Below are 57,671 nucleotides of genomic sequence, written 5' to 3'. Positions count from 1 at the left end.
TGATGCTGGTGAAAGCATTGGAAACGTTGCTGCTGCTGGTAATAATGGCGCACAAGGGGACGCTGGCAGTGTTAAGGCGATTGCTGGTGGAATGAAAGGGATTGTTGATGCTGCGAAAAAAGCAGGTGTGGAATTGAAAGTTGATGCTGGTGCTGGTGGTGCTGGGAATGAGAATGTGGATGTGGGGAAGTTATTTAATGTGGGTGGTAATGGGAATGCTGATGATGCAGCGATTGGGAAAGCAGCTGATGCTGTTAGTAAGGTGAGTGGAAAGCAGATACTGCATGCTATCGTGACTAGTGGTGATGGTAATGGTGCTGGGGCTAGTAAGGCTACAAATCCAATTGATGCTGCCATTGGTGCTGCTGAAAATGACGCCGCCGGAGCGTTTACTGGTAATATGCAGAAGAATGATGCGATTGCTACTGCTCTTGTTCTAAGAGGGATGGCTAAGGATGGAAAATTTGCTTTGGCTGCCGGTGCGAATGGTACATCATTGAAGAATGCAGTTGAGAGTGCTGTTACAGGAACTAGCGGATGGTTAAAAGAGATGATAGATGCTGCGAAAAAAGCAGGCGAGAAGAGTGGTGGTGGTGGTGAAAGCATTGGAAACGTTGCTACTGCTGGTAATAATGGCGCCAAAGGGGACGCTGGCAGTGTTAAGGCGATTGCTGGTGGAATGAAAAGGATTGTTGATGCTGCGAAAAAAGCAGGTGTGGAATTGAAAGTTGATGCTGGTGATGGTGGTGATGGTAATGCGGATGCGGGGAAGTTATTTAATGTGGGTGGTCATGATAATGCTGATGATGCAGCGATTGGGAAAGCAGCTGATGCTGTTAGTAAGGTGAGTGGAAAGCAGATACTGCATGCTATCGTGACTAGTGGTGATGGTAATGGTGCTAAGGCTAGTACGGCTACAAATCCAATTGATGCTGCCATTGGTGGTGCTGATGGTAATGACGACGCCGCGTTTGGTGATAATATGCGGAAGAATGATGCGATTGCTGCTGCTCTTGTTCTAAGAGGGATGGCTAAGGGTGGAAAGTTTGCTTTGGCTAACGCTGCTAATGGTCAGAAATCATTGAAGAATGCAGTTGAGAGTGCTGTTACAGGAACTAGCGGATGGTTAAAAGAGATGATAGATGCTGCAAAAAAAGCAGGTGAGAAGAGTGGTGGTGGTGGTGAAAGCATTGGAAACGTTGCTGATGCTGATAGTAATGGCGCACAAGGGAACGCTGACAGTGTTAAGGCGATTGCTGGTGGAATGAAAGGGATTGTTGATGCTGCGAAAAAAGCCAGGTGTGGAATTGAAAGTTGATGCTGGTGCTGGTGCTGCTGGGAATGTGGATGCGGGAAAATTATTTAATGCGGGTGGTAATAATGATGCTAATGATGAAGCGATTGGGAAAGCAGCTGATGCTGTTAGTAAGGTGAGTGGAAAGCAGATACTGCATGCTATCGTGACTAGTGGTGATGGTGGTGGTGCTAAGGCTAGTGCGGCTAAAAATCCAATTGATGCTGCCATTGGTGCTGATGGTAATGACAACAATGCGTTTGGTGTTAATATGCAGAAGAATGATGCGATTGCTGCTGCTCTTGTTCTAAGAGGGATGGCTAAGGGTGGAAAGTTTGCTTTGGATGGCGGTGCGAATGGTCAGAAATCATTGAAGAATGCAGTTGAGAGTGCTGTTACAGGAACTAGCGAATGGTTAAAAGAGATGATAGATGCTGCAAAAAAAGCAGGTGAGAAGAATGGTGGTGCTGGTGAAAGCATTGGAAACGTTGCTACTGCTGATAGTAATGGCGCACAAGGGAACGCTGACAGTGTTAAGGCGATTGCTGGTGGAATGAAAGGGATTGTTGATGCTGCGAAAAAAGCAGGTGTGGAATTGAAAGTTGGTGGTGATGCTGGTGGTGGTGGTGCTGGGAATGAGAATGTGGATGCGGGGAAATTATTTAATGTGGGTGGTCGTGCTGGTGCTAATGATGAAGCGATTGGGAAAGCAGCTGATGCTGTTAGTAAGGTGAGTGGAAAGCAGATACTGCATGCTATCGTGACTAGTGATGGTAATGGTGCTGGGGCTAGTACGGCTACAAATCCAATTGATTCTGCCATTGGTGCTGCTGATGATGACAACGCCGCGTTTGGTGCTGGTAATATGCAGAAGAATGATGCGATTGCTGCTGCTCTTGTTCTAAGAGGGATGGCTAAGGATGGAAAGTTTGCTTTGGCTAACGCTGCTAAAGGTACATCATTGAAGAATGCAGTTGAGAGTGCTGTTACAGGAACTAGCGAATGGTTAAAAGAGATGATAGATGCTGCAAAAAAAGCAGGTGAGAAGAGTGGTGGTGGTGTTGATAGCATTGGAAACGTTGCTGCTGCTAATAGTAATGGCGCCAAAGGGGACGCTGGCAGTGTTAAGGCGATTGCTGGTGGAATGAAAGGGATTGTTGATGCTGCGAAAAAAGCAGGTGTGGAATTGAAAGTTGATGGTGGTGGTGGTGCTGCTGAGAATGCGGATGTGGGGAAGTTATTTAATGTGGGTGGTCGTGCTAGTGCTAATGATGCAGCGATTGGGAAAGCAGCTGATGCTGTTAGTAAGGTGAGTGGAAAGCAGATACTGCATGCTATCGTGACTAGTGGTGGTGATGGTAATGGTGCTGGGGCTAGTACGGCTACAAATCCAATTGATGCTGCCATTGGTGCTGCTGGAGATGACGCCAATGCGTTTGGTGATAATATGCAGAAGAATGATGCGATTGCTGCTGCTCTTGTTCTAAGAGGGATGGCTAAGGGTGGAAAGTTTGCTTTGGATGGCGCTGCTGCGAATGGTCAGAAATCATTGAAGAATGCAGTTGAGAGTGCTGTTACAGGAACTAGCGGATGGTTAAAAGAGATGATAGATGCTGCAAAAAAAGCAGGTGAGAAGAATGGTGGTGGTGGTGTTGAAAGCACTGGAAACGTTGCTGCTGCTGGTAATAATGGCGCACAAGGGGACGCTGACGGTGTTAAGGCGATTGCTGGTGGAATGAAAGGGATTGTTGATGCTGCGAAAAAAGCAGGTGTGGAATTGAAAGTTGATGCTGGTGGTGGGAATGAGAATGAAGATGTGGGAAAATTATTTAATGCGGGTGGTCGTGATAATGCTGATGATGCAGCGATTGGGAAAGCAGCTGATGCTGTTAGTAAGGTGAGTGGAAAGCAGATACTGCATGCTATCGTGACTAGTGGTGATGGTAATGGTGCTAGGGCTAGTGATGCTACAAATCCAATTGATGCTGCCATTGGTGCTGCTGAAAATGACGCCGCCGGAGCGTTTACTGGTAATATGCAGAAGAATGATGCGATTGCTACTGCTCTTGTTCTAAGAGGGATGGCTAAGGATGGAAAATTTGCTTTGGCTGCCGGTGCGAATGGTCAGAAATCATTGAAGAATGCAGTTGAGAGTGCTGTTACAGGAACTAGCGGATGGTTAAAAGAGATGATAGATGCTGCGAAAAAAGCAGGCGAGAAGAGTGGTGGTGGTGGTGTTGAAAGCATTGGAAACGTTGCTACTGCTGGTAATAATGGCGCCAAAGGGGACGCTGGCAGTGTTAAGGCGATTGCTGGTGGAATGAAAAGGATTGTTGATGCTGCGAAAAAAGCAGGTGTGGAATTGAAAGTTGATGCTGGTGATGGTGGTGATGGTGGGAATGCGAATGCGGGGAAGTTATTTAATGTGGGTGGTCATGATAATGCTGATGATGCAGCGATTGGGAAAGCAGCTGATGCTGTTAGTAAGGTGAGTGGAAAGCAGATACTGCATGCTATCGTGACTAGTGGTGATGGTAATGGTGCTAAGGCTAGTACGGCTACAAATCCAATTGATGCTGCCATTGGTGGTGATGGTAATGACAACAATGCGTTTGGTGATAATATGCGGAAGAATGATGCGATTGCTGCTGCTCTTGTTCTAAGAGGGATGGCTAAGGGTGGAAAGTTTGCTTTGGCTAACGCTGCGAATGGTCAGAAATCATTGAAGAATGCAGTTGAGAGTGCTGTTACAGGAACTAGCGGATGGTTAAAAGAGATGATAGATGCTGCAAAAAAAGCAGGTGAGAAGAGTGGTGGTGGTGGTGGTGAAAGCATTGGAAACGTTGCTGATGCTGATAGTAATGGCGCACAAGGGAACGCTGACAGTGTTAAGGCGATTGCTGGTGGAATGAAAGGGATTGTTGATGCTGCGAAAAAAGCCAGGTGTGGAATTGAAAGTTGATGCTGGTGCTGGTGCTGCTGGGAATGTGGATGCGGGGAAGTTATTTAATGTGGGTGGTCGTAATGGTGCTGGTGCTAATGATGAAGCGATTGGGAAAGCAGCTGATGCTGTTAGTAAGGTGAGTGGAAAGCAGATACTGCATGCTATCGTGACTAGTGGTGATGGTGGTGGTGCTAAGGCTAGTGCGGCTACAAATCCAATTGATGCTGCCATTGGTGCTGATGAAGATGACGCCAATGCGTTTGGTGTTAATATGCAGAAGAATGATGCGATTGCTGCTGCTCTTGTTCTAAGAGGGATGGCTAAGGATGGAAAGTTTGCTTTGGCTGGCGGTGCGAATGGTACATCATTGAAGAATGCAGTTGAGAGTGCTGTTACAGGAACTAGCGAATGGTTAAAAGAGATGATAGATGCTGCAAAAAAAGCAGGTGAGAAGAATGGTGGTGCTGGTGAAAGCATTGGAAACGTTGCTACTGCTGGTAGTAATGGCGCACAAGGGGACGCTGGCAGTGTTAAGGCGATTGCTGGTGGAATGAAAGGGATTGTTGATGCTGCGAAAAAAGCAGGTGTGGAATTGAAAGTTGGTGGTGATGCTGGTGGTGGTGGTGCTGGGAATGAGAATGTGGATGCGGGGAAATTATTTAATGTGGGTGGTCGTGCTGGTGCTAATGATGAAGCTATTGGGAAAGCAGCTGATGCTGTTAGTAAGGTGAGTGGAAAGCAGATACTGCATGCTATCGTGACTAGTGATGGTAATGGTGCTGGGGCTAGTACGGCTACAAATCCAATTGATTCTGCCATTGGTGCTGCTGATGATGACAACGCCGCGTTTGGTGTTGGTAATATGCAGAAGAATGATGCGATTGCTGCTGCTCTTGTTCTAAGAGGGATGGCTAAGGGTGGAAAGTTTGCTTTGGCTGGCGGTGCTAAAGGTACATCATTGAAGAATGCAGTTGAGAGTGCTGTTACAGGAACTAGCGAATGGTTAAAAGAGATGATAGATGCTGCAAAAAAAGCAGGTGAGAAGAATGGTGGTGGTGGTGGTGAAAGCATTGGAAACGTTGCTGCTGCTAATAATGGCGCACAAGGGAACGCTGGCAGTGTTAAGGCGATTGCTGGTGGAATGAAAGGGATTGTTGATGCTGCGAAAAAAGCAGGTGTGGAATTGAAAGTTGATGGTGGTGGTGGTGCTGCTGAGAATGCGGATGTGGGGAAGTTATTTAATGTGGGTGGTCGTGCTAGTGCTAATGATGCAGCGATTGGGAAAGCAGCTGATGCTGTTAGTAAGGTGAGTGGAAAGCAGATACTGCATGCTATCGTGACTAGTGGTGGTGATGGTAATGGTGCTGGGGCTAGTGAGGCTACAAATCCAATTGATGCTGCCATTGGTGCTGCTGGAGATGACGCCAATGCGTTTGGTGATAATATGCAGAAGAATGATGCGATTGCTGCTGCTCTTGTTCTAAGAGGGATGGCTAAGGGTGGAAAGTTTGCTTTGGATGGCGCTGCTGCGAATGGTCAGAAATCATTGAAGAATGCAGTTGAGAGTGCTGTTACAGGAACTAGCGGATGGTTAAAAGAGATGATAGATGCTGCAAAAAAAGCAGGTGAGAAGAATGGTGGTGGTGGTGTTGAAAGCACTGGAAACGTTGCTGCTGCTGGTAATAATGGCGCACAAGGGGACGCTGACGGTGTTAAGGCGATTGCTGGTGGAATGAAAGGGATTGTTGATGCTGCGAAAAAAGCAGGTGTGGAATTGAAAGTTGATGCTGGTGGTGGGAATGAGAATGAAGATGTGGGAAAATTATTTAATGCGGGTGGTCGTGATAATGCTGATGATGCAGCGATTGGGAAAGCAGCTGATGCTGTTAGTAAGGTGAGTGGAAAGCAGATACTGCATGCTATCGTGACTAGTGGTGATGGTAATGGTGCTAGGGCTAGTGATGCTACAAATCCAATTGATGCTGCCATTGGTGCTGCTGATGATGATGATGACGCCGGAGCGTTTACTGGTAATATGCAGAAGAATGATGCGATTGCTGCTGCTCTTGTTCTAAGAGGGATGGCTAAGGGTGGAAAGTTTGCTTTGGATGGCGGTGCGAATGGTCAGAAATCATTGAAGAATGCAGTTAAGAGTGCTGTTACTAAGACTGTGGGTGCTTTAACAGAGATTATAGGGGAGGCCGTAAGAAGTGGGTTAAAAGGAATTGGAGATGCTGTTAAAAAGCAGGTGAGAAGAATGGTGGTACTGGTGATAGCATTGGAAACGTTGCTAATGCTGGTAATAATGGCGCCAAAGGGGACGCTGACAGTGTTAAGGCGATTGCTGGTGGAATGAAAGGGATTGTTGATGCTGCGAAAAAAGCAGGTGTGGAATTGAAAGTTGATGCTGGTGCTGGTGCTGCTGGGAATGTGGATGCGGGAAAATTATTTAATGCGGGTGGTAATAATGATGCTAATGATGAAGCGATTGGGAAAGCAGCTGATGCTGTTAGTAAGGTGAGTGGAAAGCAGATACTGCATGCTATCGTGACTAGTGGTGATGGTGGTGGTGCTAAGGCTAGTGCGGCTAAAAATCCAATTGATGCTGCCATTGGTGCTGCTGGAGATGACGCCGCCGGAGCGTTTACTGGTAATATGCAGAAGAATGATGCGATTGCTGCTGCTCTTGTTCTAAGAGGGATGGCTAAGGATGGAAAGTTTGCTTTGGCTGGCGGTGCGAATGGTACATCATTGAAGAATGCAGTTGAGAGTGCTGTTACAGGAACTAGCGAATGGTTAAAAGAGATGATAGATGCTGCAAAAAAAGCAGGTGAGAAGAATGGTGGTGCTGGTGAAAGCATTGGAAACGTTGCTACTGCTGGTAGTAATGGCGCACAAGGGGACGCTGGCAGTGTTAAGGCGATTGCTGGTGGAATGAAAGGGATTGTTGATGCTGCGAAAAAAGCAGGTGTGGAATTGAAAGTTGGTGGTGATGCTGGTGGTGGTGGTGCTGGGAATGAGAATGTGGATGCGGGGAAATTATTTAATGTGGGTGGTCGTGCTGGTGCTAATGATGAAGCGATTGGGAAAGCAGCTGATGCTGTTAGTAAGGTGAGTGGAAAGCAGATACTGCATGCTATCGTGACTAGTGATGGTAATGGTGCTGGGGCTAGTACGGCTACAAATCCAATTGATTCTGCCATTGGTGCTGCTGATGATGACAACGCCGCGTTTGGTGTTGGTAATATGCAGAAGAATGATGCGATTGCTGCTGCTCTTGTTCTAAGAGGGATGGCTAAGGGTGGAAAGTTTGCTTTGGCTGGCGGTGCTAAAGGTACATCATTGAAGAATGCAGTTGAGAGTGCTGTTAAAGGAACTAGCGAATGGTTAAAAGAGATGATAGATGCTGCAAAAAAAGCAGGTGAGAAGAATGGTGGTGGTGGTGGTGAAAGCATTGGAAACGTTGCTGCTGCTAATAATGGCGCACAAGGGAACGCTGGCAGTGTTAAGGCGATTGCTGGTGGAATGAAAGGGATTGTTGATGCTGCGAAAAAAGCAGGTGTGGAATTGAAAGTTGATGGTGGTGGTGGTGCTGCTGAGAATGCGGATGTGGGGAAGTTATTTAATGTGGGTGGTCGTGCTAGTGCTAATGATGCAGCGATTGGGAAAGCAGCTGATGCTGTTAGTAAGGTGAGTGGAAAGCAGATACTGCATGCTATCGTGACTAGTGGTGGTGATGGTAATGGTGCTGGGGCTAGTACGGCTACAAATCCAATTGATGCTGCCATTGGTGCTGCTGGAGATGACGCCAATGCGTTTGGTGATAATATGCAGAAGAATGATGCGATTGCTGCTGCTCTTGTTCTAAGAGGGATGGCTAAGGGTGGAAAGTTTGCTTTGGATGGCGCTGCTGCGAATGGTCAGAAATCATTGAAGAATGCAGTTGAGAGTGCTGTTACAGGAACTAGCGGATGGTTAAAAGAGATGATAGATGCTGCGAAAAAAGCAGGTGAGAAGAATGGTGGTGGTGGTGTTGAAAGCATTGGAAACGTTGCTGCTGCTGGTAATAATGGCGCACAAGGGGACGCTGACGGTGTTAAGGCGATTGCTGGTGGAATGAAAGGGATTGTTGATGCTGCGAAAAAAGCAGGTGTGGAATTGAAAGTTGATGCTGGTGGTGGGAATGAGAATGAAGATGTGGGAAAATTATTTAATGCGGGTGGTCGTGATAATGCTGATGATGCAGCGATTGGGAAAGCAGCTGATGCTGTTAGTAAGGTGAGTGGAAAGCAGATACTGCATGCTATCGTGACTAGTGGTGATGGTAATGGTGCTAGGGCTAGTGATGCTACAAATCCAATTGATGCTGCCATTGGTGCTGCTGATGATGATGATGACGCCGGAGCGTTTACTGGTAATATGCAGAAGAATGATGCGATTGCTGCTGCTCTTGTTCTAAGAGGGATGGCTAAGGGTGGAAAGTTTGCTTTGGATGGCGGTGCGAATGGTCAGAAATCATTGAAGAATGCAGTTAAGAGTGCTGTTACTAAGACTGTGGGTGCTTTAACAGAGATTATAGGGGAGGCCGTAAGAAGTGGGTTAAAAGGAATTGGAGATGCTGTTAAAAAGCAGGTGAGAAGAATGGTGGTACTGGTGATAGCATTGGAAACGTTGCTAATGCTGGTAATAATGGCACCAAAGGGGACGCTGACAGTGTTAAGGCGATTGCTGGTGGAATGAAAGGGATTGTTGATGCTGCGAAAAAAGCAGGTGTGGAATTGAAAGTTGATGGTGGTGGTGGTGGTTACAAAATTATCAAGTTATAAATATTTTCCTCCAAACATTCCTTTTATACACATTAAATTGCTAAATTTTTTATTACTTTTTAAATTTTTGAGAAAGATTTATGTATAAGTAGAATATTTTCCAAATGTTCTGTTTAGTTATCAAAAACTTCATCGATTTTATAAATAAAATGCAAATCTTTAAAACCCCATACAATAAGAAATCAAATAAACCAAAATATAAAGAATAACTTAAAATGTAAAATGAATTAAAAGGACTTGGAGATGACTTGAAAAAATAGTATAGAAACTGAGAATGACAAGAGATTAAAAATCAATTTTAGTTAAAAATTCTAAGCAGACAAAAGGATTAAGAATTAATTAGTGCAATAAAAAATCATATTGGACATGATGTAATACATAGTAAGATAATCTTCAACTATTTTTTTGACGTACTAAACGAATCACCACGAATAAAATTAGCAGAAGCTAAACTGCTATTAAACTCAATAAAACATATATAAGAAGTAAAAATTACCGATATTTGTTGGACATGGTAGAAATTAAAGATAATTTTTTAAGCAAAATTGCTGAACTAGAAGGTTTAAATAAAAAATCTAGTAATTCTAATTTTAATAATATAGTAGTATATTAGACAGTTTTTAATAAATTTTTAGAAAAATGATTTTAGCATAAAATTTTTTTTATTTGTTTTATAAAAATTAAGTAATTAAGAAAAATTAAAAATTTATTATTATCGATTAAAAGAAAATTTTATAAACCCATTTAAAAAAAAGAAATTGTCTATAAAACACAATGTATTAAATTTTGCAAGAAATTAAAGATAATATAACAGGAAAACAATAAGGAGATCTAGATAAATCTAATAAAACCGCTGCAAGTTTAATTTTATAAGAGATGGTGTAATGATATATATAGGGCAAATTTCTAATTGACTAGCTTAATTTTGGAAGAGCTTTTTATAAATAAAAAAATTACTATTTATATATTTTTAAATTATGAACTATCAGTACCTTTAAAAAGACCCTTAGTTTTTGCTAAGGGTCTTTTTTCTTATAATCTACTTCTATAATCAGTATTCAAAGTTAAAAATGTAAATTACAAAAAGGTTTTTCTTGCAAGAACTTATACTTTATATCTGTAAATAGACCTCACTAACTATAATAGTGTATAATAGGCCATATAGAGGCAATATTATGAAAACTGCGCTAACAAATACTGCAAGTATAACTGAAGAACAAATGATGCGGATTTATATAAATTTTGCAAAGAAAATAGTAAAAGAAAAAGTTTTATACTGGAAAAATAAGGAAATAAGTCCTGAAACTTAAAATCGTTAAATACCGAGTGATATTTTTAAATTAATTATTTTCTAATTATATTGCTAATATATATATTGCATATGTTAAATGAAGAAAAAAATATAAATTTTATAGAAAAAATAAAAGATGTAAGTAAAAAATACAAACTCATAAGGATGGTCTTAAAATAGAGGCTGAAAAAAAGACAGTTTTTTATTGATCCATTTTTAGATGCAATGGGTTATTGTCATACTAATCCTTCATGTGTTTAAGTTGAGGTTTAAATTATTGTTACTAGAAAAAATGAAATAAAAGCAGTCTATATTCTTTATTCTAAGGATAAAAATCCTACTATTTTATTAGAAGTTAAGCATCATAAAGAAAATCTTTAAAATCATTTTAGTCAATTATCAGATTATTTTTATAATCTTTTTTCTAAATATGAAATTAAATTTGGCATATTACCCAAATGGCATAGAATATAGATTCTATGCCATTTGGGTAAAGATAATTCACTAGATAATGAGCCTTTTATGATTATTAATTTAGAGAAATTAACATCTGAAGATTTTGAATATCTTGAAAAATTTTCTAGAAATTCTTTAAATATTGAAGAAGCTAGATCTTTTACATTAAAGAAAAAATATACAGACAAATTTTTAGTTTATTTAAAAAAGAGATTGAGAATACAAGCGATGATTTTCTTAAATTTTTTAAAACTAAAATTAACTTTGATACGAAAAATTCAGATGAAATATTTAAGAATATTATTAAAAACTCTTTTGGTATGTTTAATGAAAAAATCGTATTATTAGACAGACAATGAAAAAAATAATATAGAATTTACTATAAATAGCAGTAATAGCAATAATATTAAAACTGAAAATTTAAAAAAATTTGAAAAATTAAATTCTGACATTAAAGCAATATATCGAAACTTAGAAAGTTTTATTTTTGTTATATGCTAAGAACAAAAATAGTTTTTTCAAATATATGTTTAGTTGATATTAAAATATATATCTTTTATATTTATAAAAATGAATAATAATGAGTCTCTATTCAAACAGGCAAAAGAATATATAACTAATCTAAGAAGTACAAAATTAGAAGAAAAAACAGAGTATTCTAACAGAACTCATTTAGAAAATTTACTTAATGATTTTAATAAAATTAATCAAAACTCAAGTATTGCTATTCAGCATGAGCCAAGACGAAGTAAAGAAGGATTTGGATCACCCGACTATATTGTTAGACATAATATAACCCAGGGTACTATAGGGTGTATTGAAGTTAAAAAAGTTGGGCAAAACTTAGACGAAATACTAAAAAGTTCCCAAATTGAAAAATACAAAAATATAACACGCAGTATACTTCTTACAAATTATATTGAGTTTATATGGATTAAAGACAAAGAGATTAAACTAAGAGGGTCTTTACTAACTAAAGAAGAGCTATATAGTGAAGATACTAAACTCGATAAAAATAAATTAACCAAAATTATAAATATTTTATTTGGGTTCTTTAACTCTCATTTTGAAAAAATAAAAAGTATTGAAGCTTTAGCTAGCCTACTTGCAAGTAAAACTAAATCTTTAAAAGAAGAGATTGAAGTAAACTTAAAGGAAAATGAAGAAAAACTAAATTTAGATATTGATGAATCAGGACTAGGTGAGCTAAATGTTTTAGTTTCAACTTGCAGAATACTTAAAAAAAGTATTTATAGTGATGATTTTAGTATTTCAGAATTTTCAGATTCAATCGCTCAAACTATTACATATGGACTTTTTATTGCTCGTCTTAATAGTAAAGAAAATATAGAAATTAATTTTAAAAATATTGAAAACTTTATCCCTACTAATTTTTCACTTATACAAAACATTATAAAACTGATTAAAGATATCCATAAAGATAGTGAATTTAATTACTTAAGATGGATTTTAGAAAGCATTATAAGCATAGTAAATAATATTGATACAAAACTTATTTTTAATGAATTTTCATTTACTAATTCTAGCTTAAATTCAAAGGATCCCTATCTTTATTTTTATGAAGATTTTCTTGCTAAATACGATGCATCTTTAAGGAAGGCAAAAGGAGTTTACTACACTCCTAGCCCTATTGTTAGTTTTATTGTTAATAGTTTAAATGAAATGCTTAAAAAAGAATTTAAGTTAAATCATGGTATTGCAAATAAAGAAAAAGTTACAGTACTGGACTTTGCAACAGGAACAGGTACATTTTTACTTGAAGTTATTCGTACTATAATACTAAAGGAAATTCCAGAAAAATCTGGCAGACAAAAAGACTATATTAATCTACATATACTTAAAAACTTATATGGTTTTGAATATTTAATGGCACCTTATGCTGTAGCACACCTTAAATTAAGTCAGTATTTAAAAGAAGTTTGCAAAGTTGACTTTAATAAGGATTCAAAGCTCAAAGTGTACTTAACTAACACTCTTGACCTAAAAGAAATTACAGATCAGAAATTCTTTTCTTTTTCTTTTTTTAAAGATATTGCAAAAGAGACTAAAGAAGCAAATGAAATTAAACGTAATCCAATACTAGTAATACTTGGAAATCCTCCTTATAGTGCAGAGTCAAAAAATAATAATCAATATATATTGAATTTAGTCAATGATTATAAAAAAATAAAAAATAGTCCTATAAATGAAAGAAATACTAAAACACTTAATGATGATTATGTTAAGTTTATTAGATTTGCAGAGAATAAATTAGAGAACAATAAAAAAGAAGGATTATTAACTATTAAAGGCAGTGAAGAAGGACTTCTTGGAATTATAACAAACAATGGATACCTTGATAACATCACATTTAGAGGCATGAGACATCATTTGCTAAGCACTTTTGATGAAATCTACATCCTTAATCTACATGGTAGTTCACGTAAAAAAGAAAAAACTGACGATGGTAGTATAGATGAAAATGTATTTGACATTCAAACTGGGGTTGCAATTGCTATTTTTGCTAAATATAAAGAAAAAGAAAAAAAGAATGAACTGGCTAATGTATACTACAGCAGTATAAAAGGGAAAAGAGATCATAAATATGATTTTTTAAATAAAAATCATATTTATGATCTTAATTTTGAAAAACTTGACTATAAAGAGCCTAATTATTTTTTTATTAAAAAAGATTTATCAAATGAAGATATTTATAATAAAGGAAAATCTTTAATAGATATTTTTAATGAATTTAATGTTGGAATAGTAACTAGAAAAGACAAAATAGCGATTGATTATACAAAAGATACCCTTATGGATAAACTTAGGGATTTTGCATATTTGCCAGAAAAAAATGCAAGGAACAAATATAATATAGAAAAAGATTCTATGTTTTGGAAGTTATCAGAAATTCAAAAATTTTTAAAAAATACCAATTTTAATAAAAGTTATGTTAAAGAAATATCATATAGACCATTTGATAATAGATTTACTTATTATTCTAAAAATAAAGGGGTTGTAGTAGAGCCAAGATATAAAACAATGGAACATATTTTAGAAATTGAAGACAATATAGGACTTGTTACAACAAGGCTTTTATCAACAAATAGTTTTAAACATGCTTTAGTTACTTCTGAAATTTCGGATAAATGTTTTGTTTCAAATAAGGGTAGTGAATCATGCTATCTTTTTCCACTTTATATAAAAGAAAATCAAGGTGTATTTAAAAATATAAAAAAAGAAAATTTTAAGAAGGATAAAAAGGATAATAAAGATATTTTTAGAGAATTTATTAATACTAAATACAATAAAATATTTACTCCAGAAGAAATATTTGGCTATATCTATGCAGTGCTATACTCAAATACTTATAGAGAAAAATTCGTAGAATTTTTAAAAATAGACTATCCTAAGATTATTTTTGTAAATAATGTAGATGCATTTTTAGAGCTTAGTAACCTTGGAACTAAGCTCATTAATTCTCATTTATTAAAAGATAATTTAAAGCTCAACAATAGTATTGGTAATCACGCTGGAGACTATAATCGCATTGTAGAGAAAATTACTTATAAAGAAGACACAAAAGAACTTTACTATAATTCAACATGTTGTTTTACTAATGTAGCTAAAGAAGTATATGAATACGAAATTGGGAGTTATCAAGTGCTTAAAAGCTACTTAAAGTACAGAAAAGGCAAAGAACTTATTATTAATGAAAATGAAGACGAAATTGAACATCTTGAAAAAGTTATAAAAGTGCTTAGCTATACAATTAATGTACAAAAAGAAATTGACGAAATAATACAAAATCTTAAAGAATTTAATGAATAAATATAAATAGAATTATAATATCACTACACGCCAAGTGATATTATAATTCTATTTTCTTTTTTTGTACTTTCTTTCTTTTCTATAAGATTCATACTTTGTACAAGTTCTAGAAAATATATTCTATTGTCTTTATAGAGAATTTCATTCGTTCTATTTTAAGCGCGTCTAATACTTTATTGGTAAAGAAAAGCATATATTTATCACTTGATTTATTTATCATATCATCAATTTTGTCCAGTCTAGTTTCAACTCTATCTAATCTGGTTTTAACTCTATTAACTGAAGTAACTAAATTTTTAGTCTCAACTTAAAGTGTTAGTACTCTTTTACCGAAAGTACCTACTTTAGTGCCTAGGTTATCTACTTTAATATCTAATTTTTTATTATCTTCTTTTAAATTTCCTAATTCTAAATCAATTTCAGAAAGTTTACCTCCAAGTTTATAACTTATTGCTATAATAACTAACTAAAGTTATCAAATACCAATTAGACTACCAAAATCCTTAATTAAAGTATAAAAATCTATATAAAACCTACTTATATAGATTTTTATACTTTGTGTATTTTTACTAAAATACCAAGTAACATTTTTTAATTTACTTCCTTTTTTTGTTTTAAATACTTTAATTTTAAATTAAGAAGCTAATAAAACAATATTAATTAATAGGTATAGAAATTATTTTTACAACATTATTTTCTATCTATAAATTTAGTAAATTTAGGTACAAAATCCATGATTAAAGCACTAGTGGCCACGTTTCTATGTTTAGCAACCTTTATTTACTTCAGTTGTATCGTCACTTAAAGTATTATTATTCTCTTTATATTCCTTATTCTCTTTATGTAAAAAAATACAATGTCAGCATCCTGATCTAATGCTCCTGACTCCCTTAAAGTTGCTAAACTAGGCTCTTACCCACTGTGCTTCTGGCAACTTGTGACAAAGCTATTATTGTAATTTCAAGCTCAAGAGCAAGTACACGTATAGTACGGCTCAAAAATGCAACTTGCTCAAAACGAGGAATATCATTATGTGATATAGTAATTAAACTAATATAATCAATAAAAATAATCTCAACATTGCTATTCTTTTCATTTATCTGGACTGAGCTTTCAGTTCATATATTTGAATACCTTGTGTACTTTCAATAAAGAGATAAATTATTAAGTTCAGAAAGTGATTTATTATAAGCAATGAGTTCATTTTTATTCATTCAGCTACTATAAATCTTATGATATTCAATTCAGCATTAAGTGATATAAGCCTCCTTACAATAGACTTACTTGGCATTTCAAGTGTAAAAAATCCAACACTTCGATTTTGTTTTTTAAAACATATATTATTTACTATAATAAGTGCAAAGGCAGTGTTTTGCTAACACTAGGACGTGCCTCGATTATTACAAAATCTGATTTATTAAATCCTTGTATAATTTTATCAAGACTTTTAAATCCACTTTCTATAAGATTATTTTTTATAATTTTCAATGAACTTTCAAAAGATAAAAATTCTATTCAAGTTTTCAGGGGCTTTGGATATAAATGAATATATTAAGACTATATCTAAGTACAGTACAGTAGGAGTTATAATAGAAATTCATGCTAACATTATAAAAGAGTATAGCATAAGACGTGAAGCTCTTAGTGTTGCTAATGTTATAATTAAAGATGCTACAAATAAATCAATAGATTTATTTGTGCTTTTTGATAATGTACAAAATAAAGCAAGTTCTACTGAATTAACTTATAGAAATGAAAATTTAACACATATAAGCGATGTTTTAAAAGAGATTGATCATGATGTTCAAAATGAGAAAACTATAATAGGTTCAATAGGAATCCTTTTTGTATATAAATTAACCATACAAGCAAAAATTCTCTTATTTACATCGAAATTAAAATCATTAGGTTTTAGATAAAGTAAAACTTTTTCAATTTTAACCGTAACTATTGAAGGAAGAGATTTGAAATTAAGACTGCAAGAAATTGAAGGGGTCATTAAGGATTTATTATCCTTGAAAATTTTTAATCCTTCTAGTGATGTTAAAAAAGCTAAAAGTGATTTAGTCAATATAGAACAAACTCTTCAAGACTTAACCAATGATGTTTTGCGTACGACACTTAGCAACATTTCTACTATCATTACTAAGGTTAAGAACTTTAATTTTAGTAATTTCTTAAAAAAGATAACCGACAGCATAAAAATGGTATAAGTGGGGCTTTTTCTGGAATAAAAAATGTTGGCAATACGGTAGTTAATTATATCAGTACAGATGTTGGTAACCTTTGGAACTTGGGTGACATATAATGTTTATATGTTTTTATGCAACTTTTTTTTTAAAAAAAAGGTAAATTTGCTAAACAAAAAAATTTTTACAAAATAAATCCGAATGAATTTATTCTAATTAGTGAACATCTTATCAATTCTTCTAGCACTAATCACCATTTACTTGGAATTATTATGGCCTCTGGAATTCCTTTAAATTACCTAAAAAATCAAAATATAAAAACTCCTTACAATTTCAAATCTGATACAATTTCTTATATATTGGACAACGGTTTACAAATTCAAAAACATTCCCTAATTTGCTCTAATAAAATTTCCAGATGTATTGAAAATCTAGATAAAAATAGACTAGTATCTATAAAAACAGATAGAATTAATTATGTTGTAAAAAAGATATTTGGGGTTGGTATTACCACTAAACAACTGAGAATTGTTTACTCTTTGATTGCAAAGTCTAAAGAAACACTAAATGAAATCAAGCACAACTCTAATTCACAAAGCATCTTTTTAGTTAACACGCCGTGCATATTAAATCTATCACAAAAACTTAACTATATTAAATCATTCGTACTTTTAAAACTCAATCACAACAATCTAAATTATTATATTATAAAAATAGCTCCAACAAGCTTAAATCTACTATTCATATAGCACACTATCAACCTCCTTTAGGGTATTTCTATTTTTAATAAATTGGTTTTCTATAATAGAAATATTGTATTTTTTATTTTTAATATTTTGAATATTATTGATAGTTCCCATTAAAATAGAAAAACTTTCTATCGACCACCTTTCTACTTGAACTGGGATTACAATGTGATCTGTAACATTTAAAGCGTTCTTTAAAAGGAAATTTCTACTTGGAGAAGTATCTATTATAATGTAATCAAAATCAAAAATTTTAGTACCCTTATTTAATCTAAATTCTAGAGTAATTTCCTTATAATCTATATCATCTGTATTAAATTTTTCTAAAATAGGATAAGAAGGAATTATAGAAATAAATTCATTAATTTTATTTTCACATTTAATAAAATAGGCATTTCCTTTTAAAAATTCATAAACATTATATTTTTTAATATTAGAAATATACTTATTAAAATAAGAAGTTAAAGAATTTTGTGGATCTAAATCAATTAATATTACCCTTTTTCCAATTTTTTTAAGATATACGAAAAAAGTATAGAAAGTGAGCTTTTCCCAACCCCTCCTTTTAAGCTTGCCAGTGTAATTATAATTGGTTTTTTTCTATCCATTTATTTATAACACCCCCATCTTTTAATCTTTTATTATAAAATTCATATACTTTTTTTCCATTTTTTTTAGATATGATAAATTTAACTGATAATATTCAGTATCCTCTTTATTTTTTCTTAGAAGTGTTCTTAAAGATTGAACATATGCTTTAATAGAGCCATTCTTAAAGGCAAATTCTATATAATAGAGTTTTTTTATTGCATAAGTTTTATTATTTTCTTTTTTAAGGAAAAAAGGTTTATTGAGTCTATCATGCCTATATCTTATTTCTAGGAACTTGTCATTTTCTTTTAAAGGAAAAAGATTAAAAAAAAGAAAGTCCTCAGCATTATTAAATTTTTGAAAAGTAAGCCTAAGTCTTTCTCCTTTGTTTGTAATTCTAAAATCAACTAAAATGTTTAAATATTTTTGTGTGGTATATTTTTCTAGTGTCTATTTCTTCAATTTTATTAAAAATAATCCTTTTTTCTATATTACTTTTTTCGATTTTAAGTTTTTCAAGTAAACTACTCAAGGTTTAATCCCTTTTTAAAAATATTTTCTAAAATATTATTAGCTATTATTCCAGCATGTCCTGAAAAGTTAGTTATTTTGTTTTCTTCCCATTTATTATTATAAGTATTTTTGAATTCTCTGGCAAGGATATAAAAATCAGTTTTATAAGGAGCGGTTTTTCTCATAAAATGTATTTTATGTTTATAAAAGTTTAGTTTGGATAGAAAAAATTCTTTAATGTCTTTTGCTTCATATTCATATTTTAGATAGTTTTTAAAATCTTTATAGTTTAATAAAGTATTTTTCAATGTTTTAATTGGTTCTTTTGTATTAGAAATTATTGATTTAATTTTTTTAAAAAAAGGAATTTTCTATAGAATTCTTATTATATATATTTATATGTTTTTTATTATATACAGTGATATTTTTAGTGATATTTTTAAGCTTAAAATGTTCTTTTTCTTTTTTTACTTTCTTAATTAAGTCTGCTTTAGTATTACTAAAATGCGAATCAATTAATTTGTATGCAATAGGTGACACTTTGTATATACATAACTTCCCTTTGAATTTTCCAAAGTTATTTGAAAATGTTAGTATTCTTTTTTCCAATGCTTTTAGTTTAATTAAAAATCTTAAATCTATTCTTAAAGTGTTAAATTGTAGTTTCTTTTTTATTTTATTTATCTATGTTTGAGTTAAGTACTCGAAGTATATCTCCTTGATGATGCACTTGAATTTTTTTTAGGTTTTCAGAATCAAAATGAATTCTATGCATTGATGTATTGTACTTTTTTTCGAATTCTTTATTTAAGCAAGTAATAACCGAAATTATTTTTTTAAGCTTCCAATCTTTTGGAAGTAGTTTATTGGATTTATGAGTATTAATTTGATAGTTATAATTAGCTATAATAGCTTTCATTTTTGTCTCCTAGCTTAATGTGTGTTTAACTATTAATTTATATTTAAGGACTGCAATATATAAAATAATAAATTTCAACCCCCTGTTTAATATTAAATCTAAGAATCTTATTTGAATGAAGGCGGAGTTTTATTTTTTGACAAAAACATTTTAATGTTATTCAATAACTGGGATTAAGTTTTGTAATTAACCCTGTTAAAAATAGAATAATAAATAATACACAAGGTGTTAGTAATCAAAATAATATAAAAAAATATATTTTTTTTACTACTATAACTACTATCTTTAAATCAAAGATTATAGAAATAGCTTTTTTATTGTTCAGAACCGAACGATTTCATTTATTATTAGTATTTTTGTATCAAAAAGTTATAAGCATTGACATAAATTTTAATTTATGTCAATGCTTATAAACAGATTTAGTGGTATTAGATTTATCTAATGTTTTTTATCTCATATTATTAGTTTAAATCTATTTTTTTAGATTTTAATTAATAGTTAAATTCAAAAGGATGTATATTTTAAAACAAAAAATAAATACAAGAGGACAAAGTGGAGAAAAAAGAAAATAAAAAAGAGATCATTTTAAATGACAGATTTGAAGATTTTATTGATAAACGTCAGAATTTAAATAATAATCAAGATGAAAATTTAATAATTTATAATGATTTAAAGGATCAGCTAAAGCTTAATTTGAAAGATGATATTGAGAATAAAATTCAAAGAATGAAAATTCTATATGAAATTAAGCAAAAAGAACTTTATAAATACGATGGTTTTAAAAGCTTTGAACAATTTATAAAATCTTTTGTAATTGCAAAAACTCAAGCTTATACATATTTAAGAGTTTATGAAAAGGTTTTGGAAGGTATTATTTCTATTGATAAAATTAAGGTGGTGGGTTTTAATAGCATATATCATGCTATACGAAAACAAGGAAAAGGAATATTAAAAATAAATCAAGAAGATATGAATCAAATTAATAAAAAAAATACCCCAATTAGAATTTTAATAAAAAATGATGAATTATATGATTTTTGTAACAAAGATACTAAAAAAATTTGTTTTATTTTAGAAGAGATTTTTAAAAAAAAAGATATTTTATCAGAGATCATAATTAAATATGATAATTCTAAAAAGAAAAGAAATAAATAAATTTTCAAGTTTTGTTGACTTTAATGTTTGATTAATGTTAACCTATTATTTCTAGTAGGCTTAAGTTTGTTTTGCCTAGTTTAATGTCGAAAAGATGCCCGAAAAGGGGTTTTTTCATTTTTAAATCTAAATCATAGAGTTTACACTTACTTTAAAGTAAGTGTAAAACTTAGCATTAGTTACTAAATATAATCATAAATGCATAAATAATATGCTTTCATCTTATCTTTACCAAATAATACTTAATATATATTCTTTATGGAAAGTAACCTTTAATGAATTCAATCATGATAAAGATCATATTCATTTATTACTAGAATTTATCCCCAATATTCAACCTGCTAAATTCATAAACAATCTAAAAATAGTATCTTCAAGGTTTATAAGAAAAAATATTCTACTTATTTAGGTAAGTATTACTGAAAACCTTATTTTTGGTCTAGAAGTTATTGCCTTATCTCTACTGGAGGAAGCCTCCATTGATATCATCAAAAAGTATATTCAAAATTAAAATAAATCTATTTATTAGCAAATTCATCTCCACCTAAATTTTATAGAAATTATAGGTGGAGAATTCTTTGTTACTTTAGTTAAAACAGATATATTTATAAAAATTTTCATTTAAAAAATCTTTTTTAGTAAAAAAATACTAAGAATCTTTATAAACAATGAAATGATAAATTTTTATTCATAAATCTATTTCCCTAATTTTAATAATCAAATATACTACTAAATTTGAAAAGATTGTTACATAAAATAACAGCACTTTTATTAATATTAGGTTTTGATTTATCAAAGAATATTCCTCAAAACAAAATAAATGATATTCCCAATTTAGAATAGAAGAACTATATGGACCATTTCAATTACAAATGAATTGTCTCAGCCCTACTTGCATAAGTATATAAAGAAACAATAAATAATAATTGTTAAGATTCTGGATATTGATAATTTTAAAAATTACAATGATCAAATGATCAATTTAGATATTAAATTTTACGTTTATTGGTTTTAGTATTTATAATTTACAAAGATTCCAATAGAATTAAAGTAAAAATAACATTTACCAGTTGCAATTCTTTTTAAAATATCAGCCAGTCCGACTGTGTTACTTGTTTATGTAAAGTTTGTAAATAATTTTAATTGGATAGCCTGTTAAAGATTTGATAACTTTAAAGTTAGTAAAAATAGAAATATTGTGATAAAAAATGTAACTTCCTCCAACCCTTATTTTTCCATAGGCTTATGTTTCTTTCTTCGCCAATTTGTGTTTTTCCTTCATAAAGTAAGCCTATGACATTAAGGGTTATCGACATTTTATAAGCTAAAAGAGCATAAAGTTTCATTAGTATGCCATTTATATTTTTACCGTCATTTGCTTTATAGTTCCAAAGTTGACCTTTGTTTGCATGGGGATTAATTAAGTATGTAAAATCGTTGCCAATAGCTGTAACAATGTGTGTCCATTCTCCTTGAAAGATATAGGGTTTAAATCAAATTGGAATCGCATTCCTATTGTTATTTCTGAATAAAATTCAATGTTATTTAAATATTTTTCATTTTTAATATACACACCAATTCCATTAAATCCAAAAACTTCTCAATCCATGCCAATTTCATTTTATGTATATAGTATATAAATTTAAAAAAGCAATAGGAGTAAAGCTTAGTATGCTTTTAAATGAGATACTTACAGGAGATAATCCTATATTTAAATCAACGTTTATGCCATTGTTTTTGAAAAAAATAGAATTGGAATTGTTTAAAGCTTTAAAATTTTTATAGTATTCTAAGTACGATATTAATTTTATTCCTCTCCAAGGATTGACTGGGATTTTTAAACTTGGTGTATTATTTATTGAGTTTTGTTAGATTAAAGCTTAAATAATATACTTATTTGTGCATATTTTTATCTAATATGTATGGAAGAGAAGAAGAATATATATTATATATGATTGAAAGAAAAATAACTATTATGAGTAGAAATAGGGAATAAAGGGAGATTTATGATAAACTGATTTCAGTGATGCATTAATTAAGACATAAAATGGTTAAATTGATTGGTTCGGGTGGAAGGCTGTGAAAAGTTTTGCAGCTAGTATCTTTTTTGAGGGTGTTGTAGTTAACCCCATATGGTAATAATGATAGCTTATTAGGCAGTTGGATAATTTTAAAGAGAGAGCGTTAGAGAGTATGCAAAAATGTGTATTGAAATATACAGAAGGATAGAATTTGATAAAATTAGGATAAGGTGATTAAGAAAAATAAACAAGAGGATAACAGCGGATTATATTAAATATAAATTTGCATTTATATTTAATATAATTTGTTTTACATTTAAATTAAGTTAGGCATCTAAATCAAGAGAATCATATAATATTAGTTTTTTATAGCAATATAAAATGAACTTCATTAACATCTTTGATCTTATCAATACATTGCTTTTTTTAAAGATTCTTTTTATTATAAAGAAATAAAAACTATAAAAACTAATTCAGAAATTGCCTGAAGTAAAAACTTGTTGATTATGATCTAATAGATGGCTGTTTTTGTAGAACTTAAAAGTTCTCATGAAATGGAATAATAAACTAAAGATTGTAGAAATAGTGGTTTGCATAAAAGAGTTAAAATTTATACAGGCGAGGAATTAAATTAAGATAATAATAAAGGTGAAAAACAAAGAAATTATAATGAACTTAAAGAATAATTAAAATTGGAGTTAAAATTCCATATTAATATATAAAATTCAAAGAATGAAGATTTTACATGAAATTAAACGAAAAAATTTATAAATATTGAAATTTTTTCAGTTTTAAACAGTTTATTATTTTTTTTAAAGCAAAATAGTAGTTATTAGCTTATTTTGAGGGAAAAATTGAAAAATGAGGATGGGAGGATTTAATTGCTGATCCCTTAGACCCTTCAGAATCTGTTTTAGAGTCTATAAAGTCTGCAAGTCTTGTTGTAGAGAGAGCCCAACCCGTGTTGTCTTCCAGAAGCGTTGTATAATAAGGTTGATATACCAAGGCATGACCAAAATAAGAGAAATAAAAGAAAAGGATTTTCTTTCTTCTACTAAGGAAGAAAAGAGAGTAGATAAAGCAGAGATAAAAGAATAGAATTTAATTTCTTTTACTGAGAAAGAAAAAGAAGCATCTCAAGCAATTAAAGAGATAGAAAAACATATTGACTCTGGATTTTCTAGGTTAATTGAGGATATGTGTGCACTTAAAGGTGAATATACTTTAATAAAAAATAATTTTTACGATGTGATGAGTGAATTCTAAAATGAAAAAACATCGCTAACGAGAAATTATGAGAACAATAAAGATAAAATAAAGAAACTAAGAGAATTGCAAGATAATTTAAAGAAATATGCTGAACTTGAAAAACTTATATTTAAGATTGATGTTGCAGAACAAGAGATAAGATCTGCAGCTGAATTTTTTGATGAAGCTAAGGAAAATTTAAAAGAAGGTATTATTGCAAGATTGAGGAATAAAAATGGAGTATCTGATGCGTCAAAATTGTCTGTAAAGGCTCGACAAAAAACAGAGGGAGGATTGCTTTAATAATGTATAAGAAAAAAATAAAAAAACAAGATTTTAAACTAGAAAATGAAATAAGAAAAAGAATTGATATATCACCTAAAGCTTTTAAATAGATAATTTAGATAGAAAGAATGATAATGCTGCTTGAAGAAGTTGAAAATAAAAAATTTAGTTACTCAAGTTAATATTAAAGTCAGATTAGATATAGTTTAAACAAAACTAGACAAAGAAAGTTGGTGGTTTTATTTTTACTTATTAACACAATATTGATTCGATCCTTATTACTTATATTAAAGCACTAAAAATTTAAAAAATAATAAATAAATTTGAAAAAAATTAATCAAAAATACATAAAAATAGATTTTTTAAAAAAATCAAAATATTATGAAACTTTCAGCAATGAAAATATTATTATGATTATCCAAATCATACAATATTAAGTATAATATTGTATGATATTTATATTGTATTATATATTTGTATTGTGATGTAATGCTTTACTTAAATAATAAAGCTCCCATATAGGAACCTATATTATTGATTATTGTGTAAAAATCACTTAAAACCTTTTTTGTTTTGCATGTTCAAACCAGTTCTTTCATAGCTTGCCTTTCTCCTATCGCGTTATCTTTTCTAGAAGAATAAAATTCCAAGTTAAGTTATGCTAAATAATTTTTTATTTAGCTAATAATTATAATATCCTTTTATTAAAGACAAAATATAATATTCTCTTTTTTTTGTTTTTAATATCTTAAAATCAACCAAGCAAAATGACAAAATATTCTTTGATTAATGAATAAAGGCTGGCTACAATAAAATTGTTTTCATTTTTTTAACTAAAAAAATTCATCTTCTAAATTTAGAGCTAGTATTTTATTGATTTTTATCTTTATCAAACTCAAAATACTTTAAGTAAAGTAAATATTTAAAATTTTAGGGCCATTTTTAGTTGTCTTAAAAAGATTTTAAATTAAATTAATAAATTTAACTCTAGAATAAAGAAATATAAAATTGTTATTAGTTGTGTCTTTTTTAAACCTTGAAGATACTATTTTTAGATTGTTTATGAATTTAGCAGGTTGAATATTGGGGATAAATTCTAGTAATAAATGAATATGATCTTTATCATGATTGAATTCCTTAAAGGTTACTTTCCATAAAGAATATATATTAAGTATTATTTGGTAAAGATAAGATGAAAGCATATTATTTATGCATTTATGATTATATTTAGTAACTAATGCTAAGTTTTACACTTACTTTAAAGTAAGTGTAAACTCTATGATTTAGATTTAAAAATGAAAAAACCCCTTTTCGGGCATCTTTTCGACATTAAACTAGGCAAAACAAACTTAAGCCTACTAGAAATAATAGGTTAACATTAATCAAACATTAAAGTCAACAAAACTTGAAAAGTTATTTATTTCTTTTCTTTTTAGAATTATCATATTTAATTATGATCTCTGATAAAATATCTTTTTTATTTTTAAAAATCTCTTCTAAAATAAAACAAATTCTTTTAGTATCTTTGTTACAAAAATCATATAATTCATCATCTTTTATTAAAATTCTAATTGGGGTATTTTTTTTATTAATTTGATTCATATCTTCTTGATTTATTTTTAATATTCCTTTTCCTTGTTTTCGTATAGCATGATATATGCTATTAAAACCCACCTCCTTAATTTTATCAATAGAAATAACACCTTCCAAAACCTTTTCATAAACTCTTAAATATGTATAAGCTTGAGTTTTTGCAATTACAAAAGATTTTATAAATTGTTCAAAGCTTTTAAAACCATCGTATTTATAAAGTTCTTTTTGCTTAATTTCATATAGAATTTTCATTCTTTGAATTTTATTCTCAATATCATCTTTCAAATTAAGCTTTAGCTGATCCTTTAAATCATTATAAATTATTAAATTTTCATCTTGATTATTATTTAAATTCTGACGTTTATCAATAAAATCTTCAAATCTGTCATTTAAAATGATCTCTTTTTTATTTTCTTTTTTCTCCACTTTGTCCTCTTGTATTTATTTTTTGTTTTAAAATATACATCCTTTTGAATTTAACTATTAATTAAAATCTAAAAAAATAGATTTAAACTAATAATATGAGACAAAAAACATTAGATAAATCTAATACCACTAAATCTGTTTATAAGCATTGACATAAATTTTAATTTATGTCAATGCTTATAACTTTTTGATACAAAAATACTAATAATAAATGAAATCGTTCGGTTCTGAACAATAAAAAAGCTATTTCTATAATCTTTGATTTAAAGATAGTAGTTATAGTAGTAAAAAAAATATATTTTTTTATATTATTTCGATTACTAACACCTTGTGTATTATTTATTATTCTATTTTTAACAGGGTTAATTACAAAACTTAATCCCAGTTATTGAATAACATTAAAATGTTTTTGTCAAAAAATAAAACTCCGCCTTCATTCAAATAAGATTCTTAGATTTAATATTAAATAGGGGTTGAAATTTATTATTTTATATATTACAATCCTTAAATATAAATTAATAGTTAAACACACATTAAGCTAGGAGACAAAAATGAAAGCTATTATAGCTAATTATAACTATCAAATTAATACTCATAAATCCAATAAACTACTTCCAAAAGATTGGAAGCTTAAAAAAATAATTTCGGTTATTACTTACTTAAATAAAGAATTCGAAAAAAAGTACAATACATCAATACATAGAATTCATTTTGATTCTGAAAACCTAAAAAAAACTCAAGTGCATCATCAAGGAGATATACTTCGAGTACTTAACTCAAACATAGATAAAGAAAATAAAAAAGAAACTACAATTAACACTTTAAGAATAGATTTAAGATTTTTAATTAAACTAAAAGCATTGGAAAAAAGAATACTAACATTTTCAAATAACTTTGGAGAATTCAAAGGGAAGTTATGTATATACAAAGTGTCACCTATTGCATACAAATTAATTGATTCGCATTTTAGTAATACTAAAGCAGACTTAATTAAGAAAGTAAAAAAAGAAAAAGAACATTTTAAGCCTAAAAATATCACTAAAAATATCACTGTATATAATAAAAAACATATAAATATATATAATAAGAATTCTATAGAAAATTCCTTTTTTAAAAAAATTAAATCAATAATTTCTAATACAAAAGAACCAATTAAAACATTGAAAAATACTTTATTAAACTATAAAGATTTTAAAAACTATCTAAAATATGAATATGAAGCAAAAGACATTAAAGAATTTTTCCTATCCAAACTAAACTTTTATAAACATAAAATACATTTTATGAGAAAAACCGCTCCTTATAAAACTGATTTTTATATCCTTGCCAGAGAATTCAAAAATACTTATAATAATAAATGGGAAGAAAACAAAATAACTAACTTTTCAGGACATGCTGGAATAATAGCTAATAATATTTTAGAAAATATTTTTAAAAAGGGATTAAACCTTGAGTAGTTTACTTGAAAAACTTAAAATCGAAAAAAGTAATATAGAAAAAAGGATTATCTTTAATAAAATTGAAGAAATAGACACTAGAAAAATATACTACACAAAAATATTTAAACATTTAGTTGATTTTAGAATTACAAACAAAGGAGAAAGACTTAGGCTTACTTTTCAAAAATTTAATAATGCTGAGGACTTTCTTTTTTTTAATCTTTTTCCTTTAAAAGAAAATGACAAGTTCCTAGAAATAAGATATAGGCATGATAGACTCAATAAACCTTTTTTCCTTAAAAAGGAAAATAATAAAACTTATGCAATAAAAAAACTCTATTATATAGAATTTGCCTTTAAGAATGGCTCTATTAAAGCATATGTTCAATCTTTAAGAACACTTCTAAGAAAAAATAAAGAGGATACTGAATATTATCAGTTCAATTTATCATATCTAAAAAAAATGGAAAAAAAAGTATATGAATTTTATAATAAAAGATTAAAAGATGGGGGTGTCATAAATAAATGGATAGAAAAAAACCAATTATAATTACACTGGCAAGCTTAAAAGGAGGGGTTGGGAAAAGCTCACTTTCTATACTTTTTTCGTATATCTTAAAAAAATTGAAAAAAAGGGTAATATTAATTGATTTAGATCCACAAAATTCTTTAACTTCTTATTTTAATAAGTATATTAATAATATTAAAAAACATAATGTTTATGAATTTTTAAAAGGAAATACCTATTTTATTAAATGTGAAAATAAAATTAATGAATTTATTTCTATAATTCCTTCTCATCCTATTTTAGAAAAATTTAATACAGATGATATAGATTATAAGGAAATTATTCTAGAATTTAGATTAAATAAGAGTACTAAAATTTTTGATTTTGATTACATTATAATAGATACTTCTCCAAGTAGAAATTTCCTTTTAAAGAATGCTTTAAATGTTACAGATCACATTGTAATCCCAGTTCAAGTAGAAAGGTGGTCGATAGAAAGTTTTTCTATTTTAATGGGAACTATCAATAATATTCAAAATATTAAAAATAAAAAATACAATATTTCTATTATAGAAAACCAATTTATTAAAAATAGAAATACCCTAAAGGAGGTTGAGAGTGTGCTATATGAAAAGTATGGTAAATATATAAAAGGTAAAATTCATTTTTCAAATAGTATAAAAGTTTTCATAAACGAACTTTTAGAGCCTTCTTTAAAAGAAATTTATTACAGGGAAGCTGAAAATGCTTTAAAAAATATACTGCGACCTGCTATTTTAACAACAACTGAAGTATAAATCTAGTTAAAACTAAATATAAAGACGCTTTGCACTATAATTTAAGTTTGAAAAATATTTGATTATTACAATATAACATTAAGTTTTAATAAAAGTAAAATATTATATTGCAATAATAGATATATTTAAGTATATAGGATATATGATGAACAAAAAGTTTTTAGAAGAGGATAAGCAATGGATTTATTTAAAATTGAAGCTAATTATATAGACATCTTTAATAAAAAAATTTATCCAGCTAGTATAACGATTGCAAATAGTCATATTATAAGTATTGAAAAAATTAATGCAACATTGGATAAATATGTGTTACCAGGATTTATAGATGCACATGTACATATAGAGAGTTCTTTTCTTATTCCATCAAACTTTGCTCATTTGGTAGTTCAACACGGCACTGTAGCGATAATAAGCGATCCTCATGAAATAGCGAATGTCAATGGTATTGATGGCATCAATTTTATGATCAACAATTCTAAAAAAACCGAATTTAAAATTTTTTTTGGAGCTCCTTCTTGTGTGCCAGCTTTGTCGTCGGAATTTGAAACTTCAGGATATGTATTAGATGATCAAGATGTAGATAAATTAATGGAATTAAATGATATTTATTATTTATCTGAAGTAATGGATTTTAAAGGTGTAATTAACAAAGATGTTGGAATTATAAATAAAATAAATTCTGCATTAAAGCGCAACAAAGTTGTTGATGGACATGCTCCTGGCCTGTCTTCCCATTTAACTTTAAAGTATATGTCTTCAGGTATTAGCACTGATCATGAATGCTCCACAATAGAAGATGCAAGATATAAATTATCTTTGGGTATGAAAATAATAATTAGAGAAGGAAGCGCAGCTAAAAATTTTGAATCTTTACACCCCTTAATTGCGGAATGTTCTAAAAAATATTGTGATTCTTTAATGTTTTGTTTTGATGATGCACATCCGAATGATATACTACATGGACATATTAATTCAATAGTAGCTCGTGCAATAAGGTATGGGCACGACTTTTTTGATGTTTTAAAAATAGCATGTATTAATCCAGTTTTACATTATAAAATCCCAGTAGGGTTACTAAGGATAGGAGATCCTGCTGATTTTATAATTACTAAAGATATTAAAACATTTAAAATAGATCAAACTTACATTAATGGCAAGTTAGTGTTTAATGATGGCATATCGAATATTCCATTAATAAGTGAAATTCCTATAAACAATTTTAATTGTAATAAAAAATCTATTTTGGATTTTAAATTTTCTACTAAAAGTAGGATGATCCCGATAATCAATTGTATCAACAATCAAATTGTTACACAAAAAACCATGATTGATAGCAATTTATTGGCTCCAGATTTCCAATCTAATATTGCTGAAGATATCTTAAAGATCGCTGTAATAAATCGATATGAATACAATAGTAAAATTTCTATAGGATTTATAAAAAATTTTGGAATAAGAAAAGGTGCCATAGGAAGTACCGTTGCTCATGATTCTCATAATATTATAGTTGTTGGAACTAATGATGAATACTTGTGTAAGGTAACAAATATAATTATTGAGAATAAGGGAGGGGTGTGTGCTTTAAATAATGAAAAAACCCTAATAATTAAACTTCCTATTTCTGGATTAATGAGCACCCTTCCAGCCAAAAAAGTGGCTTTGCAATATATAAAATTAAATGATTTTTGTAAAAATGTTTTGGGCTCTCAGCTTGATGCTCCTTTTATGACTTTATCTTTCATGTCTTTAACAGTGATCCCGCATTTAAAGATTAATGACAAAGGCTTGTTTGATGTTGATTCTTTTTGTTTTTTAGATTATTAATTTCAAACTATTATAAAAAGATAGTAAAGGATTAAAAATATAATTGTAGAATTATAAAAGGAGCATAAAAGCTTTCTATTCATTGTTAAATTATCATATATTCAAGGATAGTTGGTGGATTTTTTACTAAAATAGATTGATGGAAATCTATTTTAGTAAAAAACGGCTTTGTTATTAAAAATTTATTATTTTAAAATTCTTTATGCTAAATTTGAATATTTATTATAACATGCTAATAGTTTATTAAAAATTTTGATTGTTTTGAAATTTTAATATAATTAATTAAATTATGAGGAGTGATTATATTTATTTTGTTATATTAAATAATAAAGTTTGTTATAAAATCTTAAATAAAAAGTAATTTTGATTTTTTATATGACTCTAAATAAAACAAAAACATTTTAACTAATTAACTCAAATAAAAAGAGAATCCCCATCTATAATTTAATTACAAAGGCTTATAAATTTATGTAAAAATGTATTTTAACTGTTATAGTATATAAAGGAATCAAAAAGCGGGAAAGTAATAATCAAGAGTTAAGGTGCCAGATCATTTCATATTGAATTACGCAATTTTTAGATACTAAAAAGCTGTAATAGAATAATATTAAAAACTATTTTTATAATTTTATTTAGGAATAATAATTCCCAAATATCAATTCAAATAATAAGAAACAGTTGTAACGATCCTTAATATTTTTTTTGGATAACGCTCTTGGGCGCCTAAGCTTCTATCAATAGGAAGAAATTCAAAATATCCTTGATTTGCATTTTTAATTTTCCCTAATTTTGAACTTGAATGTTTTGCAAATTCCAAAGCTGCTAATTTAGCATTTCTAATTGAATCTGCTAACATTTCTGGCTTTATATCATTAATATTATCAAAGTAATATCTTGGCCCCCCACTATTACTAATTAGGATGCCTTGATTATAAAGCTCGGCAATATTTTTTTCTGCCGCTTCCATTTTCTCAATATTCTTTGTATGAACATTTAAAGATATATAGGCTCTATACTTATAAAGAGATTCCTTATAGGTCTCTTCATTAAATTCCATAAATCCCATTTTTATATGATTTTCACTAAATCCATGTTTTAAGAAAAAGCTTTTAATCCTAGACAAGCTTAAATTATTTGCTTTATTAATATCATTAATCGTATTGCCAGTCAAGCTATATCTCAACTCCCAACTAGAAGATGTTGACAAAATTTCTCTTTCACTAAGACCCTTAACTGTAATATAATTTTCATTCTTAATACCAATGTTCTTTATCCCGTGAGAAATTATAATTGATGATACAAACAAAAGTAAAGAAAATAACAAGAAATATATTTCTTTTATTCTAAACATAGATTATGTCTCCTAAAAACAATAACAAATATTGTGTTAGAATTGAATCATTTAAACTCATTGTAACATATTACTTTATATTAATAAATCCGAAAAAATTTTAGTAGATTGAAATTTTATAGTTTAAAATATAAAATTTTATTTTTTCGGCTTTTAAATAAAGATTACAAAGAATTTTTCATCTATCCATCTATAATTTATATTAAATTGAGGTAGATATGAATTTGGAAATCAATTCATTAATTTTAAATATATTATTTTGATAATAAAGGTAGGAATTTCCCTAGTAAACACAATACATTTTATGTATCACAGTTAATACTTTAAAAACAATAGCATCAAGATTATAAGAAAAAACATTTTAGCTATTTTAGTAAGTAAGATTTGAAATCTTATTTTTAGTTTAAAAAGCAAATATAATAATAAAAAATCTTGAATAATAGAGATATAAATGAAACTATGAATATTGAAAATTAGTATAAAAAAATCAAAAATCTTTTATGCATAAAACTATCAATCTTATAAGGCATTAGAGCTTTAACTTGACCCAAACTGAATGGTACTGGTTTTTTATTCTAGTATTAAGAATATAAGGCAAGTTTCCAATATTTCTTGAAAGCAATGCTTGATTTAGTAGACTTTGTGGATAGTTTATCCTCTTTCAAGTATCAAGGCTAATTTATGAATTTTTAGCTGGTTTAATAAGTTATATCTATAAATGTATTATTAAAATTTATCCCAAAGTAAAGGTAAAGGGACTTACAAATGGATCTCCAACTTTTATGTTAATAATAATTTCAATCGATACAATTTTTTGTATATTTTTAAATTCTAGTAAAAGAGTATGCTAAGTTTAAGTATTGATAAGATTTTAAATAGCTTATACATTTTCAATACTTATGATGGAGAATTTTTTGAGCAAAATTACTGGTTTGTGCTAGTTCTTAACGAACTCGATTTGTACATTAAAACCCTTGAAAGCGAGAGTATAAGTAAATGAACATTGACGAAATAATCACTTCTCTATCAATGTCGATCAGCAATAATGAAAAGCTGAACGCAATATCAGAAACTCTAAAAAAAATACCAAACAAAAATTTGCAAATTTAGATGATTTGAAGTCAAAATTAGAAAAATTTACTACATCTGGATCCAATCTTGAAAAAGTTTTAAATAAAAGTTCGCAAAACACCAGCAAAAACTTCAAGTCACTTGCAAATTCTGTTGATTCCGTAAGTTCTAAAGTTAGTGGTATAAAAAATATAGACAAAACTCCAAAGGGCATTGGCAAAGGATTAGGAAATATCAAAAATTTGGCAAAAAAGACCAGTGAAGCATTTGACCAAATGTTATCAGCTTTTGCCCCAATTGTTTTGGCTGTAAAAATTATGGAAGGAATCGGATCTAAGATAAGTGGAATTTTACGGGTGCAATGGATACTATTGATGAATTCAATCAAGAGCCCTTTGTGTTTTCCGATATTATGCTTGGAAATGAAGAACTTAGAAAATCGCTAGCCGAATCCATGGAAACTTTTGGTGATGAAACTTTATTTGTTATAGACGCTATTACCAACGCTAGTGAACTGCTATTTCTAAATTAAAGATTATAGAAATAGCTTCTTGTATCTTCCCATGATAGCTTTTTAGGTTCTACAAGAACGATCATCCACTAGAGCATGGTTCACTATAGCGTTAATGACAATAATTATAAAATATTGGGACAAGAAATACCTATAGCTAAAATAATATCATTTGAATCAACTAAAGAGTTTGAAAAAAAATATCAAGTCAAGAATTTAAAATTAAATTCTGAAGGATTGAATATTGATTTTGAACGATATAGAACTGGTTTTGCCAAAATCAGCTAAAAGAAGCTTCAAAGGAACCTAATTAAATTTATTCATATAATTTTGGGGTTTTTGACAATTCATTAACAGATTCTTTTCAATTTTTTTATAAGAAAAATAAATGTAATTATATGCTTGCTTATCTTACTATAAAAGATAAACAAACCAATGAAGATAAAACCTACGAAATCATATTAAATATAAAGTTGTTTAATGATACTGTTAGGTTAATGTTTGCTAAGTATTCAAATTTATCAACTAAAAAAATTAAAACTTTCTATTAATGAATAATGAAAGCTGAGCAAAATCTTGAAAATAGAATTATTAATTTAACTCGCTTATTTATAATAACAAAAATTTCTGTAGAGCTATAATTCTTTTAATAAAAAAGGTGTTATTATATGTGAAACTATACATATGGTTTCACATATAATAACTTTGATAAAGTTATTACAAAGTTATTATTTTTTCATAAATTAAAATTAATATATCCATAAAAAGAGTGAAAAGGGGGGGAGGTATGCTTTCATCTAAAAAAAATATTAAAAAATTATTAAACTGAATTAAAGAAAAAAGTACAGAAATTTACGAACTATTAAGAACGGACAAAGATAATACTAAAAATCGAAATAGAATAGAATTGGGTGAAGATAATTTTGTATCTAAAAATAATATGTCTGCTGCTGATGCGGGCAATACTAGTTTAGGTCGTCCAAACAACATGGATTTAATTAATCGTTCACAGCGGGCCAGCAAACCTATAATTTCAAATGAGAAAGCCATAGCCACTCCTCAAGCAAAAGTAGATTTAATAAATAACATTAATGTTGCTACAATAAACCCAAAACCAGCTCAAAATTTTAGAAATTCTTAAAACAATGCTACTACTGGAGATAGTGTAAAGTTTTTACCAATTGAAAACCAAGAATAGCTTAATAGTAAAAAGATTTTACCCAGTAAGTTGGAAAACTTAGAAAACTTTTTAAAAACACAACACGAAAAAAAGCTTTTAAGACGGTCAAAGCTACACAAAGTCTCATTAGTAATTCCAATATAGGTAAAGAAATTATTAAGTTTAAGGAAAAAATTACAAACTTTATAATTTATTTAAAGGCATACAACAAAAATTCCATAGTCAAAGGAATTCATTTATAAGGGATACTAAATTTGGGGAAAATAGACAAAAAATGCAGTTATATTTAAATCCTTTTCATCTATAGAGAAAAAAATTAGATATTTGAATTATAAGTTGAGTGAAATCCAAAATAATTTTCAAATTGCAGATTTTAGCTGAGATAATGCAAACTCTCTTTTAAAAGAATCTATAGAAAAATTAATTTGGTAAATTGAAAAAAGGTATGACAATGGGGGTAAAAAGCAAGATCAAATTGGTGGGCCTGCTAATAGATGGGATAAAAATCAAGCTGACAATTTTGCTAAGGATGCAAAGTATAAGGCAGAACATTCAACAAATGATTTGGAAAATGCAGCCAACTATTTTAGATATAGTTGCTCAAATGAAAAATAAGCTAAAAAGCTATTAGAAAAAATTAAAAAAAGATTTGTACGAATTGGGATATGTTGATAACAGCAATCTTAATTTTCAAGGTGAACGAATTAGCAAAGATTGGCTTCATTCATTCACCTTAATGATGGTTGTGGCATTGATTAACAGATACTGCTAAATTTTTGATCAACATTGTTGATATTGATGATCACATGAGTAACAAACATTTATTTATAGATTTAGAGTACACAGGTTGCAAAGAAAAAAAGATCTAAAAAAAAACTTGCTGCTTATGTTTTTACAGATACGATATTTTTTTAGAAGAAAAGTTGATGATGATTTTCAAATTCAATTGAAGAAAAACTATCTTTTGACAGTAAGGCTTTAAACAATTTTAACAACAAGCTTTGCTTAAACTGTTTGTCAATAAAATATTTGAATTTTTAAACAAAAATACACTAAGCAACGGGTTTACATGTATTTAAAATGTTTTTTTGCAGTCTTTAAAATGATCGAAGCCGGTAACCTGGTATGAGACATTGTGAACTACTATTTCTAAAATTAGAAATTATAAAAATAGATTCTTACTTTAAAACAACTTCAACAAATTAATAGTGAATCCAGGGAAGCTAAAAATGTATCAAATAGTAAAACTTCTTTCTAAAAGCAATAGTTTAAATATTGCTTACTTTGCTACTGTTGTCCAATGATATATCCAATTTATACTTTAAGCATATATTTTTGCACTATATTTTTGCACTATTGAATTAAATTATATGCCCAATGCATTAAATTTAATTTTTTTTTAAATTTTAAAAAACAATAAAAGTCATAAGTGGAATTAATTTTTATACTGCAAGAGAAGGGTTGAAAAAGGTCATCGAGTCAATAGCTATTTAACTAAAAATGACAAAGAATTCTCCACCTATAATTTCTATGAAATTTAGATGGAGATGAATTTGCTAATAAATAGATTTATTTTGACTTTGAATATACTTTTTGATGATATCAATACATGTTTACAGAATTCAATTATTGTTTATTGTCAAACATTGAATCGTCATTCTTAGTTTATTTTTCAAAATTAGATATAAATAACTATCAGTACCTTTGTCATATTCTAAACAATATAAAATATCAAGTAATTTAAGAATTTTTTCATATTTTTTCTACTTCGCCATTCTAAATGCCATTAAATGTTCTTTTGGTTTTAGCATTCTAGTTAATTTATCAGCATCAAGTACGTCTCCATTAAAGTTATAGTAAAAATTATTTACAACTGTACCGCTTTGGTTTTTTTGTAATTTGGCAATTTCTTCTGCAATAATTTTAGCTTCAAGTTTGCGTAAATTTTCATCTATTGGTGCAAGAGTTATTCTTACTAATTAGGGTTGGCCAAACTCACTAGACATTACACCCAAGTTTGACATATATGTGGCTTATTTGAAATAAATCGTGTGTCATCACGAGCAAGTTTTATCTCTTCATTAGATTAGGCTGATTTTACTTTTGCAATTTTAAGTATTTTATCTAAAATTTTCTGTTTCTTTTCTAAATCATTAGCCTTATCCTAATACGCATACTAGGGCTCTACTTTGTCAACTTCAGTTTGTGCTTTGATTTTTTCGGACTCTAATTTTGAGAGTTTTTTCTTCTTTCTACTTCTATTTTTTTGGTTTCTTCGGTTTTAGTAAGCTCGGCAGTTGTTGTATCTTTTTTTGTTTTATATTCTGTTTGTACATCGTGTAATCTTTTTTGAAATTCTTTGTCCGAGATCTGTCCCTTACTTTGAGCTTGTTTGAGAAATTTTATTTCTTTAGTATATTCGTCATCTAATTTACCCAATTTTTCTTTTCTCATTTTGATTTCAGCGTCGAAACTCTCTTTAGGCTTCATAAGCGCAATTTCACTTTGTTTTTCAAGCTCTTTTTAATCTTCATCTTGTTTCTTTCCAATTGCTTTGATTATGACTTTTTCGAGGCTTTTGAAAAAGCTCCAAAGAAAGACCATTGAAGCTGTAATTAATTTCGCAACTAAATCACCTAACCTATGGATCCAAACATTTGCCTAGCAGCTCTGATTAAGTCCTTAGGCATAGCAAAAGCAACCTTGCCAATATTTTGCATGAATTTATTTGGATCTTAAACTAAACTTTCGCCTATATCTTTGTTGAAGATTTGTGCCATCCACTTGTCTATATGTCTAAACAAGATATCATCTAATCCTTAAAGGTAGCCTTTCAACTTTTTCTGAGATTCTTTAGCAGACCACATTAAGGTATTTGTGTTAGCATCATTTAGATTTTCAAATTCTGATTTGTAGGAATTTGCAAGCTCAATATGTAATTTTTGAATTTCGGTTTGTATAGCTTTTGAAGCTTTTTCTTGTTCTTCTATTAGTAGAGTAGTAACAATGTTTGCCACTGCATGTTAGGTATTTTGTCTTGCATAGCCTTGTGGGCTTCGACAAAGGATTTGTCTAGAGCCGTTTTTTAAAATTAGTTAACCTGTTTTTTAAGAGTGGTTATTACTTGTTTGTTTGAATTGTTTAGAGTTTTAAAACTTTTTACGTATTTTATAGTAAAAGCTTTAATTGTTCATTAATAGCCACATTAAGCTCCTTTAAAGCTTTTTTTTCTGTTCATGGGGGGCATTTCACAAATATTGTTCTATTATAGGGCATCAGCAAGCATTTCAGGGACACTCTTATTATTTTTAGCTTTTGTCAGCAGTATCACTTGTATTTTTCTCTTGTTTACCCGAAGAAGTAGCTATTTTTGAATTACTAATTTTGTTAGCAGTATCAAGCAGCAAAGAAACCCCACTTTTTTTACTTGTGTCAGAATTTCCAAAAAACTTGCAGGACGAAAACAATATTGTTGTTGTATTAAAGTGCATATATTGCTTCTTATTATCATTAATATCCCCTTCTTTTCTTTAGTTATTCTTTATATTAAAAATATAACATTATGAAAAAATAAAAAGATTTTTATTTATGCTTGTTTGGTGCGGGCACCATGCTAGTGCAAGTGAAGACCGTTCTTAGCGATCCCCACTAGCTATTATATGGAAGTTTCTTATATATAAAAAACAAAATGTTTTAGTTATTTAGCTTATTGGCGGTTTATATTATTGATTTATCAAAAATTTTATAAGATAAGGAAAAATTTAGAATTAAGATTATACATTGATTGTTAACAAACAATTTGTAATTGTAAATTATTGTATTATAATAGTTAGTTTTTTATAAAAAATACAACTAATAATATTATAAGATCCTTATTTTTATACTTATATGAAAAGGCCACTCAATAGAAGAAGTTAATATTTTTAAGAATAAAAAAATAGATGTTTCAATAGTGGAAAATCAGTTTGTTAGAAATAGGAATACCTTTAGGGATGTATAAGAGTTGGTGCTAAAAAATTATGGAATGTTCATCAAAGGCAAAATTCATACTTTTAACAGTGTTAGAGTTCTAATTAACGAGTTAAAGGAACCAAATGTTCAGGCGAGATATTATAAAGAAGCTCAGGAAGCTTTGGAAAAAATAGTAAAAATAGGAAGGTAATAATGTCTATAAAGAATAGAAAAGAAATTATTTTAAATAATAGAAAAACCAGGGGTAATGTATTTGGAAACAATTGCGATAAAGATAATGAGATAGAATACGAAAGTTATAAAAATCAAATAAGAAGAATTACTGTAAGTGAGATAAACAATAAAATTGAATTAATGGAAATTTTATATAAAATAAGGATGAAAAAGCTTTATCGATTTGATGGATACAAAAAGTTTGAAGATTTCCTTAAAAAATTTGTTATAGCAAGAAGTCAAGCATTTTTATATTTAAGACTTTATAAAAGAGTATTATCAGGTGATTTGAAAATAGAAGAAATTAAGCAATTGGGATTTACAGAGGCATATAATAAAATTAAGGAGTTTGACATAGATAAAGGTATTGCAAAAAAAAATCCAATACGGTCATTAAGATTTCAATTTAGAAATCGTGAAAGTTATGATTTTTATAAAAAAAATATCGAATTTGCCAGTTACTTTTTAGACAAAGTTTTTACAGACAAAAAAGCTTTGCTTGTAAAGTTTATGAAAGAATTTGAAAGCTTAAGAAGTGAAGCATAGGGAGTATTCTTTATAATTTTTTTGATAATAAATATTGCAAATAAAGATTGATTTTATTTTAAATATATTTTTTACTAATACTAAAAATTATTAGTATTAGTAGTACTATTCATTTAAGACTTCTAATATGGTGCTCAATTCATAAAGACTTGAAAATGGGTTTTTCTTCTTTTATCGTAAATGATTTTTATATATATAAATGTCAGAAATAGAAATTATCTTAAAATTAATAAAGCATTTTTAATGCTACATATATAGCTGTATCAAGAATGAGATAAAAAATTTTTTTAGATATTTAATAAATTAACAGATACTATAGTATAGCTTCACAGAAGCTAACTTTTAATAATCAATGCGTATATTCAATTAATTATCATCTAGTATTAGTTACTAAATATAGGCATAAATGTATAAATAACAAGCTTTAGTCTTACCGTTACTAATAATACTTAACATATCTTTTTTGGAATATAAATGAACAGTTACTATGTCAAAAACACCCCCAAGATCGCCAAAGAAACTGAAAAGGTCGCTACTAGCCGACAGCCGTATTATTCCCCAATTCTTTTAAGTCCTTAGTATCAATAGTGCTTAAAACAGTATAAGTATGTCTTCTAAATCTTATAGATCTTTCGGTATTGGCTGGCGCATCTTCTTGCCCTTTTTTTCTCCAAGTACGACTGTTAAAACCCACCCCGTATTGGTCATCAGGCTCTTCTGCCATTATTTTTATATATTTTTCTTTATGCTCATTAGCTGCTTCTATCAAATTTCTTAAATCATTAAGTAGTGTATTTTTTATTTTTTTATTTGGATCTTCTTCTTACTTAAGGGCTAATTCTATGCTAGGTTTGAATCTTTCTCTATTTGGGCCTTCCTGTTTAGAGTTTGTTTCCGTGTTGGATTTTGATTTCTCTTTATCGAATGGATATTTAATATCTTTTTGATTGGTGTTAACATCTGAATTGCAAGCATTCAAAAGCAAAAAAAACACACACATATATATATGATATTTTATAAATACTCTCCTTGAATAGCTCTTTATTTAGTATCTTATATTATTTAATAAGATTAAATTTAAATAATATATTTTAACTATTTAATTAAATATATTATTTACATAATAAAAACTCTGTGAACTGCTATTTCATCTTCAATTCTATTTTTAAATTCATTTTTTAAAAGTTCATATTCATTTTTTGTTTTGTTATTCAGCACCAAAAAAGTTTTTACCCCAGATATCCTAGCATTTATTATTATTTTTTATTTTTTGTCATTTTAACAATCTCTTCTTCTTATAAAAAGTTCAGTTGCTTAACTTTTTATATACCAGAATGATTTCAATCGAATCAACTTTTTATATTTTAGTTTTAGATTCAAAAAATATAAATAAATTCCGTATTATTGCTTATGTGGCCATGTTTTAGCTTTTTTATCTAATTTTATTAAAAGTGGCAAATTCTTAACAACCTATCTTACAAGCGGCACCGACATTAGAACTTTATTTGCAATTATAGGAATATCTTCAATTTCTGCATAAAGACTTGGAGAAGTATCAATTATTATACAAACATAGTCTTTAAAATAATTATATATAAGGCATTACTAAGCATGAGTTCTTTAAATCGATTTCCTTCTTTTGTAAATTTAGTAAGCTCTAAATAACTCTAAATAAAATCTAAATTTTCTGACACATTAATAACGATGTCTTTAAAAATTTTTTTCATTAAAGAATAAAAATTATAAGTATTAATTAATTCCATTTTAAGATTATCTTGAATTATAAAATAACTTGTAATTGCATTTTTGATTCCCAAAACCAATAAGTAACTTTATTCTCTTACTAAGAATAATTGGAAACATTTTTTAAGAAGTGTTTTTGCTCACTTTTTCTTTAATTGAAACAGTTGTTATAGTATCTAGGATTGAAGCTTGAGTATAATTAATGGGCGTTTTTTAAATATTTGCTTTTGCTTTACTATTTATTGCCATTATTATATATATAATATAATGAAAATTTCAAATCTACTTTCAATACGTGTAGGTAGTTTTATTTGCAAGTTTATCTATCTTTAGTAATTAATAAAAAAGACTTTTTAAAATTTAAAGAGCCACTTTAAGCTGTTTATAATAATAAAAAATGGCTTGCATTTTATTAGATTTATAATTATTGTTTGTGTTTGCTTTTATGGTAGAGTGGTTATGGTCAATTTTATTTGATTTTTTGTAAGTGTTAAATGGTGACATATCAAGTCTTGGGGCAGCATCCACATAGAAACCCTATGACTAGAAGACAGTAGATGAAACAACCCCATTAAATTATATTGTTATTGGTTTATAAAAAATAAAGGGTGCTTTTTAATTTGTAATAAATAATGGAGAATTGAATGGTTTAATTAAATAAATAGAAGCAATTTACGGTTTGCTGGCCTTTTTATACCAGCCTAGTAACTGATACGATCAGAGAATTTATAAACCAATACGGAGATTTTAAAGTTATATGAAAAAAATAATAGCAATACTTTTGGAAAATAATCTGTTTGTGATTCAATAATTCAATGAGATAAGAGTTGTTAAAAAAGTGTTTTAGTGAGATCTATTTAACCCTATTATTTTGTTTTTTGCGATATTAATCTTGTTAATGAGTTGATAAGTAAAGCCAAAAAAAATAAAATTACCAAAATATCAACGAATAAAATAAATTTTTTTATAAAAACTGAATGTAAGGTGGGTAGTGGTCTAATAAAGTGGTATAAGTTTTTCTCATAAAGAGGGATAAATATGAAAATATATTTAGTTTGCGTGCATTATATTTGCTTTATGAGATTTTGAAGGAAATGTTCCGATATTTGGCTTTGGTTTATGTTAAAATATATATAGTAGGTGAGTGAATTATGAAAGCAATTTTGGCAACGACAAATATTACCGAAGATCAAATATACAGAGAGTTTTTGCGACTAGGAATGGAACAGTTAATAGCTCAAGATTTGTCAAAAAGATATTATCACAATGAGCTTACATATAGAGATTTGGAAAATTTAGAAAAACAATTCGGTATAAGGTTTGAGAACCTTATTTCTGAGATTTCTTTTTTAGAAAAGAATTTACAAAAAGACATATTTAATTTAGTACAATCTCTTAAAAAAGAAGTGCAAATTAATAGTCAATTTTTATTGGAAAAACTCAAGGTGAGCAACAGAATAATAATTGTTATTACAGTAATAATAGTTCCCATTGCTATATCTAGCATAACAAATATTGTTATGCTGTTAATTGCTATATTTTTTAAATAGAAATTACAAAGAATTTTTGACTCATATTCGCTTAAGAAAAAAAATAGATATAATCTGCTAATTTATATATATAAGCTTCATTAAGCTTATAGTTATAATTTATTATTTTTTTGTCTATTCGGCCATCCTGAATCCCATTAAATATTCCTTTGATTTTAGTATCCTAATAGGTTTATCAGTATCAAGAACCTCCCCATTAAAGTTAGAATTATAATTATAGACTAAAATCTACGCAAACTAGAAGCTAAAATTATTGCAGAAGAAGTTGTTAGATTACAAACAAGTGAAAGCAATACAATTGTAAATAAGAGCAGGAGTTATTCTTATCAATGCAAAAATAGTAAATATTTTATTATTTCTAAATAAATAGTGATGTAGTAATTAATATTACTAAATATTGGGGGAATAATTATTATTGGATTCTTGTTTTTAAGGGCCAGATAGCTAGAGATTTATTAGATATAGAAGGTGTGTTTATAGTATTTTATTAAACGCTATTGAAACTAATGAATTAAAGAAATTTTCAGAAATTAGAATACTGTCAATAAAAGTACTATAAATATTTAGCCTATTTAATCTCTTTGTAAGCACTCTTGATGATATGATTGTTCACTTTTCTTTCAAAAAAAAAGATACCACTACCAACACCCCTAATATCAGTTAGTATCAATCGAATTATTATCGGCGTCCACAGGTAAAGCTACAGCTCAAGGGGCTGCTTCTGATAATCCTGCTACTTAGTGGTTTAAATGGTAGCCTAGACAAGCAAGAAACCAAAGGTAAGTTAACTGAAGATGATAAAGATAAACTTAATGTTTTTTAGCATAGCTTTAGCACATCAATTTAGTTTATATTCTATTTATAACAAGTATCCAAGCTCTTATAATACCATTGATACCTATGGTAGCTGTAGATACAACATATCGTAATGGGTGTTTTAGTGCAGGGTCTTCTAAAAAACGTAGACAAGCTCTTACTGATTTAAAGAACAAAAATCTAGAAGAAGATTATACTAAGCTTAGCAAGATGCTAAAGGATGATGTGCCTGATTATAAGGACAACAATACTTTAGATAATTCAATTACAAAAGTATAAGAAAGTCATAAGTAAGGCTATTGAGGTTGAGAGTCAAATTAAAATAGAGACAGAAAACAATGAGGAAGAGAAAAAGAATGAAATATTAACCCATTTAAGAATAGTTAGAGATGTTCTTTCTGTTATTTAAAAAAACTACTGAAATAGCTTGCCTAGCTTGAGTTGATGCTTTTTTTGCTGTTGTTGCCAGTGTCTATCTTGTAGTGAATTTAGGCAAGCTGCTGAAGATTTTTTGCTGCTGCTAAGGAGTATGCTAATGGAAGAGGAAATAATGATGTTGATGTTATTGTAGGTGCTATTTTTAGTATGGTCTATAATGAACTTTGAAGAGGAATTTAAAAGAGTAAAGACTTTTGTTAATAATTGCTAATAATGAAAGAGGCAAATTAGACAAGATAGCTGCTGCTATTTATAAGTTATGTGTTGTTTATAAAAGAGTTATGTCTTAAATACCTTAAGCTTTTGGCTAACTCTTTTCTCTCTTTAAAGCACTTTATCTATGCTTTCTTTATGATAAAATAATATTTGTGGGTAATGAATAACTAAAGAAAAGAAGGGGGAGATTAATGACCATAAGACGCAATATGTGTATTTTACTTCTAGTCGCAATATTGTTTGTATCTTGCAAGTTTTTTGGAAATAAAAGCTCAAGTAAAGAAGATTCTTCTTTGCCTGATACTGCTAGCAAGATTAGTAATTTAGACAGTGAATCACTAACGGCTTCAGGCAAAGCTACAGCTCAAGGGAATGAGAATACTAGTAGCTCCGAAATACTTGTTGCTGATGATCCTCCTGTTTCTAGTGGCGTAAGTGGTAGCCTAGACAAGCAAGAAATCAAAGGTAAGTTAACTGAAGATGATAAAGAGACGCTTAGGACTTTTTTTAGCACAACTACAACATACCAATCTATTCTAGATTCTATTTACAGCAAATATACAAGCTCTTATAATACTATTGCTACCTATGGCAGCTGTGATACATATCGTATTGGGTGTTTTAGTAAAAATCCCTCTGAAGCACGTAGCCAAGCTCTTGCTAAACTAGAAGAAAATAACCTAGAAGAAGAGTATGCTAAGCTTAGCAATATGCTAAAAAAAGCTGTGCCTAGTTATAACAAAAGAGATTTAGAGGATGCTATTACACAGTATAAGGAAGCCATAAAACAAGCTAGTGAGGCTGAGTTTAAGATAGAGACAGTAATAGATTACGAAGCAGCTAAAAATGCTACAGAGAACAAAAAGAAAGAAAATGTAGATCGTTTAAAAATAGTTAAAAGTGTTCTTCCTATTATTAAAAATAATATTGAAACAGCTTGTCTAGCTTATGCTGATACTTTTGTTGCTGTTACTGCTAATCTATCTTGTAGCGAATTTAAGAAATCTATTAAGGAGTTTAATGAAGCTGCTAAGAAATATGCTAATGGAGATAAAGGAGACAATGCTGTTAGTGTTATTGTAGGTGCTATTTCTGGCATGGCGTATAGTGGTGGATTTGAAGATTGGTGGTTTAATAATGCAAAGATGTTTGCTAATAATAAGACAGGGGAAGAAGTAAATAATATGATTAGAGCTATTGATAAGCTATGCGCTGTTTACAAGAGAATCATTTCTTAAATACCTTTTAAGCTTTTGACTAACACCTATGTCAAATTCCTTAATTTTATTATATACCTCTATTATAATAGTTATGATTATGTGATAATAGATACAAATCCTAAAAGGAATTTTACGTTAAAAACAGCCTTATTAAGTAGTGATTATGTAATATCTCCAATGGTTGCAGAAAAATGGTCTGTGGAAGCATTTGAAATTCTAAAGAAATATGTTTATGGCGTAGCTGAAATTCCTATTTATATTTTTATAACTAGATTTAAAAAAAATTTTTCACATAAATCTTTGTTGGATATTGTAAAATCTAAAGAAAACTTTTTGGGAGTTATAAATGAACGTGAAGATCTGAATAAAAGAATAGGATGCAATGAAGAATTTGATTTTTCAAAAGACTATATTATTGAGTATTGTAATGTATTAAATTTTTTTTTTAAAAAAACAAATATATTAAATTAATATACTAATTTTAATGGATAAGTTGTCTACTGAGTGGACAACTTATCCAAAGAGCGGACAACTTGTCCACTCAGTGGACAAGTTGTTAGTTTGGTAGAACTTATTTTTGTGTTTTTAAAAGGAGGCTAATTATGAGCAAAAAGAAGTCTATGTTAAAAGTTAACAGCAGAATACCAGGACAAGATTTTAATTATTTCATTAATCCCAATGAAGTACAAGCTAGTAGAAAAGAAGAATATGACAGGCTGGTGATTAAATTGCAGAGTAATCTTAAAGCAGAAATATATACTATTGTTGAAAGAATAAAAATTTTTAGAAAAATTAATAAAGATAAACTTTATGTGGAAGGCGGATTTAAATCTTTTAGAGAATTTTTATATAAATTTAAATTTGCTAAAACACAGATTTATAAATATATCAGATTGGCTGTAGCGATTGAATCTGGTCTTATAGAAGAAGGCTATATTATTAGTAATGGTGTGCAGGCCGCTATTGATTATATCAAAACTAATAAAAATGTGAGTATAAGTAATAAACTTAATGAAGAAAATTTAATAAAGCCATTGACATTAAGATTTAAAGATAAAGAAAGTTATGACTTTTATAAAGAAAATATAAAGTTTACAGAGTTTTTTCTACAGTCGATTTTTTTAAATGAGAAAGATTTAATTGAAAAATTTAAAAATAAATTTAATAATCAATGAGCACTAATTAGCAAATCTTAATAAAAGGCAATAATTATTGCCTTTTATTATTTTTTTTAAAAAAAGCAATAATTCTTACCCTTTATTAAGTAAGAATTAATCTATAAATGACTAATAATTTTGAGAGTTCTAATTAAAGAACCTCGCTGTAATGATATAATAAATAAAAAATAAAGTCAATCTTTACTCTAGTAAAATAAAATCTTTTTTTTGAGTATTTCTTAAATTTGCTGTCAAGCGCGCTTATATTAATTTATCTATTATCTATTATTTCATTTAAATCTGTTAGACCTTTTAGATTTTTTTCTGTAGTACTGTAACTGTTGTCGGTGTTTTTTGATTTAAATCTGATTGTTGCCAAAATAAATAAAATGTAGCTAATTATCATATTTTTGCACATCTGTATTATTAAATAAATATATAGATACTTAGAAATGAAAAAAGTTTTTACCTCTTGATTTAGTATTAAAAAATCGCTTTTTTTACTTTTAAGACAATTGTGACAATATTTTCTTTTCATATTTTACAAAGAATTTATTTTTTATTTTTTCCAAAGGGATTGTTTTTCGTTATTTAGCAAGTGTCATTGAATTTTATCTTAAATTTGATTGTCAATTTTTTTGCCTGTCATTATTTAACAATAAATTGTAACTAATAATAAGAATGCATAAAAACGCATAAAGATATACTAATTTTATTATTTGTTTGCCTCTGCCATGATTTCAAAGAAAAAATATGTTATTTACTATTATAAAAATTAATGGTATCAATTGACATATTGATGAGATGTAGTTACTTGAAGAAAAATTTTAATAGTAGTGCCTGCAAAGCAAGGTTGAAAATTTTTAGATTGTTTTGGGATTGGTATTATTTCATAAATTTAGGGATATATACAGAGTTATTTTATTTTTGTTTATTATACCTTGTCAAGGGTAGATAATTGCTAATAAGATAATGATCTTAATAATCTTTTGAAAACCAAGAACTAAATAAAAAAATTGAATATTAAATATTAAATATTTAATTTATAAAAGTGTTTTATCTTTTATTTATAAAAGATAGGAGGGGCTTATGATTTCATCTAGAAAGATAGTAGAGTATAGAAATAAGTATAGAGACAAAGAAGTCAAATTGAGCACAGAGATAAATGATTTTTTAAGTATCAGCAATATTGTTAATATAACAATGGATTCTTATTCTGTATTTGGAATGATTTATTCTATTTCCATAGATTATATTAAAATTATTCTTAAAGAAGATAATAACATATTGGCCGTTTTAGCTAAAAATAAAAATTTATTCTCTATTCAAATTAAGAAAAATTCAGATTCTAATAATAGTTCGGATTTTTTCCCCGATTTGACTGTGAATCTATTAGGCGTTTCTACTTATGTTTCTCAAAATAAAGAATACAATTTATTAAAATTTAAATTTTCAACTTCTATGTCAGAAGAGATTCTAATTAAATTGGGAAAACTTCTGGAATTAAAATTTGGCCAAAATCAGAGAATTCATGAAAGGATTATTGTTGATAAAAATTCTATTAGAAGACTAAAAATTGATTTTGATAAAGTTTTTATTAATTTTAATGGGACAAAGTACAAATGCGTAATAAAAGATTTATCTTATGGTGGGGTTTTGGCTATTGTTTTTTTTGATGAAGATCTTAATGAAGATACGGTTGTTGATTTAATTTTTAGCTTTGAGTTTATAGATAAGGAGATTTCTATTAAAGGAAAAGTAAGAAGTTCAAGCACCATTCAAACGCCTGATGGAAAGGTTTTTGCGCTTAGCATTGCTTTTAATGAGGACATCATACCACTTGAGTATACTATGATAATCCATAACTATTTAAATTGTTTTGAAGATTAAAATTATTTTTATGTAGAAATTTATTAGCAATGCCCAGTTTGTATTTTTAATTCTTGTTGAAGCTGATAGCGTGTTTATTTAAAAATATTGTATTTTTAGGTTATGGTGTCTGTAAGTTTACGGATCAAGTTATGATGAATAAAGGCATTTAGTATTTGTGCTGTGTTTAGATTTATGATTTATTATAAGCATTTCACAAAAATTAAAAATTAAAAGATTTATAAATTGATTTTGCTGAGAAATATGAAAAAAGCTTGAAATAAGCTTGAGTAATCTTACTTTAGATATAAAGTTACTATATCTAAATAAGATATTAAAGCAAGCTTTGGTTGATTTGTCCAAAGATTAGTTTTTTAATTAAAAAACTAATCTTATAACGTATTTGAGTATTAAGAAGGGTTGAAAAAGATTTATAAATAACATAAACGGGGCCTTAATCATAAATTATGAAAGTTAATTCTATTGTAAAAGCAAATGATTCCAATATATCTTTGTATAAGGAATTATCAAAAGACTTTATAAAAAAAGAAAATATTAAGAAGATAGAAAATTTTTTCATTTTTGTAACAAATAGACTTTCTTCAATAGATGATACTTCAACAAAAGTAAATATAGAGTCTTTACTAAAATCTATATTTGAAGAACTAAATTATTTAGCGGAACAACAAAAATGTGGACAAATAGAAGGAGTAAACTCTAAAGCAGTTATACTACTTTTTGAAAATGATAAATACAAATTAGATTTTAATAGCAAATTAGAAGAAGCGAAAAAAAATAATGAGTCTATTCCAACTGAAGATATCTTACTTATAGCAGAAGTTAAGTGTCCTTCATTTAGTTTTAATGCTAAGGATAAAATAAAAGAAGCAGAAGATCAGTTATATAGATATCTTAATCAATATCAAAAACATTATGGAATACTTTCAAATGGAAAGGTATGGAGATTATATGATAAATCGAAATTACTTTTTGGAGAAAAAAGTTACATTGAATTCAATTTTTCTAAAATTGAAGAAAAAGAAGAATACAGAGAACAAGAGTGGTTTGTTTTATTCATATATCTTATAAGAAAAGAAAGATATCTAAAGACAGGCAATGTAATAAAATATGAAAAAGAACAAATAACTAAAGAAAAAGAGATAATTAATAAAACCTTAAGAGAGATACTTTATGAAAAGCTTGATGACTCTATAGTATTTAAAATTGCAAAAAATATATATTATAAAGAATTTAAAGTGTTGGGCAAAGAAATTACTGAACATATTTTAGCTAGCATTCTTGAAGAATCAATTATTTTTATTTTAAGGATATTTTTTATTGCATATATTGAAGATAGCGAAATGTTTAAGAAAATACTAGAAGAAAATAATTTATATAAATCTTCTATATCTTTTAGATATTTTTTTTATGATGAAAATTCAAAAAAGAAATTAGGATATAAAAAAATAATGACAATTTTCAATTTATTTGATAAAGGAAGTGATGCAATAAAGTTGCCTGCAATTAATTGCGGATTATTTTTAGAAGATAGGGTTAAATATTTAAATAATGGGGGTTTGCTAAGTATTAGTGAGCTTGAAGAAATACTGGTTAAGATACTTTTCTTTGAAGAAAAAAATGTTAAAGATAAAAAATTTGTAAAGTATTCAAGGTTGGACCCTAAAATTTTTGGAAAATTATACGAAACCTTACTTGAATATGACCTAAAAATTGCAGATGCTACTGTTCATTGTGTTGTTAAAAACGGGGTTTATGACATTTGCACTGAAGAAGAGCTTAAAAATGAGAAAGTACACAAAGTTGCTACATATCTTAAAGGTGATATTTATCTTGTATCTAGATCGCTTGATAGAAAGAAAAGCGGGGCATATTATACCCCAGATGACTTGGCGGATTTTATGGTAATATCATCAATTGAAGAGCAGATTAAAGTCAAGTCCCCTTTAGATATAAGAATTATTGATAATTCTTGTGGTTCGGGCCATCTTTTGATTAATTGTTTAGATTACTTAACAGAAAAAGTATGGTATCAACTAGATGAATTTGAAGATGTAAAACAAGAGCTTGATAAAGAATATAGAGCTCTTTTAAAAACGAGCGAAGAATATGATTTTAAAGATAGTGTAAGTAAAAAATTAGTACTTAAAAGAATGCTTTTAAAGAAGTGTATTTATGGTGTTGATATTAATCCTATTGCGGTTGAAATTACTATTTTAAGTTTGTGGTTTAATACTTTTATTTTTGGAACCCCATCAAGCTTTATTAAGTTTCATATAAAAGTAGGAGACGCTTTGCTAGGATATACCAAAGATGAATTTTTTGATATATAGTATTTTAAAAGAAATGACTAAGGATTTAAAAGGTGGAAAAGAAAATTCTTATAAAGGGATTATATTAAATATAAATCAAATAAAAAAATTATCTCCTATTCAGTAATCAATAATAGAGTTTAAAAATAATGAAGAATTTAGCTTAATTAAAAAAATGTTTAGTTCATTTCGTATTCTTAGTAAAGAATATATTAATTTTAAAAAAGGATTCAATTATGGTATTAAGAATCGTATATCTTTATTGAAAGAATATAATAAAAAAAACTTTATATTTCTTTATTCCGGAGCTAATATTCACCAATTTAATTCAAGGTTTTTTGAAGATAAAGATGCAAAAGAAAATTCTAAATTGCTATGGATAGATAAAAAAGACTTGGAAAAAACATTATCCGACGAAAACGGTCAATATCAAATTGAAAGAATATTTTATAGAGACATTGCAAGCAATTCGGATTCAAGAACCATGATTAGCACTTTGTCTCCTAAAAATTCCTATTGCACAACGACGGTCAATGTAAATTGTGAAAAAACACCAATATCACTTTATAAAAAATTATTTATTATATCTATTTTTAATTCTTTTGCGTTTGACTTTTTGATAAGAAGATTTGTTAACACAACTGTGGTAAAATCATTCCTTTATCAATGTCCAATGCCTCAACCCGAAGAAAAAGATATTTTATCTAATCCACTATACTTAACTTTAGTAAAAAATTCTGCTTTGCTAATAGCCAAAAACGATCCTTTAAATTTCTCTAAGTTGCTTTACTTAAAGCATTTTGAGTTTAGTAAAGAAGAAGTTAATAAAATGCTAAAATTAGATATTAAGTTAAGGATAAGTTCTTTGAACCAACTCTAAAAAGAAAAAGAAAAAGAAAATGAAAATAATTTTATTGTGGCTAATCTTTATTCATTAACCAAAGAAGATTTTAGGATTTTGCTTGGCGATTTTAGGGTTTTAAAAAATAAAAAAGGAGAAATATATATTCTATCTTTAATACAGGGGTATGAGAATTTCTGTAAAACTAAATTAAGTAGCGCTAAAATGCATCAAGATAAAAGTTGTTTAGGGGCCTGAACCATTTTTGCTTTTTATCTGAAAAAATATTATTTAGTAAATTTTTTATTAATCTTATTAAGATTAATATTTTTTAATTTGTATGAATATGGCAATTAAAATACATATTAACAAAAATGCAAAAAGTATGTTTATTGTTTTCATTATTTTTTCGATTGTTTATTTTTAAATAAAAAAATGAAAATAAGTATTTGTAAATCCCTATTAGATCTGGTGTTTTTTGAGCTTATATAAGTTTATAGATTTTTTTTCAGTTTTATCTAGTTCTGCTTTTTGTGATTTGGATTCTAATTTTTCTATCCTTTTTTCAATTTCTTCCAATTTTTTTGTTTTTTTTGTAGATTGATTGTTAGAAATTTTAATTTCTCTATAATATTGGGCTTTATTATGGTATATATAATGAATATTATAATTAAGCATATTAGTATGGTTGCACCCAAAACACCAATAATAAAGGTTATCATTGCATCACTAGTTAATGTTAAAACTTTATTCATATTGTTCTAGTTCCATCTACTATAGATTATAAATCTATAGCATTAATCAGACATTTAGCTTTTTTTACATAAAAATTGTTTTATGAAACTATATATTTATTATATAGAAAGTATATAAAAGAGGGGGTATAGAGAATAATTGCCCTGATAAAGGGGAGGCATATTTGGTTTGCTGACCATAAGACTCGATCAACTCATTATTAAACTTAAAATAAAATTCTTTAATTTCTTAATAAGATTTATTCTCCTTTTCTGGTGTTTGAAAATTATACTTTGATAAGAAATTATTAGTTTGTAAAATATACTCTTTATTATTATGGGAAATCAAAGTAACTTTTAAAGTTTTTTGCCTTAATAAATAGTTAAATAAAGCATCATTAATGTTAATTTTGAAAACATTTACTACAATTGCTGGAGTATATTGCCCCATTTTATTTGAGTTAACATCATAATTGCCAATAATTTGGAAATAAGCCCCTAACATTTTCGCATAATAACACTATCTATTGGGTTTATTGAATAATACCTCCCTTCTTTAAAGTCATCTGAAAAAAAATCCAATCAACCAAAAAAAGGTTGCACAACAAAAAATAAATAATCCAATAAGCATTGTTAATATAATGTATTTAGCACAATTAATATTCCTCATATATCCTCAAATCAAACTTTTTTTCCACAAAATCAAATAAATCAAGAAACTTTACCAATATTCTTGTTATACTTTTCAATAAGGTTAAAGAATTTTTTACCCTTTTCTACACTTAATTTGAACAAAACATTTCGTAAAACACCCGTTTCTCTTTCTATGCATTTAACACAAAAATTAATGCCAGAGACTCTTGCAATTTCTGCTAGATTTATATATTCATTTCTAAGATCTAAGTCAACAAAAAAATCCTGTTTTTTCTATTGAGTCGTTAAAATTCAAAACATATTGACCCCTTTCGAATCTTAATTTGCTATTGGATGCAAGTAAAACCCCAGGTTTAATAACAACATCATTAAGAGAAACACTTAAAAGATTAAAAGGTTTCTTGTTTGTTATAATTTCAAAATATAAATAAAATCTTTCACTATCAGAATTGTGATCATAAACAATATCAACAGAGCCCAAATGATTTATTAAGGAAATTTTGAATTTAATTGCACCTATATTACTCTGATGTAAAATATCAATCTTTTCTGAGGGAACAATATGAGGGCTACTAGTAGATGTATTTACAATAAATAAAACCAAGTTTAATAAAATTATAATTAAGATAGCTAAACTTATAATTAAAAATTTAATCTTCATTTTTATTTAAAATAAACAATAACACAAAAAATTCTTTATATATATATTTCTCTTACTTATTATTAAACCTTAGGACTTGACTTTCTTATAAATAGTACTTAGCTATTATCAATAGCTATAATCATAGTATCTACTTCGCTTCCTTTTTTATTACTAGCAAACATTTTTGCTCTGTTAAACCCCGTATCTTCAAATCCGATATAAGCCATACTGGCAATAGGCCCTACAATAACATTAACAGCATTATCTCCTTTATCTCCATTAGCATACTCCTTAGCAGCAGCATTAAACTTGTTAATAACCTGCTTAAATTCGTTACAAGATAAGCTAGATGTTACAGCAACAAAAGCATCAACATAAGACAGGCAGGCTGTTTCAATAGTTTTTTTAATAATAGGAAGAACATTCGCAACTGTTTTTAAATGGTCTACGTTTTTTTTCTTTTTCTGTTCATTAGCACTTATGTACTCTGTATAATCTTTTATTGTCTCTATTTTATTTTCATCTTGACTAGCTTGCTCTATAGTTTCCTTATACTTCTTTATTGCGTCTTCTAAAGTGTCGTCCTTATAATTAGAAATAGCACTATTTAGCATTTTGCTAAGTTTAAAAAACTCGTCTTCCAGTTTATTGTTTTTTAGATCATCAAGAGCTTTTTTACGCCTTTCAGAAGGCCCTATGCTAAAACACGCAATACTATAAATCACCACAACTGCCATAGGTATCAATGGCATTATAAGATCTTGCATATTTTTTATAAATAGAAGATAGAGTATATTAATATGTTGTAGTTTTGATAAAAAAATCCATAAGCTTCTTATTGTCTTCTTCGGTTAATGTATCTTTAGTTTCTTGCTTTTCCTCTTTACTAGTAGCGGAGGCATCAGCAAGCATTTCGGAGGCACTCTTGTTCTTTATAGCTCCGCTCGTAGTATCATTTGTATTTTCATCTTGCTTGATTGAATAAATAGCTATTCTTGAATTACTAATCTTGTTAGTATTATCAAGCAAATAATCACCGCTTTCTTTACTTGAACCAGAATTTCCAAAAAACTTGCAGGATACAAACAATATTATTGTTAGCAGTAAAATGCACATATTGCTTCTTATTATCATTAATATCCCCTTCGCTTCTTTAGTTATTTATTTTACTTCCAAATAATATTTTATTATAAAGTAAATATAGAGTTTAAGCAATAATAAGCAAACCACAAAATCTCATATTAGCAAGTTAATAACATTTTTATTGTGTTTATTTTTTGGTTTTTTGGGATTTTATAAATTTCATATGGAACAGAGTCAAATATTTTTTCGAATTTTACTAATGTGTATTTTAATTGCTATATTTATACAAAATAAAAAATAAATTTTAATAAGACTAATAAAAAATTTACTAAGTAGTCTTTTTGTAGGGATGATAAGTAAAAATAGTTCAGGCCACCAAACAACTTTTATTTTGATATGCCCTCGTGCTACCTAACTTAGTTTTACAGAAATTTTCATATCATTCTATTAAAGATAAAATATATTCTGTTCCTTTCTTATTTTTTAGCACCCTAAAGTCATTAAGTTCTTGATAAACAATAAAAAACATAATAAAGAATTTACTAGAGATAATAACAAGAATAGGAAATTATATTTTAATTAACTAAATATTTATTGATCTGGTTTTATATAAATTTATAATAATATAATAAAATTTATTAGTTTAGTTTGAATGTTTTTATTTTGGTATTTTTTTAAACAGAAAGGCATAGGGACATCTATTGTAAAATTAATAAAAATTAATTTTACAATAATCTCTTAGTTTCCAATTTGTCTTTAAAATTTATTATTACAACCGTATTTATTATTTATTTTTTTTATTAAGAAGAGAGGAGCCTCGGCGACAGGTGTGGCTTGACATTTTATCTAAGCCCTTTTGAGGAGCTTTTTACCCCTTTTCAGTTTTGACCCCTTTCATCAGCTCTATTTAATTATGAAAGTAAATGGGTGTGAATGTTAATAAGGGGATAAAATTAAAGCAATCCATTTTAGATTGTGGATTTTTGGCTTTTTTTTAAAAAAAGGGGGGGATTGGGTATAATTAAATTAATTATATAACAAATTAAAGACGTAATTATAAAGAAGTAAATCAACCTTAAAATTATTAATTTATTTTGATATTTTATTAATGTATCTTCAGGGCCTATGTTAAAAATATTTTATCTATTGGGATGATATTATTAAAAATCTTATTTTTGGTTTGTAAATTGTTGTCTTATTTTTACCCGAGGAGTTTCTATAGACATTGCAAAAACCAATGAATCAATTTTTTTGACAAACTTCATCTCTACTCAAAGTTTGTGTAAATTATAGGTGAAAAATTTTTATAATCTTTGGTTTTAAAACGTTAAGCCTATCTTTAATAAAAGATAGGCTTGCTTTTTTTACAGTATGACAAACAAAAATTTCAATACATAGCTTAAAGGCTACCTATTGAAAATATGTCACTTTTAAGCCTGTTTGCTTCTTCACTTTTTTCTAGAAGTTGTTTGAAAATTTTATACATATGATGTGCAAGATTAGTATTATTTGTCTTTATGAGATTTTTATTGTCTTGATAATCTAGTAAAAGTTGGTTTAATATTTTTGAAACGATTGTTCTTGTAGAAAATAATTTTTCAAACAAATTTTTCAGCTTCTCTAAATTTGAAGTTTCTAGTTTGTCTAGCACATCTTCTTTGGAACATAAGAAAACAATTCCATGATCGAGAGCTTCTCCCAATGAGTGAAGGGCTTTAAATGTGCCGTGTACTTGGTTTGATAATAGCACAATTTCTGACAATTCCTTTAATTTATTGGTATCAATAGTATTTAAGGCGACATAAATGTTTGTTCTATATTTTTTAGATTTTTCAATATTATCGGCTATCGTTTTTTTGGATTCTGACCAAAACAATTCTTTGAAAACTAATATTCCATATTGATCCAGGGGTTCTTCTTCTAATTTTTTTACATATTTTTTTCTATCTGCTTTAGCTATTTCTATTAAATTTCTTAAATCATCAAGCATTTTGTTTTTTATTCTTTTATTAGGGTCTTTTTCTTGACTAGAGGTTACTTCTTGATTTGGAGTTACTTCTTGATTTGGAGTTACTTCTTGATTTGGAGTTACTTCTTGATTTGGAGTTACTTCTTGATTTGGAGTTACTTTTGTTTTATTGAATTTTTTTCTCTTTTTATTAGAATAATACTTCATATCTTTTTGATTGGTATTTAAATCTGGATTGCAAGCAGTTAAAAATAAAAAAACAAAGATGCTTACAATTATATTATATTTCATAAATATTCTCCTTATTTGAAATCTTATATTTTAAATATAATACAATATAAGATTTGATACAATATTATATTGTATTATTTAATCAAAATAATATTATAATTGCCAAAAGTTCTTTTATATTTTGAATTTTTTAGAGATCAATTTTTGATTGATTTTTATCAAGTTTATTTTCATATTATTGTCTATTGTCATAATTTCTAAGCTTTAATAGGTAATAATAAGAATTTTGGTATTAAAAACAAAAATAAGTAATAACAAATACCAATCAAAGTTCCCATATATACTCTTTACCATATAGTATTTTTATCAAGCTTTAAAGAAAAGAACTTTATATTAAAAATTTTGAGTTAAAGATATATACTAAAAAAATATAAATT

53 protein-coding genes and 9 pseudogenes (1 of these 62 running past the window's edge) are annotated in these 57,671 nt (G+C 28.4%); 35 read left to right on the top strand and 27 right to left on the bottom strand.

What is annotated here, in order from left to right:
* The 9 genes and pseudogenes from QIA00_RS05160 to QIA00_RS05125 all read left to right on the top strand — a co-directional run.
* A protein-coding gene (locus QIA00_RS05160; protein WP_421114467.1) for a variable large family protein crosses the window boundary here: on the top strand, positions 1 to 95 show its end. It extends 4,228 nt beyond the left edge of the window; only the last 95 of its 4,323 coding nucleotides appear in the window; its start codon lies beyond the left edge, outside the window; its stop codon occupies positions 93 to 95.
* A complete protein-coding gene (locus tag QIA00_RS05155; protein WP_421114474.1) occupies positions 17 to 1,318 on the top strand; it encodes a variable large family protein in 1,302 nt (433 codons plus the stop codon). The genes QIA00_RS05160 and QIA00_RS05155 overlap by 79 nt, the downstream gene beginning before the upstream one ends.
* The gene (locus tag QIA00_RS05150) at positions 1,281 to 4,256 is read left to right on the top strand and encodes a variable large family protein (RefSeq protein ID WP_421114466.1); all 2,976 of its coding nucleotides are present in this window, start codon (positions 1,281 to 1,283) and stop codon (positions 4,254 to 4,256) included. The genes QIA00_RS05155 and QIA00_RS05150 overlap by 38 nt, the downstream gene beginning before the upstream one ends.
* On the top strand, positions 4,219 to 6,594 hold the full coding sequence (locus QIA00_RS05145; RefSeq protein WP_421114465.1) for a variable large family protein: 2,376 nt from the start codon (positions 4,219 to 4,221) through the stop codon (positions 6,592 to 6,594). Before QIA00_RS05150 ends, QIA00_RS05145 begins: the two co-directional genes overlap by 38 nt.
* A pseudogene (locus QIA00_RS05140) lies at positions 6,516 to 8,849 on the top strand (variable large family protein); the annotation flags it as partial. The gene QIA00_RS05145 and the pseudogene QIA00_RS05140, both read left to right, overlap by 79 nt.
* 50 nt (positions 8,850 to 8,899) lie before the next feature.
* Positions 8,900 to 8,959 (top strand): annotated as a pseudogene (locus QIA00_RS05135) (hypothetical protein); the annotation flags it as partial.
* Positions 8,960 to 10,239: 1,280 nt separating this feature from the next.
* Positions 10,240 to 10,374: a hypothetical protein gene (locus QIA00_RS05605; RefSeq protein WP_476727169.1), complete on the top strand. Its 135-nt coding sequence runs from the start codon at positions 10,240 to 10,242 to the stop codon at positions 10,372 to 10,374.
* 503 nt (positions 10,375 to 10,877) lie between these two features.
* Positions 10,878 to 11,159, top strand: coding sequence for a hypothetical protein (locus tag QIA00_RS05130; protein WP_421114464.1), 282 nt, complete (start codon positions 10,878 to 10,880; stop codon positions 11,157 to 11,159).
* Positions 11,160 to 11,381: 222 nt separating this feature from the next.
* Complete coding sequence (locus QIA00_RS05125) at positions 11,382 to 14,642, top strand: type ISP restriction/modification enzyme (protein WP_421114463.1); 3,261 nt, start codon at positions 11,382 to 11,384, stop codon at positions 14,640 to 14,642.
* Between the two features lie 899 nt (positions 14,643 to 15,541).
* On the opposite strand, the gene QIA00_RS05120 is transcribed toward QIA00_RS05125, so the two are convergent.
* From QIA00_RS05120 to QIA00_RS05105, 4 genes are all read right to left on the bottom strand, one after another.
* A complete protein-coding gene (locus QIA00_RS05120; RefSeq protein ID WP_421114473.1) occupies positions 15,542 to 15,682 on the bottom strand; it encodes a DnaB-like helicase C-terminal domain-containing protein in 141 nt (46 codons plus the stop codon).
* 170 nt (positions 15,683 to 15,852) lie between these two features.
* A complete protein-coding gene (locus QIA00_RS05115; protein WP_421114472.1) occupies positions 15,853 to 15,981 on the bottom strand; it encodes a hypothetical protein in 129 nt (42 codons plus the stop codon).
* Between the two features lie 8 nt (positions 15,982 to 15,989).
* The gene (locus QIA00_RS05110) at positions 15,990 to 16,130 is read right to left on the bottom strand and encodes a DnaB-like helicase C-terminal domain-containing protein (protein WP_421114462.1); all 141 of its coding nucleotides are present in this window, start codon (positions 16,128 to 16,130) and stop codon (positions 15,990 to 15,992) included.
* A gap of 316 nt (positions 16,131 to 16,446) precedes the next feature.
* Positions 16,447 to 16,641, bottom strand: coding sequence for a DnaB-like helicase N-terminal domain-containing protein (locus QIA00_RS05105; RefSeq protein ID WP_421114471.1), 195 nt, complete (start codon positions 16,639 to 16,641; stop codon positions 16,447 to 16,449).
* Here QIA00_RS05105 and QIA00_RS05100 point away from each other — a divergent pair.
* On the top strand, positions 16,607 to 16,855 hold the full coding sequence (locus tag QIA00_RS05100) for a hypothetical protein (protein ID WP_421114475.1): 249 nt from the start codon (positions 16,607 to 16,609) through the stop codon (positions 16,853 to 16,855). The two genes, QIA00_RS05105 and QIA00_RS05100, sit on opposite strands and share 35 nt — an antisense overlap.
* Before the next feature lie 248 nt (positions 16,856 to 17,103).
* Entirely contained in the window at positions 17,104 to 17,580 is a 477-nt protein-coding gene (locus tag QIA00_RS05095) for a hypothetical protein (protein WP_421114461.1), read from the top strand.
* Here the strand turns inward: QIA00_RS05095 and QIA00_RS05090 are convergent.
* The 5 genes and pseudogenes from QIA00_RS05090 to QIA00_RS05070 form a co-directional block, all read right to left on the bottom strand.
* Positions 17,572 to 18,185 (bottom strand): annotated as a pseudogene (locus QIA00_RS05090) (ParA family protein); the annotation flags it as partial. The gene QIA00_RS05095 and the pseudogene QIA00_RS05090 overlap by 9 nt on opposite strands.
* A pseudogene (locus QIA00_RS05085) lies at positions 18,161 to 18,700 on the bottom strand (DUF226 domain-containing protein). The pseudogenes QIA00_RS05085 and QIA00_RS05090, both read right to left, overlap by 25 nt.
* Positions 18,693 to 18,989: a hypothetical protein gene (locus tag QIA00_RS05080; protein WP_421114460.1), complete on the bottom strand. Its 297-nt coding sequence runs from the start codon at positions 18,987 to 18,989 to the stop codon at positions 18,693 to 18,695. The pseudogene QIA00_RS05085 and the gene QIA00_RS05080 overlap by 8 nt, the downstream one beginning before the upstream one ends.
* Positions 18,990 to 19,035: 46 nt before the next feature.
* A complete protein-coding gene (locus QIA00_RS05075) occupies positions 19,036 to 19,305 on the bottom strand; it encodes a plasmid maintenance protein (RefSeq protein ID WP_421114470.1) in 270 nt (89 codons plus the stop codon).
* 52 nt (positions 19,306 to 19,357) lie between these two features.
* Complete coding sequence (locus QIA00_RS05070; protein ID WP_421114459.1) at positions 19,358 to 19,600, bottom strand: hypothetical protein; 243 nt, start codon at positions 19,598 to 19,600, stop codon at positions 19,358 to 19,360.
* 552 nt (positions 19,601 to 20,152) lie between these two features.
* Between QIA00_RS05070 and QIA00_RS05065 the strand changes: the two genes are divergently transcribed.
* Positions 20,153 to 20,755, top strand: a complete 603-nt coding sequence (locus tag QIA00_RS05065) for a chromosome replication/partitioning protein (RefSeq protein WP_421114458.1) — start codon at positions 20,153 to 20,155, stop codon at positions 20,753 to 20,755.
* Positions 20,756 to 20,966: 211 nt separating this feature from the next.
* Positions 20,967 to 21,164 (top strand): transposase, encoded by a 198-nt coding sequence (locus tag QIA00_RS05060; protein ID WP_421114457.1) that lies wholly within the window; start codon positions 20,967 to 20,969, stop codon positions 21,162 to 21,164.
* Positions 21,165 to 21,766: 602 nt separating this feature from the next.
* Here QIA00_RS05060 and QIA00_RS05055 read toward each other — a convergent pair.
* Positions 21,767 to 22,620, bottom strand: a pseudogene (locus QIA00_RS05055) (hypothetical protein); the annotation flags it as partial.
* A gap of 1,260 nt (positions 22,621 to 23,880) precedes the next feature.
* On the opposite strand from QIA00_RS05055, the pseudogene QIA00_RS05050 reads away from it, so the two are divergent.
* Positions 23,881 to 24,327, top strand: a pseudogene (locus QIA00_RS05050) (P12 family lipoprotein).
* A gap of 663 nt (positions 24,328 to 24,990) precedes the next feature.
* On the opposite strand, the pseudogene QIA00_RS05045 reads toward QIA00_RS05050, so the two are convergent.
* From QIA00_RS05045 to QIA00_RS05035, 3 genes and pseudogenes are all read right to left on the bottom strand, one after another.
* Positions 24,991 to 25,239 (bottom strand): annotated as a pseudogene (locus QIA00_RS05045) (hypothetical protein); the annotation flags it as partial.
* Positions 25,240 to 25,271: 32 nt separating this feature from the next.
* Positions 25,272 to 25,538 (bottom strand): annotated as a pseudogene (locus QIA00_RS05040) (IS200/IS605 family transposase); the annotation flags it as partial.
* Between the two features lie 184 nt (positions 25,539 to 25,722).
* Positions 25,723 to 26,328, bottom strand: coding sequence for a chromosome replication/partitioning protein (locus QIA00_RS05035; RefSeq protein ID WP_421114456.1), 606 nt, complete (start codon positions 26,326 to 26,328; stop codon positions 25,723 to 25,725).
* Between the two features lie 551 nt (positions 26,329 to 26,879).
* On the opposite strand from QIA00_RS05035, the gene QIA00_RS05030 reads away from it, so the two are divergent.
* The 4 genes from QIA00_RS05030 to ade all read left to right on the top strand — a co-directional run bounded on the left by QIA00_RS05030 (position 26,880) and on the right by ade (position 30,896).
* A complete protein-coding gene (locus QIA00_RS05030; protein WP_421114455.1) occupies positions 26,880 to 27,785 on the top strand; it encodes a plasmid maintenance protein in 906 nt (301 codons plus the stop codon).
* Positions 27,778 to 28,317 (top strand): DUF226 domain-containing protein, encoded by a 540-nt coding sequence (locus tag QIA00_RS05025; RefSeq protein ID WP_421114454.1) that lies wholly within the window; start codon positions 27,778 to 27,780, stop codon positions 28,315 to 28,317. Before QIA00_RS05030 ends, QIA00_RS05025 begins: the two co-directional genes overlap by 8 nt.
* Positions 28,293 to 29,072 (top strand): ParA family protein, encoded by a 780-nt coding sequence (locus tag QIA00_RS05020; protein WP_421114453.1) that lies wholly within the window; start codon positions 28,293 to 28,295, stop codon positions 29,070 to 29,072. The genes QIA00_RS05025 and QIA00_RS05020 overlap by 25 nt, the downstream gene beginning before the upstream one ends.
* A gap of 177 nt (positions 29,073 to 29,249) precedes the next feature.
* Positions 29,250 to 30,896, top strand: a complete 1,647-nt coding sequence (ade, locus tag QIA00_RS05015) for an adenine deaminase (RefSeq protein WP_421114452.1) — start codon at positions 29,250 to 29,252, stop codon at positions 30,894 to 30,896.
* Positions 30,897 to 31,551: 655 nt separating this feature from the next.
* Here ade and QIA00_RS05010 read toward each other — a convergent pair.
* Complete coding sequence (locus tag QIA00_RS05010) at positions 31,552 to 32,247, bottom strand: SIMPL domain-containing protein (protein WP_421114451.1); 696 nt, start codon at positions 32,245 to 32,247, stop codon at positions 31,552 to 31,554.
* Positions 32,248 to 33,091: 844 nt separating this feature from the next.
* On the opposite strand from QIA00_RS05010, the gene QIA00_RS05005 reads away from it, so the two are divergent.
* From QIA00_RS05005 to QIA00_RS04980, 6 genes and pseudogenes are all read left to right on the top strand, one after another.
* Positions 33,092 to 33,247, top strand: a complete 156-nt coding sequence (locus QIA00_RS05005; RefSeq protein ID WP_421114450.1) for a hypothetical protein — start codon at positions 33,092 to 33,094, stop codon at positions 33,245 to 33,247.
* A 115-nt stretch (positions 33,248 to 33,362) separates the two neighbouring features.
* Complete coding sequence (locus tag QIA00_RS05000) at positions 33,363 to 33,764, top strand: hypothetical protein (RefSeq protein ID WP_421114449.1); 402 nt, start codon at positions 33,363 to 33,365, stop codon at positions 33,762 to 33,764.
* A gap of 167 nt (positions 33,765 to 33,931) precedes the next feature.
* Positions 33,932 to 34,380: pseudogene (locus QIA00_RS04995) on the top strand (S2/P23 family protein); the annotation flags it as partial.
* A 356-nt stretch (positions 34,381 to 34,736) separates the two neighbouring features.
* A complete protein-coding gene (locus QIA00_RS04990) occupies positions 34,737 to 34,970 on the top strand; it encodes a hypothetical protein (protein ID WP_421114448.1) in 234 nt (77 codons plus the stop codon).
* Between the two features lie 472 nt (positions 34,971 to 35,442).
* A complete protein-coding gene (locus QIA00_RS04985) occupies positions 35,443 to 35,640 on the top strand; it encodes a hypothetical protein (protein ID WP_421114447.1) in 198 nt (65 codons plus the stop codon).
* A 216-nt stretch (positions 35,641 to 35,856) separates the two neighbouring features.
* On the top strand, positions 35,857 to 35,991 hold the full coding sequence (locus QIA00_RS04980; RefSeq protein ID WP_421114446.1) for a hypothetical protein: 135 nt from the start codon (positions 35,857 to 35,859) through the stop codon (positions 35,989 to 35,991).
* Between the two features lie 1,244 nt (positions 35,992 to 37,235).
* Here QIA00_RS04980 and QIA00_RS04975 read toward each other — a convergent pair.
* The 3 genes from QIA00_RS04975 to QIA00_RS04965 all read right to left on the bottom strand — a co-directional run bounded on the left by QIA00_RS04975 (position 37,236) and on the right by QIA00_RS04965 (position 38,500).
* Complete coding sequence (locus tag QIA00_RS04975) at positions 37,236 to 37,499, bottom strand: hypothetical protein (RefSeq protein ID WP_421114445.1); 264 nt, start codon at positions 37,497 to 37,499, stop codon at positions 37,236 to 37,238.
* Between the two features lie 329 nt (positions 37,500 to 37,828).
* Positions 37,829 to 38,026: a hypothetical protein gene (locus QIA00_RS04970; RefSeq protein ID WP_421114444.1), complete on the bottom strand. Its 198-nt coding sequence runs from the start codon at positions 38,024 to 38,026 to the stop codon at positions 37,829 to 37,831.
* A 291-nt stretch (positions 38,027 to 38,317) separates the two neighbouring features.
* A complete protein-coding gene (locus QIA00_RS04965) occupies positions 38,318 to 38,500 on the bottom strand; it encodes a hypothetical protein (RefSeq protein ID WP_421114443.1) in 183 nt (60 codons plus the stop codon).
* Between the two features lie 673 nt (positions 38,501 to 39,173).
* Between QIA00_RS04965 and QIA00_RS04960 the strand changes: the two genes are divergently transcribed.
* On the top strand, positions 39,174 to 39,740 hold the full coding sequence (locus tag QIA00_RS04960) for a chromosome replication/partitioning protein (RefSeq protein WP_421114442.1): 567 nt from the start codon (positions 39,174 to 39,176) through the stop codon (positions 39,738 to 39,740).
* 302 nt (positions 39,741 to 40,042) lie between these two features.
* Positions 40,043 to 40,168, top strand: a complete 126-nt coding sequence (locus QIA00_RS04955) for a transposase (protein WP_421114469.1) — start codon at positions 40,043 to 40,045, stop codon at positions 40,166 to 40,168.
* A 107-nt stretch (positions 40,169 to 40,275) separates the two neighbouring features.
* Here QIA00_RS04955 and QIA00_RS04950 read toward each other — a convergent pair whose 3' ends face one another.
* The 4 genes from QIA00_RS04950 to QIA00_RS04935 form a co-directional block, all read right to left on the bottom strand.
* Positions 40,276 to 40,509, bottom strand: a complete 234-nt coding sequence (locus QIA00_RS04950) for a hypothetical protein (RefSeq protein WP_421114441.1) — start codon at positions 40,507 to 40,509, stop codon at positions 40,276 to 40,278.
* 54 nt (positions 40,510 to 40,563) lie between these two features.
* The gene (locus QIA00_RS04945) at positions 40,564 to 40,740 is read right to left on the bottom strand and encodes a hypothetical protein (RefSeq protein ID WP_421114440.1); all 177 of its coding nucleotides are present in this window, start codon (positions 40,738 to 40,740) and stop codon (positions 40,564 to 40,566) included.
* A gap of 667 nt (positions 40,741 to 41,407) precedes the next feature.
* A complete protein-coding gene (locus tag QIA00_RS04940) occupies positions 41,408 to 41,563 on the bottom strand; it encodes a hypothetical protein (protein ID WP_421114439.1) in 156 nt (51 codons plus the stop codon).
* 280 nt (positions 41,564 to 41,843) lie between these two features.
* Positions 41,844 to 42,011, bottom strand: a complete 168-nt coding sequence (locus tag QIA00_RS04935; RefSeq protein WP_421114438.1) for a hypothetical protein — start codon at positions 42,009 to 42,011, stop codon at positions 41,844 to 41,846.
* Positions 42,012 to 42,634: 623 nt separating this feature from the next.
* Between QIA00_RS04935 and bdr the strand changes: the two genes are divergently transcribed.
* From bdr to QIA00_RS04910, 5 genes are all read left to right on the top strand, one after another.
* Complete coding sequence (bdr, locus tag QIA00_RS04930) at positions 42,635 to 43,033, top strand: Bdr family repetitive protein (RefSeq protein WP_421114437.1); 399 nt, start codon at positions 42,635 to 42,637, stop codon at positions 43,031 to 43,033.
* A gap of 900 nt (positions 43,034 to 43,933) precedes the next feature.
* Positions 43,934 to 44,128 (top strand): hypothetical protein, encoded by a 195-nt coding sequence (locus tag QIA00_RS04925; protein WP_421114436.1) that lies wholly within the window; start codon positions 43,934 to 43,936, stop codon positions 44,126 to 44,128.
* 566 nt (positions 44,129 to 44,694) lie between these two features.
* Complete coding sequence (locus QIA00_RS04920; RefSeq protein WP_421114435.1) at positions 44,695 to 45,741, top strand: hypothetical protein; 1,047 nt, start codon at positions 44,695 to 44,697, stop codon at positions 45,739 to 45,741.
* 15 nt (positions 45,742 to 45,756) lie between these two features.
* Positions 45,757 to 46,194: a ParA family protein gene (locus QIA00_RS04915; protein WP_421114434.1), complete on the top strand. Its 438-nt coding sequence runs from the start codon at positions 45,757 to 45,759 to the stop codon at positions 46,192 to 46,194.
* A gap of 131 nt (positions 46,195 to 46,325) precedes the next feature.
* Positions 46,326 to 46,898, top strand: coding sequence for a chromosome replication/partitioning protein (locus tag QIA00_RS04910; protein ID WP_421114433.1), 573 nt, complete (start codon positions 46,326 to 46,328; stop codon positions 46,896 to 46,898).
* Between the two features lie 253 nt (positions 46,899 to 47,151).
* On the opposite strand, the gene QIA00_RS04905 is transcribed toward QIA00_RS04910, so the two are convergent.
* Positions 47,152 to 47,286, bottom strand: coding sequence for a hypothetical protein (locus QIA00_RS04905; RefSeq protein ID WP_421114432.1), 135 nt, complete (start codon positions 47,284 to 47,286; stop codon positions 47,152 to 47,154).
* A 683-nt stretch (positions 47,287 to 47,969) separates the two neighbouring features.
* Here QIA00_RS04905 and QIA00_RS04900 point away from each other — a divergent pair.
* From QIA00_RS04900 to QIA00_RS05595, 4 genes are all read left to right on the top strand, one after another.
* Positions 47,970 to 48,770, top strand: coding sequence for a PilZN3 domain-containing protein (locus tag QIA00_RS04900; RefSeq protein ID WP_421114431.1), 801 nt, complete (start codon positions 47,970 to 47,972; stop codon positions 48,768 to 48,770).
* A gap of 446 nt (positions 48,771 to 49,216) precedes the next feature.
* The gene (locus QIA00_RS04895) at positions 49,217 to 51,100 is read left to right on the top strand and encodes a DNA methyltransferase family protein (protein ID WP_476727168.1); all 1,884 of its coding nucleotides are present in this window, start codon (positions 49,217 to 49,219) and stop codon (positions 51,098 to 51,100) included.
* On the top strand, positions 51,081 to 51,206 hold the full coding sequence (locus tag QIA00_RS05600; RefSeq protein ID WP_476727167.1) for a hypothetical protein: 126 nt from the start codon (positions 51,081 to 51,083) through the stop codon (positions 51,204 to 51,206). The genes QIA00_RS04895 and QIA00_RS05600 overlap by 20 nt, the downstream gene beginning before the upstream one ends.
* Positions 51,207 to 51,254: 48 nt before the next feature.
* The gene (locus QIA00_RS05595; protein ID WP_476727166.1) at positions 51,255 to 51,959 is read left to right on the top strand and encodes a hypothetical protein; all 705 of its coding nucleotides are present in this window, start codon (positions 51,255 to 51,257) and stop codon (positions 51,957 to 51,959) included.
* Positions 51,960 to 52,904: 945 nt separating this feature from the next.
* On the opposite strand, the gene QIA00_RS04890 is transcribed toward QIA00_RS05595, so the two are convergent.
* The 5 genes from QIA00_RS04890 to QIA00_RS04870 all read right to left on the bottom strand — a co-directional run bounded on the left by QIA00_RS04890 (position 52,905) and on the right by QIA00_RS04870 (position 57,294).
* Positions 52,905 to 53,159 carry a hypothetical protein gene (locus tag QIA00_RS04890; RefSeq protein ID WP_421114430.1) on the bottom strand — a complete coding sequence of 85 codons (255 nt, stop codon included), beginning with the start codon at positions 53,157 to 53,159 and terminating at the stop codon, positions 52,905 to 52,907.
* A gap of 399 nt (positions 53,160 to 53,558) precedes the next feature.
* Positions 53,559 to 53,969, bottom strand: a complete 411-nt coding sequence (locus QIA00_RS04885; protein WP_421114429.1) for a hypothetical protein — start codon at positions 53,967 to 53,969, stop codon at positions 53,559 to 53,561.
* A gap of 98 nt (positions 53,970 to 54,067) precedes the next feature.
* On the bottom strand, positions 54,068 to 54,718 hold the full coding sequence (locus QIA00_RS04880; protein ID WP_421114428.1) for a hypothetical protein: 651 nt from the start codon (positions 54,716 to 54,718) through the stop codon (positions 54,068 to 54,070).
* Between the two features lie 28 nt (positions 54,719 to 54,746).
* The gene (locus QIA00_RS04875; protein ID WP_421114427.1) at positions 54,747 to 55,085 is read right to left on the bottom strand and encodes a hypothetical protein; all 339 of its coding nucleotides are present in this window, start codon (positions 55,083 to 55,085) and stop codon (positions 54,747 to 54,749) included.
* Positions 55,086 to 56,433: 1,348 nt separating this feature from the next.
* Complete coding sequence (locus QIA00_RS04870) at positions 56,434 to 57,294, bottom strand: virulence associated lipoprotein (RefSeq protein WP_421114426.1); 861 nt, start codon at positions 57,292 to 57,294, stop codon at positions 56,434 to 56,436.
* Positions 57,295 to 57,671 lie beyond the last annotated feature (377 nt).

The sequence above is a fragment of the Borreliella americana genome (genome assembly GCF_032595795.2).
In the GTDB taxonomy this organism is placed as follows: domain Bacteria; phylum Spirochaetota; class Spirochaetia; order Borreliales; family Borreliaceae; genus Borreliella; species Borreliella americana.
This window is presented reverse-complemented; position numbering and strand designations above follow the sequence as displayed.

What these genes read in the sequence shown, in the direction of transcription:
- QIA00_RS04890 (WP_421114430.1), bottom strand. Translation starts at nt 53,159, where the DNA reads ATGTTAGGGGCTTATTTCCAAATTATTGGCAATTATGATGTTAACTCA.
- QIA00_RS05060 (WP_421114457.1), top strand. Translation starts at nt 20,967, where the DNA reads ATGCTTTCATCTTATCTTTACCAAATAATACTTAATATATATTCTTTA.
- QIA00_RS04960 (WP_421114442.1), top strand. Translation starts at nt 39,174, where the DNA reads ATGTCTATAAAGAATAGAAAAGAAATTATTTTAAATAATAGAAAAACC.
- QIA00_RS05105 (WP_421114471.1), bottom strand. Translation starts at nt 16,641, where the DNA reads ATGACCCCTTCAATTTCTTGCAGTCTTAATTTCAAATCTCTTCCTTCA.
- QIA00_RS05605 (WP_476727169.1), top strand. Translation starts at nt 10,240, where the DNA reads ATGAAAACTGCGCTAACAAATACTGCAAGTATAACTGAAGAACAAATG.
- QIA00_RS05005 (WP_421114450.1), top strand. Translation starts at nt 33,092, where the DNA reads ATGCTAAGTTTAAGTATTGATAAGATTTTAAATAGCTTATACATTTTC.
- QIA00_RS04920 (WP_421114435.1), top strand. Translation starts at nt 44,695, where the DNA reads ATGACCATAAGACGCAATATGTGTATTTTACTTCTAGTCGCAATATTG.
- QIA00_RS04925 (WP_421114436.1), top strand. Translation starts at nt 43,934, where the DNA reads ATGGTAGCTGTAGATACAACATATCGTAATGGGTGTTTTAGTGCAGGG.
- QIA00_RS04880 (WP_421114428.1), bottom strand. Translation starts at nt 54,718, where the DNA reads ATGCAAGATCTTATAATGCCATTGATACCTATGGCAGTTGTGGTGATT.
- QIA00_RS04875 (WP_421114427.1), bottom strand. Translation starts at nt 55,085, where the DNA reads ATGATAATAAGAAGCAATATGTGCATTTTACTGCTAACAATAATATTG.
- QIA00_RS05125 (WP_421114463.1), top strand. Translation starts at nt 11,382, where the DNA reads ATGAATAATAATGAGTCTCTATTCAAACAGGCAAAAGAATATATAACT.
- QIA00_RS05095 (WP_421114461.1), top strand. Translation starts at nt 17,104, where the DNA reads ATGGCCTCTGGAATTCCTTTAAATTACCTAAAAAATCAAAATATAAAA.
- QIA00_RS05020 (WP_421114453.1), top strand. Translation starts at nt 28,293, where the DNA reads ATGGATAGAAAAAAACCAATTATAATTACACTGGCAAGCTTAAAAGGA.
- QIA00_RS05030 (WP_421114455.1), top strand. Translation starts at nt 26,880, where the DNA reads ATGAAAGCTATTATAGCTAATTATAACTATCAAATTAATACTCATAAA.
- QIA00_RS05595 (WP_476727166.1), top strand. Translation starts at nt 51,255, where the DNA reads ATGTTTAGTTCATTTCGTATTCTTAGTAAAGAATATATTAATTTTAAA.
- QIA00_RS05600 (WP_476727167.1), top strand. Translation starts at nt 51,081, where the DNA reads ATGAATTTTTTGATATATAGTATTTTAAAAGAAATGACTAAGGATTTA.
- QIA00_RS04965 (WP_421114443.1), bottom strand. Translation starts at nt 38,500, where the DNA reads ATGCACTTTAATACAACAACAATATTGTTTTCGTCCTGCAAGTTTTTT.
- bdr (WP_421114437.1), top strand. Translation starts at nt 42,635, where the DNA reads ATGAAAGCAATTTTGGCAACGACAAATATTACCGAAGATCAAATATAC.
- QIA00_RS04945 (WP_421114440.1), bottom strand. Translation starts at nt 40,740, where the DNA reads ATGTGTGTGTTTTTTTTGCTTTTGAATGCTTGCAATTCAGATGTTAAC.
- QIA00_RS05070 (WP_421114459.1), bottom strand. Translation starts at nt 19,600, where the DNA reads ATGAAAGCTATTATAGCTAATTATAACTATCAAATTAATACTCATAAA.
- QIA00_RS04910 (WP_421114433.1), top strand. Translation starts at nt 46,326, where the DNA reads ATGAGCAAAAAGAAGTCTATGTTAAAAGTTAACAGCAGAATACCAGGA.
- QIA00_RS04895 (WP_476727168.1), top strand. Translation starts at nt 49,217, where the DNA reads ATGAAAGTTAATTCTATTGTAAAAGCAAATGATTCCAATATATCTTTG.
- QIA00_RS05010 (WP_421114451.1), bottom strand. Translation starts at nt 32,247, where the DNA reads ATGTTTAGAATAAAAGAAATATATTTCTTGTTATTTTCTTTACTTTTG.
- QIA00_RS05150 (WP_421114466.1), top strand. Translation starts at nt 1,281, where the DNA reads ATGCTGCGAAAAAAGCCAGGTGTGGAATTGAAAGTTGATGCTGGTGCT.
- QIA00_RS04870 (WP_421114426.1), bottom strand. Translation starts at nt 57,294, where the DNA reads ATGAAATATAATATAATTGTAAGCATCTTTGTTTTTTTATTTTTAACT.
- QIA00_RS04900 (WP_421114431.1), top strand. Translation starts at nt 47,970, where the DNA reads ATGATTTCATCTAGAAAGATAGTAGAGTATAGAAATAAGTATAGAGAC.
- QIA00_RS04975 (WP_421114445.1), bottom strand. Translation starts at nt 37,499, where the DNA reads ATGAAGCCTAAAGAGAGTTTCGACGCTGAAATCAAAATGAGAAAAGAA.
- QIA00_RS05130 (WP_421114464.1), top strand. Translation starts at nt 10,878, where the DNA reads ATGATTATTAATTTAGAGAAATTAACATCTGAAGATTTTGAATATCTT.
- QIA00_RS04905 (WP_421114432.1), bottom strand. Translation starts at nt 47,286, where the DNA reads ATGATAATTAGCTACATTTTATTTATTTTGGCAACAATCAGATTTAAA.
- QIA00_RS05145 (WP_421114465.1), top strand. Translation starts at nt 4,219, where the DNA reads ATGCTGCGAAAAAAGCCAGGTGTGGAATTGAAAGTTGATGCTGGTGCT.
- QIA00_RS04885 (WP_421114429.1), bottom strand. Translation starts at nt 53,969, where the DNA reads ATGAAGATTAAATTTTTAATTATAAGTTTAGCTATCTTAATTATAATT.
- ade (WP_421114452.1), top strand. Translation starts at nt 29,250, where the DNA reads ATGGATTTATTTAAAATTGAAGCTAATTATATAGACATCTTTAATAAA.